The following is a 57,671-nucleotide window of genomic DNA, read 5'->3' as shown; positions in this document are numbered from 1 at the left end:
TTTTGGTATAAAGAAAAGGCTTCTTTAAATTCTTCCTTGTGTTGCTCAAGATCTTCAAGATTTTGAGCAGTGATTAGCTCATAAATTGCTATGCTTTCCTGCTTTCCTTTTACAGCCACTTCATCTAATAAGCGAAAAGGAAATTTTCCGGATACTTGGGTGAATGTTGTATGACTAACAATAATTTGAGTATGGTAATTCTTATTAATTGATTCCAAACGGCTCGCCAAATTGACCGAATCGCCTAGAGCTGAGTAACTTAGTCTGTCTTCAGAGCCCATATTACCAACGATAGCATCCCCAGTATGGATACCAATTCTGATATTAAATTCTGGAAACTCCTGACTTCTATGTTTTTGATTTAATTTTTTAAGGCGCTCCAGCATGATTCTGGCTGTTTCACAGGCATGAAATGCATGTTTTGCATCTTTTGAAGGGGCATTCCATAAAGCCATAATGGCATCCCCAATGTATTTATCAAGTGTCCCATCGTGTTGAATCACAGTCTCAGTCATAGATTGAAAATATTCGGATAAATAAGTCATTAATTTTTGAGGCGGGGTTGATTCCGCAATGGTTGTAAAATCTTTAATATCAGAAAATAAAATAGTAATGATTTGATTATGCCCACCTACTTTGGCTATTTTCCCTGTACGCATTAGTTTTTTTACTAAGGAACTTGGAACGTAACGTTGAAAAGAAGTCAAACTTGATCGCAGAGTTGATAAGGTTTTATCCATATAGCTGATTTCTTTAATCATGGTTTTTAAAAGTGGTCTTGGCTTAAGATTCAGTAGGGTAATTTCCTTGGCTTCTTCGGTGAGTTGAATGATAGGATTTGAAATTCTTTGTGAGACGATGCGGACGAGGATTGTACCGATAAACAAAACCAAGATAGTTAACAAGATATAGCGCATGCTTAAATTTTTCAGCGGTTCTGTGACATCGTTTTCAGGAACAATGATAATAATATACCAAGGTTCCACTCCTCTTCTATTTAATACGGGTTGATAGGATAGAAAATAGTTTTTATCCTTAAAACGATAAGATTTTATTCGAGGTTGAGTCTGGAAATCATGAAAGTCTATTTTTTCCAGCGGGATATTAAGCTTTTTTATCCATTCAGGACTTAATTTTTTTCCACGGATATCTTCATGGTTTTGCGGACTGCGAAACGCAATAATGCTTGACTTATTATTAACTACAAAGATCATAGTGTTTTTTGTGACTTCCAGATTACTGATAAATTGCTGTAAACCATCGACTGTGAGGTCGAGTGCAATAACTCCTTTGAGATTTTTATTTTTATCGTATATTGGTGCTGCAGCGGTCACACCAGGCACAAGAAAGTCGCTTTTATCGAAAACATAAAATGTGTATACGTCTGTCCATATCGGTTCTCCTTCTCTTACAGCTTGCTGATACCAAGGACGAACTCTTGGATCATAGTGGCGGGTCAGTAATTTTTTTTTGACTATTTTTCCTTGTGTATCTAATTCATAGCGAATATTAACAGGGGGCTGTTTCGAATTAATCACATGAGTTAATCCTATCACTCTTTTGTTCTCTCGGTCTACCCCAATAAAATCACCATCTGACGTCCCATAATAAACCATAAATATTTCTGGATCATATCGGATAGCTTCAAAAAGGAATTTATCAAATTGTTCTGTATTTTCAGGGTTAATAATACCCCTATCAATCGTATTTTTTATTTCAATTAAATCACGATTCAAAGGGTTCAAGTAGACTAGAAATCGTTCTTTAACCAGCAAGGTAGTTTTATCAATTAAACTTTTGGCACTACTATTTAAAACTTTATTGAAAGCAAGATAATTAATGCCAATGATAGTAAATCCTACCAGACTTAATAAAAGCATGAATAAGGTAATAATGCTTACGCGTATACTAATTTTAAAGCTATTAGTCATGGTTGTTTCTTCAGGATTTCCCTTTTCCAATGAAATAAGATTAATGACTTGTTATTAAATAAGCATAGCCTTCTTTGGAGAGAAATACATAGAGTTGCCATTTTGTTAAAAATCGGATTGTAATGGGATATTATTATACAGATTTCAGTAAGATTTCATTCGCTCCAGCTTGAGAAGAGAAAGGAAACTCAAAATACTTATAAAACTTAATAGCAACATAAAAGTCTCTACGCGTTGAATCCCTATCATACTGGTCATAAAACTAAAGAAAGCAGAACAATTAAATTGACAAAATAAAGTGATAGCTAAGGCAATAGCCATTTGTTTTGGAAAGGGGCGTACAACAGCGGATGTTGCAGAAGCTACAATAAAACCTGTACCAAAATAATAAATCATCATGGGAGTTATAAAAGTCAAATAAATATTCTCAGAAGAAAATACAAATAACCACATTAGGGCAGCTGAGAAAACAAAGAAGCGCACCCCTAATTTGGTTAATTGGGTACTATGATAATATTTTACTATTAAACCGCAACAAGCAGTACCTAATAGATGCATAATGGCCATGGAGGTTTTAATGATCCCATACTGAGCACTCGTAAAATGTTCTCCTTTAATTAAAATAAAGGAAGCACTGGTGTTAAATGCGGATTCGCCAGCCATCATCAAGGCAGAAATCAATAAATAAGAAACAAAAAGAGGATGACTGAAAACAAGTATAATGCAGGGCCCTAATCTTGGAGGGCTTACCTCATATGGTTTGGTTTCTTTTAGTACTCGGCATAAGGGTAATAATAGTAAACCATAAGCGGCAATGAGGAGAGAAGCAATTTGCCAGTTCCAATAATTATTTATTACCCCCCCAAAAAAGGGAAGGAAGCAGATAAACACACCCGCTAAAGTAAATAGCCAGGCGAAGTATTTTGTAGCATTTTGTTCATTATGCGTATCATTGATCATAACTCTACCCATTAAAAGGGTAGCTCCCACACTAACACCCTGGAGAAAGCGGCATATTAAAAAGAGAATAATTGAATTATTGAAAGCAGCCCAAAAATTGCTGGCAATAAACAATAATAACCCTCCAATGAATACACGTTTTCTACCATATTGTTCAGAAACAAGACCCCATAAAATCATGCTGATTGCTTTTCCCAGAAGAAAAAGACTAATAGTTAATTGCGCTATATTAGGGCTTACTGAGAAGTAATCGGCCAGTGAGGGTAAAGCCGGAGTGAGGAAATGGATATCCATATTTCCAAGAAACCAGGTTAATAATACAATGAGAAGAGCATTTTTTTTCATAATTTAACGTTCAATAAGAGTTAGAAAAATTGGTTATTTGTCTCGTATTAGCCAGATGATATCCATATACAGAAACAGCAAAAAGGCCATAAATGGCGGCAATTACCATAAAAATTGAGGGATAAGACAGGTAACTTGCTAAAAATCCTCCCAATAGAAGACCAATGAGATTTCCCAACTTTGCAAACGAATTAGCTAATCCTAAGGCATAACCGGGTAATAAATTACGATCACTGCATAAGGCAAATAGAGCTGGCAATAATGCGGCTAATACAACTCCCCATAAAATTCGAATAAAGCTGAATAAATAAAAGTTGGTAACATTCGCTTGTGCTATCATCAAAAGAGCACCAAGCAGACTAAAGCCAATCAAATATTGGTTAACTAATGATAGATTATTTCTGTAACGATCAAATTGCCGCCCACACCACTCTGAACTTAATAACATGCCTATGGCTGGTAAGGAATACATAAAGCCAATAAGGAGTAAATTATGGGAAAGCGATTCATTTAAAAATAATGTGAAGCCTGGATCTGGTAAAAATTTGGCAATTTGAGTTAACATGATTAACAGGCAGAGAAAAATAAAAATATTTTTTGAACCAAAAGAAGGATTTGGCTGTTGTTTTTTCTTAATTCCAGTTTTGGTTGAAGACGGCAGTTTGTAGTGTATGGTTGTGGTGACGATCAAGCAGATCAAGGTGGCGAAGCCATATAATCCGCAGTAGTTGGTAAGGTGTAAAACTGCTCCTCCAATCAAACCGGCTATAGCAGTGGCTATTGCTTTGGAAGATTGTAAACGTGACAATTGAGCACTTTTATTTTGCCATTCAGCAACGCTTAAAGCATAGGTTTGCATTGCAACAATAAACCCGGCGAATGCTCCTTGCATTATTCGAATAACCAAGATCCAGAATACAGAGTTTACAAAAATCATACTTGCTTGAGTTAAAACCAAAGCCCATGATGCTCTCATCAACATGGATTTATATCCATAACGATCGGCAGCCAATCCCCAGATTGGTGCCAATAAAATATTAGCAATCATGGGGAGAATTAGGCTGAGAGTAGTATAAACCATAATAGAATGAGTTGTGATATTGACTTGATTGGAAATTAATAGCGGGAGAAATGGGTTAGTCATTTCCAACGCTAGTATCATAAAAAATTGGCTGCCTAAGATTATTTTTTGTATAGACCTATTCATTCTCTTGACTCAATGGATTATTTACAGTGAAAAACTCCAAGTTATCCTGATTTGAATTAAGTCGCATAGTCAGCAAACTTTTATGATGCCAGGGCATTGAAAATAAATATTGTTGAAATTTTTGATATATCAAAGGGTTAATGCATTTTCTCATATTCTCTAATAATTGGTTTGCGATTTGCCTCACTAAAGACCAAAGCAGTTGTGGAGGTAAATCATAGGCTGCCTGAAAACAATGAATACCAGGGGTCAGGTTACTTAGTAAATTTCCATAAATGAAAGTATTAAATAGATCATCAAGCTCATAGCATGAAATAGTTGAATCCGGATGCAGATTGGGTTTTATAATTTTGTCATAAAGAGAATTAAAGCAAACTCTAATACCCCCGAGATCTCGAATTACTAACCCAACTGGCCGATTGTATTGAAAAATAACTAATGTGTTTTGTTGCTGCGCTTCCAATGCCACTCCATAGTTTAATAATAAATGCAGTTGGCACTCGAGAACGCTCTTGCAATATTCAATAAAATATAATTCAGGCTTTATTTTGCTTGCTTCAGCAATTTCAATTAATAAAGCCAATTGACTTACCGGAGAGGTTGCAAAGAGCGCTGCCACTGGTATTAATATTTGTGAATCCTTGATCAATTGAAGTGGATTTTCACGTACAATCATGGCTAGGTGTTTTTTTTCTTGTGAAGGAATTGAAGGATGAGTGGAGTTAATTCCCGCCAAATCTCTGGCTAAAAACAGTGGTTTTTCATAGTCCCGATATTGAGCAAGTAATTGCTTAAGCCAATTGGAAAGTGGAGCGGAGTTACTGACGGATGCAGGAGATACCGTCCGTAAAGAAGAGGTAGTGTGGATTGCGGTAGCTAATTTAAAATGCGGTCCTCTATTATCAGAAGGCATCATAGTTCGGAAAGACATAGATGGCCTTGTTTTTTGAAGAGTCTGCGTCATTAATAATTGTTTTGAATTTATTAAAGTGGCAGCAAGGCTCTGTAATTTGTTGCTCCATTGCCAAGGGTGAACGGGGAGAGGAAGGTATTGTTCTGGGTCTAAGCACTGTTGCTGCATATACTCATGCCATAATTGATATTCTCTGACAAAATGTTGAGCAAATAATAAGGAGTAGCTAGTACTGTCAATTGAAGTGAATGCAATAGAACGATGAATTGCGAGCCAAGGAATGTCAACCTGCGCATTAAATTCAGGGGAATATTGAATTATCTCATCAAGATTTAATCCTTTTTTTGCCCGAAAATTGGGATGATAAGGATGGCCTACACACCCCCATTGCTCGAAAAAAGTCAAAGCTTGCTGTTTTTCGTAGTGCTCAGTTAACCATAACCATAAACTGGAATAATTTTTTGCTTCTTGCTTCAAAGATTGTTGCCAGTAATGGTAGTAGGCGAGGGCTAAAGCCTGGTTGGTGACACTTTCATCAAGTTCTTCCTTTAAGCTGACCCATCGATCCACTATGTTTAGATTGCGATTTTTCTGCTGATTTTTAAGTAAATCAAGAAAATCATGAACCTGGTTGCACGATATTTTCTTATCTATTAATCCTTCACAAAGAGCCGCATGCTGTAATCGAGCCAAACATTGCTGGTGGGCAATAGATATGAAATGTTCCATTTCTAGTGCGGATACAAACTTTTTTTCAAGTAGCAAGGTGTGTAATTGATCATTTAGTTTATAAGAATTATTTAAAACAACGGCCATGATTATTATCTTTAAAATTTAGAACTGGCCATACTATAAATGATAATGATTATCATTTGCAATAACAAAATATAATTTACTTGTTAAATTATGTGAAGGACGTAAAAGCCATGAAGATTCTGCGTCTCTAAGTATTTATTGGCTCTTCATCCAAAAATTAATGGCAATTATTCATTGGTTATTGAGTTATTGTCTAAACTAAAAATTTAATACCGCTTGTAATGCAAAATTGTTTGTTTTTATATTACGACCACTTACAAAATGGTTTAATCCTGTGGCGATGGCATTATTTCCATAGCCATAGTCTTTAGAATATTGAAATTGGATGCTAAGATAAGGTGAGGGATTAGCAGATAGACCGACACCAATTCTCTGCTCAGGTAGTCCTAGCGCTAGAGCCTGAAAGGAGTAATCATAAAAGCCAGTTATTTTAATAGGGATTTTTTTGGTATTAATATCATAACTACTTTGTACGCTGAATGCTTTTGGCAACGCTCTTTTATTGTTATAACTCAAATCTTCTATGGCAAATGGGCTAACTGCAGAAACATACGTTAGATAAGTGCTTGTTTTCTTATGTTTAACATTTAAATAAGTTGCAAATCCCGGAACTCTTGTTTTTAATGAATGAGATAAAAACCCACCAAAACCTTTATTATATTGAAATAATTGGCTGTCTGCTAAAGAGTATAAATAACTTGCTCCTACATCGACTGTTTCATTATGCAGTCCTGTATTTAGATTGTAATAAAGGGGCAGCGATGAGCTTTTTACTCGAGAGTAAGGCTCAAAAAAAGAGGCATTAGTATAAAAGGAAGAATCATAACCAAAAACAGCAGTGACTTCATTGGTTTGCCCTAAAGCCTTTGTCAAAGGTTTATAAATTAAATCGCTTTTATAACTTCCAAAGGTTAACCATTTTTTTCCGATTGAGAAAAAGGCATTGGAAGAGGGTATTTGAAACTCATCATAGAATTGCTCAAGGTATAATTGAGGAGCAACAGGGGTAGGTAAGGTATTAAAAATTAATAATCCTTTTATTTTATTCCAATCAGTAACATGCAATTCAGAACCTAGTTTGATATTGGACAATTGCTGATTCAATAAATATTTTTCGCCTTGTATTGCTGAATTGGTGGCATTAAAAAATATATGACCATCATAGGTAAATTTCTCGCTTTTAAATAAGGTATTCCCAGTATTAGCAAAAACCAATATATTACTGATAATCCCCAATACACCCGAAATAATTTTGGTTTTAATATTACTTTTTAGATACAACACTAGTTCTGTTTTTAAGTTTTAAATGAAAATGATAATCATTATCATTTAAAACTTAAAAAAATGGAACTGGTTTTATTCAAAATAATATACATTTCGAAGGAAAAAATTTATGGTTATTTATGAAGTAAGCTTAACAATTGATGCTGATGTCTATTCCCAATTTCGATTATGGTTAAGTAAGCATGTTAGAGAAATAATAGAATTTCCCGGATTTATACAAGCATGTATTTTGAGGCAAGAAAAATCGGAAGACCCTGAACAGGAAAAATTGACCGTTCAGTATCAACTAAACAGCAGAAATGATTTAGAGAAATATTTCTCTGAATTAGCACCTCGGATGCGTGAAGAGGGAATTAATATGTTTCCAAATCAATTTTCTGCTGAAAGGAAAATTTTTGAAATGCAGGAAATAATTAGGACTCACGTTTAAAGCCGTCGCTGCAAGGAGCTTAGCGACTAAGCAATCCAGTAGCTTTAATTCGTTGAAATAGCACGGTAGTAGACATATTGTATATTATTTGGTCATTTTTGGTTTGGAAAGTTCCATAGCTCGAGAGAAACCGCTCAATGGTAGCTCAAGAAAAAAGAAATTGGCTTTGATTGAAAAAACAAGCCCTTACTCGGACGATCTTTATGAAAAACTGCTGTGATTATTAGCAATTTTAAAGTCATTGGATTGCTTGGTCGCTTCATCCCTATTATCAGAATTAAACAGCGAATAATGATTCTCGCCAATTGATGGCATCGACGAATTCCCCTTATTATTTAAATATTGCATAAATAATTCACTTGTACCTACTACTGTCAGAAGATTTAAAATTTCTTCTTGATCTACCTCATCTTCTTTCTTAAAAATAGCTATATTATCAAGTAAAATTCGTAATCGATATTTCTCAGGAAATCGTTCCAGCATGCGAGCTAACTCTAAATAAACATAGTGGTCTAATTTCAAGTCTCCATTTAAGACAGCAGACTGGATTTTCATATCTAATTGAGGTAAACAGTTTTTTATATGACAAACAAGCAGATGTAACTTATTTTTTAAAACTGAATTATCGCATAACTCAGAAACTTGAATGTGTTTATACTTATCCACAGCTAGCATCAAGTCAAATTCGATATCTATTATTCGATGAAATATTTTTAAAGCGACACCATAATATTTCGGTTTAATAGGATAAATTGTTTTATTACCTAGGAGAATAGAATCTAACGAGCGAGTATGTCCATTTAAATCGGCAGCGCAATCAATAATAGCAGTATGTCTTTTTAAGTAGGAGCCCTCATCACTATAATGATCTATTAAATGCTCTTGTTTCACATCAGATACACCAAGCAAGCAAACGATTAATGATAGTTTTACTAATTCATCATCATCGAAGATTACTTTTTTATTTCTTTGATAGCTATTACACGTCAATATTTTGGATGCTAATCCATAGTTCGATAAATCATTCACAGGAAGCGTTTCAGTAACTAACTCATTACCCTCTTCTGTATTTATATGGCGAGTAAATGTTTCCTTATCAAGTCTTACTGGCGTTGTTTCAGCTGCGAAAGAATTCCCCAAAATTAGTTTTATTAAAGTAGCGCTGAGGCACTCTAAGACGATCATGTCATTTTCAGCTGCTGTGATTACAGTCTCATAGCCTCCAAGCTCACGTTTTACCAAATACATGCCTTCTTCTTTTTCTGTTTTTCCAACAAATCCCCATCTTTTTCCTCCTAATTTTGGTGCTACTGATTGAAAATCACTCAATTTTTTCCCATCAGTTAAAGGCGTGTCTTGGATTTGTTTGTTATTAATCATGTGGTTTCATAATAAATTTTGCAAGGCCTGATTGTAATATATTAATATTAAATGAATATTAAACAGCCATAAGATGTGGGGTTTGCGCAGCCAATTTGGATTACAGGAGATAGCAGGTGTTTCAGCGTTGAAAATTTAAAATTTATTCGTCAGATTATCAAGTTCTACTGCAAAGAGATTACTCTTTACAGTAGAGTTGTGGAAGATATGTCTACCTATCGTCCATCAGTTTTCCCACTTGGAAGACCTGTTATTCCTCCTGGGCAAAAAGTGACGATATAGCCCGCGGAATTAGGTTGCCCTGGCAAGTTATTAGTACAACTAAAACCACTGGTTTTATCATCAAAAGGATAGGTGTATGCCGAAGGGCATGCCTGTTTCATCCATTGCAGCATTGGCTGTACGTATTGATTCCATTGAGCATTGGTTTGTGGTTGGCTATGACCAGGTTGAGTACAACTTCCAGTATTGGAATTAGCTCCTATCGCAACGTTGTTTGTTTGATCAGGATTCCACCAATCGACGCATCCGCAACATTGAGCGATTTCTGTAGAGGAATAGGATGGATAAGGATTGTAGCAAGTATTATATCTTGGACCCGTATATCCCTTGGGTACAGCACATAACATTAAATCAGATAATACAGCTCCTGAAGGATAATACGGAGTGGTATTGGTCGGCAGTGGTTGATTGCATTTGAAGTATTCCAGAACTGCAGCAGGTACATTATTGGAGCCACATACTTGATCAGCAGACCAATATCCTAAGAAATTACCGCAAACTTGATTAAAGTTATTGTCCAGACCACACAAGGTGGTTGCAGAACAACCTGAATTTGTTGCAGTAATGGAACAAGTATTTCCACCGCCTGTTACCCAGTAGAATCCATTCCCTGGAACTGTAGCATTATTCCAATTGCATGCTCCAAACCCATTGCCAATTGTTTCTTTTCCTGGAACCCCGCAATTGTAATTATCTGCTGTAGCATAAATTGTGGTGGTTGAGTCTTGATAATAAACCGGTTGCATAGAGATTGGGATATGAAAACCATTAATGACTTCTACATCATAACTATCAGCATTATTTAAATTCATCGTGATTTCTGCTTGTGTTGCTGGTTGAGTGAAACCGATTCCAGGCGCACAAGAAGCCGTACCACCATTATTATTGCAAGCTACTTGTTGGCAACTGGATCCGCTACAATTAAGACTCGCAGAGATATTTCCACTCCATTGAATATTGGGATCAGTTCCTGGATTGACATTAATCGTTACATTATTGCTACCGCCATTGGCAGCTAATAAATAGCTTAGATTAGTTGGTGAAGGGTTAGTCCAAAAGCATTTATTTGTTTTAACGGCATCACAGCTCGCACCTGCAGGGCAGTCGGTGTCTTGATAACAAGTAGGTGAGTTATTTAATTGAGCTCCATTCAATGAAAACCATACATCAAAATTACATTCATTTTTTACAGTGACTGTTCTACTTGTTGGTAATGTGGCTACCACTGTTCCTGAGGTCTGTGCTGTTGCAGGCGTTTGTGGGGTGCCTCCAACTGAGTATGGAACTTGTGCCGTGATAGTATACGTCTTTGGTGGATTAGATGCGGCAGGTGTGGTGAATCTAGCAGTCATTTGGCAGGCGGCATTAGTTAATGTTTGAGGGAAGCAGCTACTAGAGACAGGAATTATGTTTCCTGTGCAATCACTATTTCCCTGAAGACAGGCAATGGTGCCATTGCTTGTAATATCCACTGTTCCAGAGGCTGTAAATAAAAATTGCACAGTATAATACTGGGTGTCTGGGGTTAATAATGGGGGTAAATAATTAGGAGGAACTAGGGTTCCGACTAAGGGTGATGCTGGGTTTGTTACTAGAGTGAGAGTCCTTACTGTAGTTGGGCTTCCTAAAGGGCCCGCATAAGATAATTGAGCCGCCACTTGTTGGATAGAAGGGGTACTCGCAGTGGCTGTATAGGTTCCCTCGACCAAGCAAGTTCCTCCATTAGGGGCAAGTGTCGTATTGCAATTTGTTGTAAAACTTGGCGTGCCCAATGATTGGATAACATTAACTGATAAATTAGTAGCTACTGTTTGACTTTGGTTGATGAAACTAAATTGATAGGTGGCGCTTGAGCCAAGTGTCATTCGAGAAGGCAATGAGTCTGTGACATTCCCAATGATAGGGCTTAAAGATTGTCCGGTGCTGAATGTACTAATTTGAGGTAATGGCACTCTGTCTCTGCTATACCCCGCAATAGTTAATTGCAAGGTTTTGGTTCCAATGAGCATTGGATTTAATGCAGCAACAACAGTACAGGATTCCCCAGAGAATAATAAACGTCCGCTGCATTTATCTTCAAAACTAAATTCACTAGCAGGGCTCGCTGAGTGTTCAATGATCAATGCTTTTACCAAACGCATAGGTAATTGATTAGTAAAAGTATAGGTCACAGTATAAGTTTGTCCGACACTGGTTTGAGAGGGGAATAAAGCACTAACAGTCCAACTGATGGGATCTTTCCCTGCATGGCTAAGTAATGAAAATAATATAAAAAATAAACTGATTATGGTGCGAATAAGGTATTTCATGATGATCCTTTTGTTCATGAATGAACTATCTCAAATTAAATTACCCAAACTGATAGGTAAGCGCTAATATGGCTGCGTTACTTGTTAAATTGGCCGAATATAAAGTTTCGGTACTCCAGCTATCAAGGCCACTCCCTGATCTGAATCTACCTAAATCAGAATATTCATAACCTAAGGATATGAGCCATTGAGGATTTATTTCCCAGTCTAATCCAGCCCCGAATTGATAGGCTAATACAGTGGTGGTGTGATTGGTAAAATTGGGACTAATACGCGGGGTGACGTTTGGCAATGCAATCTCATAATATTGGCTTGTCCGATTAGAACTAATACCCAAGCCACCTTGAACAAAAGGCATTAAATTTTTCCATCGGAATACATTCATCTTTGAGGTAGCCAATACTAAATCGGATACTACTTTCCATTGATAATCATAATTAGTAAATTCAGGTAAGCTGTATTGAATAATTTGTCCATTAATATGTGTCTTCAAGAAATGCGAATAGTGTATTCCCAGGGATATTGCAGGAATTGCTAGGTCAGTGTATCGATATCCAGCACCAATGCCTAATACCATAGAGGAATCGGAATTGGTGGTATAGATGTCTTTGTCAAAAGGACTGGGGAACCCACTGCCGTTATTTACAATAAACTGATCATCGATATCCCTTTCTTGAGCACCTATTTTAGCTGCTACGTACCAATGGCCTGATTTGTGATTTGGGGTTTGAATGGCGTAGTCTTTTTCCTTAAAGTATTGTTCGGTTGGCTTGGTGTATTCCCTGTAAAATGTTTGGCATTTTGTACCCCATAAACCACTTGAGATGATGAGGCAATGTCAACATAGCATAAACTGAATGAGCCAAGAAGTACGGGTTTAATAAAAAATTTTAGATGGTTCTTAAACAAGATAAAATCCATTTTATAAATCAAAGAATTGAAATGTTACTATAGTTTTTGTTGATTATTCAAGATTAGAAAAGATATTTATTTTATTGATGGAGATTTGAACTAATTGGTGGCTATGGGTGGACTCGAACCACCGACCTCAGCATTATGAGTGCCGCGCTCTAACCGGCTGAGCTACATAGCCATTATTGGAGCGTGATTTTGTCTTTTTCGAGCGTTGATGTCAAGATTGTTTGGATATTTTTATAATAATTTTTTCAATTGGATTTTATTTGATCACTTTTCCTTAAGTATTTTTTAATATAATAGAAATTATGAACTCTTGAAAGCAATGGAATTTAATTATGAAATATACAGATGTAGATGAAATTTTTATTCAGGCTTTTAAAAACCAATTTTTATCTCACTTAATGGCAGACGTTCAGAAAGATGGTCCGCAAAATCAAGCAAAAAAAGTTGTCCAGGATGCAATTTCCGACAATATTGGCAAATTATCAAGAATATTTGATGCAATGGTATTGCCTATCGAAAATAGTGAAACGTTTTTTAAAAACCTGGCTCAGGCAGGAAGCATGGAAAATTATATGCGTCCTATACTAAATGCCATTACCCCCATTTTACTCACTCCAGACAAATCAAGATTACAATCTGAGGTTATTGATGCTATTGGCAAAGACAATTATGCTCAACTAGTAGGTGGTCTTGTCAAGGATGGCCTAGTGATTCCTAAAGACGGCGATGAAGTAGGTTTTGCTCAAAAAGAGGCGGAAGTTGCTCGGTTAGTTGTAAGTTCAGTTTTGGTTAATTATTCTCAATCACTCGAAAAATATAATCTTTCTCCTGAGGAAAAATTATTGAGAGAAAAGAGTAGCGACTTATTATTTGCTAATATAAAACAACTTAAGGAAGTCGCATCAAATGCAGGGTATGCTATCCCCACCAAAATAGAGCCCACCAGGTTTTCTAATATTGATGAGCTAAATAAAGAAGCCGATAGGCTGATTCTATTATCTAAAGAGGCTCTTAACGATGAAGACAGTGACCTTGGAGGTGTTCTAAAGCAATGTATGGCATTTTATGAAAATTATAAGCAATATATGGATGCTAGCTTAAATGATTTTGGCCAGAAAGTAACGCTTCCATTACAGGCAATGGCCACCAAATTTACCCTCCAAATGCTTGAAGAACCTAAGCCTAAAATGTCTGTTAAGGAAATTAGCGACAGGGTTGAAAAGTTATTTAGTTTGGCTGATCGCTTAAGCGCATTTTTAGAAAAAAAATATCCGGATTCTTATGCTTCAGATCCAGTATATAACAGTCTTAAAACATTAAAAAATAGATTACAGGAAGCAAGGGACATTCCTGAGCTTTATCAGGGTGATGATTTAATCAGAGAACAAATGCACAATAAATATACAGATGCTTTAAATATTTTTATTGAGAAGGTTGAGGCAGATGTCATTCCCTCAGAACCACCACCATCTAAAATGAATATCTTATTGCGTATTCTGCGCGCCATCTTTACTTTATCATTTAGCTTAACCACTAAAGAAGAGAGAGAGGCTCAAAAACGGTTCGAGGATTGTTCAACTCTTCGAAATGATTTAACACAACTAAAGTCAGAACTTGAATCTCAAAGTTTGGCTCATCAAGAGAATCCTCAAAAAGATTCTACTAATAGTCAGATTGCTTTAGAACAACAATCTGAGATAAAAAAGAGTTTAGCAGATATAAGAGAAAGTACAAAATCTGAGATGGCAATAGAACGCGACAATAGTTCAACTGTCACTAACTCATTTTAGTTAGTTAGGTGAATGATTGCCATATAACAACTCATGCTGTAGGTGGGTTGGGGGGGCATGGGGAGAGTATTGTCTCTCTGATATTGAAGCTTGATTTTGTGCCATTATAATCGGAACAGTAACTAACTTTGATGCAGGGGCAGGGGTTGTGGTTCTGATGAGCAGTTCTGCCTAGGTGACTCAGCAGAACTGCTCAAACTAAATTTTCCCACACCTTTTTGGCTTTCCAATTGTGTGGGATAAAGGGATTTCTAAACCTAAACAATTAAAAGATAAAGAGCTCCTGGTCCTCTTAGTACCTGGACTAATAATTGTTGTTTTTTCTCACGAGCAACGGCTTGCAAGGATTTAAGGTCTTTAACCGGAGTTTTATTAGCAGAAATTATAATATCTCCAGGTCTTAGTCCTGCACGCCATCCGGCACTAGTTTCAGAAGCCCCCACTACTTGAACTCCTACTACATTACCATGAGGGGGAGATTCTTGTTCAAAATTACGTAAAGCTAATCCGTAAAAAAAAGGGTTGTTGGACTGTAATTTTTGTTCATGTTTTTTGATATCTGTTACCTCTACGTCTAAAGTTAGAGGTTTGTTATCTCGGAGCACTTTAATTTTTGCAGTAGAGCCAGCACGTAGTAAGCTGATTGTAGTTTTTACCTGAGTTGCTTGAGTTATTTTTGTATCATTGATTTGTATGATAACGTCACCTGCTTGCAAGCCAGCCAATTGTGCAGGAGAATTCTCATTAACTTGAGATACTAAAGCTCCTTGGAAATCCTCGGAATACCCCAGGGATTGGGCAAGTTCTGGAGTCAAATGTTGTACGAATATACCCATCAAGCCACGATGAATCGAGCCAAATTTGATAATTTGTTGTGCAACATCTTTTGCCATGTTGATAGGAATAGCGAAACCAATTCCAACATTACCACCATAAGGTGAAATAATCGCTGTATTAATACCAATCAATTCACCTTTGGCATTAACTAAAGCTCCTCCTGAATTACCAGGATTAATTGCCGCATCCGTCTGAATAAAGTTTTCAACTCCCTCGATATTCAAATCACTACGCTTTAATGCGCTGACTATTCCGAAGGTAGCAGATTGGCTGTTTCCAAAACTATTTAATCCAAATGGATTTCCAATAGCTACAACATAGTCTCCGACTTCTAGTTTGTCGGAATCGCCAATGACAAGAGATTTTAAATTTTTAGCATCAATTTTTAGAATTGCCAAATCTGTTTCGCTATCGTCCCCAATTAAACGAGCCTTTAGTCTTCTGCCATCCTGTAGAGTTACAGTGATTAAATTAGCATTACGTATAACATGGTCATTAGTGATAATAATACCATTTTTGGGATCGAGTATTACTCCAGAACCTATGCTTTCAAATTTTCTACCTTTTTCAGGGGTTCTTGATGGTTGTTTATTGTTTTGACTGTCTTCGTCATCTGAATGCCCAGAAGAAGCAACATCATTAGGCAAATATCCTTGTACTGCTATATTAACAATAGCAGGCATAGCGTTTTTTAGCATAGGGGCTAAACTGGGCATAGTAGCCGCGTCTTGCGCGGCATTAGCCATAGGAATGAAAAAGATCAGCAAAGTTGCTATAAATAATTTTATTCGTGTCATCATATTATTAATCCTGTTTTACTCATTAATCCAAATGAAAGTTCCTATTCTACCTGTTTGTGACTCTCTTCGATAGGAATAGAATTCATTTTTTAACTCATAAGTACATAAATTTGACTGGAATACTGCCTTTATGCCCTTCAAGTTAAGAACTATTTCAGCAATTTGAGGCAAATTGGCCAACCATTTGTTTTGAATAGGCTCAAATGCTTTCCTAGTTAAGGGGTATTGATTGGTAAAGGACAAGTAGACCTCTTCACCAATTTCATAACATTTTTGGCAAATAGCAGGCCCTATCCATGCAAGAATATCTGCAGCATTGCTATTCAACTTTTTTAGTGTATTTTCTATGATGCCATTGCAAAGGCCTTTCCATCCAGCATGAATGGCTGCGATTTCGGTTCCTTGCTTATTACAAAGCATTACGGGTAAACAATCTGCTGTGAGTATAACCAAGGGTAATTTGGGTAAACGAGTTATTGCTGCATCCGCATTTCTGTGATTATCTTCTTCTGCTGTGATGCATATAGTACTATGAGTTTGTTCTAACCAAACTGGCTCTGATGGAAGACCTATGAGCTCTGCAAGTTGTTGTCTATTTTTTAGCACGTGGTGTTTTTTATCTCCAACATGCAGTCCAAGATTATTACTGGTATAAGGATCTTGACTAAACCCTGACAAGCGTGTGGTACTCAAAGCCATAATGTTTTTAGGAGCTGGCCAGTTCGCTATTCTATTTTTCATAATGTTGATCCAGGGTATTTAGTAGCAATGTAAAATCATCAGGCAATGGTGCTTCCAGCGTTAATTCCATCTTTTGTATTGGGTGATAAAATGAAATGGAACGCGCATGAAGTGCTTGTCGTTTAAATTGGTTTAATGTTGAAAGGACATGGTCGCTAGCGTGGGCAGGAAATCTCATTCGGCCACCATAGAGTTGATCTCCTACGACAGGATGATTGATATAATTCATATGTACCCGAATTTGATGCGTACGTCCAGTCATTAGATGAACATCTAGCAAAGTAAAATCATTATATTGTTTATTGACGGTATAATGAGTGACCGCTTGACGTCCGTGTTCAGACACAGTCATTTTCAATCGGTTTCTTGGGTGTCTCCCAAATCCTGTATCTATTGTTCCTCCAGAAATAATGTGTCCATGGACTAAAGTCAAATAATGGCGCTTGATTTCTCGTTCTTGCATCTGTCTTATGAGTGACGTGTGGCTAATTAAGCTTTTTGCAACAATCAATAATCCGGTGGTGTCTTTATCCAATCTATGAATAATTCCAGCACGTGGTAAATGTTGTAATGAGGGTACGTGATGAAGTAGTGCATTAATTAAAGTATGTTCGCGATTTCCTGCTCCTGGATGCACAACCAGTCCAGCTGGTTTATTAACAACGATAACTTCTTCATCTTCATAAATTATCTGAATTGGAATGTTTTCAGGTTCACAAAGATTAAAGTCAGCATTGGTTTTTTTATAGTTAATGCTGATCTCGATGAGATCTCCACCAAGGGTTTTATCCTTGGGTTTGCATGGCTTAAGATTAAGAGTTATAGCGCCTGCTTTAATCCAGTTACTGATTAGTGAGCGTGAGTACTCCGGTAACAGCTGAGCAATCACGCTATCTATACGCTGGTTATGGTATTTAAGAGGTACGGTTATCTGTTGTTGAATATGTTCAATCATTAGGCTGGCTGCATCTCCACTTCAAATAGACGTCCTCTTAATGAATTAGGTAATGCTTCATTAATTTGAACTTCTACGAATTGTCCAATCAAATGAGGTGGCCCATCAAAATTAACCACACGATTACATTCTGTGCGACCAGATAATTGTTGTGCGCTTTTTTTGGATGCTCCTGTCACTAGAATTTTTTGCTTACTGCCAATCATCGCTTGGCTATAACGAGAAGCGTTCATTAATAATCTATTCTGTAAAATTTGTAACCGTTGTTTTTTGACTTCCAGAGGAGTGTTGTCAGGCAAATTGGCGGCTGGAGTACCTGGTCTGGGGCTATAGATAAAACTAAAAGAAGTATCAAAGCCAATTTCATGCACAAGGTCCATAGTATCCTGGAAGTCCTTATCTGTTTCCCCTGGAAATCCTACAATTATATCAGTAGAAAGGCGGATATCAGGCCGAACTTTCCTTAATTTGCGAATTTTTGATTTAAATTCTAAAGCGGTATAACCTCGTTTCATTAAAGACAAAATACGATCCGAACCACTTTGTACAGGAAGATGTAAGTGATTGGCAAGTTCTGGAACTTCTGCGTAGGCATTAATCAAATTATCTGAGAATGCTAAAGGATGTGAAGTAGTAAAGCGGATTCTACCGATTTGTTCTATGGCGGCAATGTAGTGAATTAACAAGGCGAGATCGGCCGTATCCCCGTTTTCCATGATGCCACGATAATCATTAACATTTTGACCGAGTAAATTGATTTCTCTTACGCCTTGAGCTGCTAATTGGTAACATTCAGCCAGCACGTCGTCAAATGGCCTGCTTATCTCTTCACCGCGAGTGTAAGGAACTACGCAGAAGCTACAATATTTACTACAACCTTCCATTATGGATACAAAAGCTGTTGGACCTTCTGCTCTTGGAGCCGGAAGGTGATCAAATTTCTCTATTTCTGGGAAGCTAATATCAACAACAGACTTATTCTTAGCAAGTCTTTCATTAAGCAGGGTAGGGAGCCTGTGTAAGGTCTGAGGACCAAATACAATATCCACGAAAGGGGCTCTTTTTATAATATCAGAACCTTCCTGACTTGCTACACACCCCCCCACTCCTATTAGCACATGGGGATTTTTCTCTTTATATTCCCGCCACTGACCGAGCTGGGAAAATACTTTTTCTTGCGCTTTTTCGCGAATTGAGCAAGTATTCAGCAAAATAACATCTGCTTCTTCAACTTGGTCTGTTTTCACTAGGCCATGTGAGGCGTGAAGCACTTCTGCCATTTTAGAAGAATCGTATTCATTCATCTGGCAGCCATTCGTTTTGATATATAGTTTTTTAATCATTTTAATTCTACAAATTGAAATTGCGGTATTATTTCATTAATTAACACTTTGGCAATAGGTTTCTTTGATTTTTGGTAATATCAGTAGCGCAATGAGCATACCCAATGGTAGGATTGACAAAGCGGTGTAATATGCTCCCAATGGATAAGTTCTTACCGTTCCTAACATCTGTCCTTCCCACATTTTATCCAAAATATAGCCAATTAATGGTTGAGCCAAAGCTATTCCTATCATGTTCATCATATTCATGAAACTAAGCCCAGTCGCTACGTATTTTTTATTGCATAATTCTTTGGCAACAGAGAAAGCTGGCAAAAAACCTGCGGAAAAAATACCAAAGGCAAAAAGTAATATTTCCATCAAGAGAGGAGAAGTAATCGGAGCAAAAATGAAGAGTAGCGAACAAATCATTGCTCCTATGCATCCAATGTACATAGGTGGTTTCCGTAGTCCTATACGATTTGAGAATATGCCCCATAAAGGACTGGCAATGGCCCAGCCCACAAACACTAATGAGATGAAATTTGCTGCTGAAGATTTTGTAATTAGCATTTTATTCATCAAGAAAGGAACCCCCCATAGCCCACAGAATACAGGGGTTGCCATGTACATTAATCCACCATAGGTAGCGACCAGCCAAAGTTGTTTATTTTTTATTAAAGTGAATAAGCTTGGAATTAAATGCTCTTCTTCAACAGGGTGTTGATGGATGGGAGGTGCAAAATTCTTGGGAGTGTCTCTGGCAATTAATATGAGTAAGGTGGCTAAAAGAAGCCCTATGCTGCCCATAATAATCATACTTTCACGCCAGCCAAAGCTATCAATTAGCAGCGCCAAAGGGCTTTCCCCACCGATAGCCCCCATCATTCCTATAGTGACCATTAAGCCGGTTAATAAAGCAAATTTTTGAGCAGGAAACCAGTTCGCTGCTAATTTCATGGTACCAACTGCAGCAAATGCCGAGCCAAACCCTATCATGAGCCTTGCCACACAAGCCATAAAGAAATTTTCAGTCAGACCAAATGTAATAGTGCTTATTGCACAAACAACTGTGGCAAGAGTCAATAGCCGCTGTGGACCAAAATAGTCCATTAAAACACCGCCAGGAAGTTGCATGGCAGCATAAGAATAAAAATAAATACCAGATAAAATACCCAGTGTATGACTGGTAACAGAAAAATCTCTCATTAACTCATTGCTCATTACGCTTGGGGAGACTTGCAACAAACACTCATAAAAATAGAATAAACATCCTAACCCCCACACCATCCACGGCATTATTGAACTCATAGTAAATTTATTAATCGATTCTGACTGTGCCTTATAATGAGCCATTATTTTAAAGTTCTCCCTCTATTTACAATCTTTGCTTCTATATAAGCTATTACTCAAAAAGGATATGGATAATAGTATTTCCTTATATCCTGATTTTTTATGGAATGTATTTATTATGTTCATTTAGTCAATTTAAAATTTATACGTTAACATACCTAGTAGTAAAATTCACTAAATAAAATATTATCAGGTTGGTTATAAATTGTCTATTTATAAGGCTGGTTAATATCAGAACTATTTTCCTATTCATCTGGAGCATCAAGAATTACACGCGTCCCTTTCATTCCTCCGCCAGGAAGGTCAATGAATTCTTCATTTAACCAACGTGCGTCTTCAATAAACATGCGAACGCATCCATGACTTGCTCTGTATCCTGGGACTTCATAACTTCCATGTAATGCATAGCCTCTGAAAAAATGCATGCAGTAGGGCATGAGCGCTCCGCCTTGCTCTCCGTTGGCTCTTCTGGGAAAGACTGTAGAAACACAATCAATGTCCTGTTTGCGAATAATTCGAAATGAACCAGTTGGTGTAGAACATCCGCCTACTACATTACATTTACCAATACCAGAAGATATAGGTCCCCACCATAATAGTTCACCATCCTCATCATAAGCTCCCCAGGCCAATTTTTTTTGACTGACATAAATAGTTTTTTCTCCATTTGGCTCAATATATCGAGGGAAAGGGGACACATCGTAAATAGTCAGGCGTTCGATATTTTTCGGGACGGCAATAATCATTCCTGATTTAAGCCTAACGTTCATACGATTAATTCTTCTGATGATATCTCGCTCTTCAATATTAGGAAAAAGGTTTTCCCAGGTTTCATTATGTTTTACTTTCATGCAAAAATATTCTGGCAGGTTACAAAGAGTTTCTCCATATCGCTTTTGAGCATGTGCCAGGGGAATACTTATAAACAGGCAGCTTATGGATATTATTAGTGTTGTAAATCTATTCATAATGATCCCAACTATCCATCCTATCTTGTTTGGCGGCACGTCATGAAAAAACTTTAAATTTGTGTTCTGAAAATAATGTCAATCTCCATCGTAGTCTTAGTTTTAGTTCAAACTCTACTACAAATCTCATGAGAAAATGGTAATTTAGAGGCTAAAAGAGATTCCACCGCAAAAAAGCAGGAGGCTAAAAATAGCATTTTGAAGTTTCTTGAGTATATAATATCCGACATCAATAATATGTAGGTTCTAACTTATGAGCTGGTTTAAAAAATTATTACCATCAAGAATAAGAACAGAGACTTCTCAAAAAAAAGGTGTGCCGGAAGGATTGTGGGTTAAATGTTCTGGATGTAATGAAGTACTTTATAGTACAGAGTTGGCAAAAAATTTTATGGTGTGCCCATCCTGTAATTTTCATCATCGAATTTCAGCACGTGTGCGAATTGCTCAATTCCTTGATGAAGGAGGACAAGAAGAAGTTGCTGCTGCCTTGGAACCACAAGACAGGTTAAAATTCAGGGACTCTAAGAAATATAAGGACAGAATTTCTCAAGCCCAGAAGGCGACAGGTGAGAAAGAGGCACTGATCGTCGTAAAAGGCTTTTTAATGCAACAGCCAGTGATTGTCAGCTCTTTTGAGTTTAATTTCATGGGCGGTTCCATGGGAGCAACAGTAGGAGAAAAATTTGTTAGGGCGATTAATGTTGCTACTGACGAAAGGCGTCCATATATTTGTTTTACAGCCAGTGGTGGGGCACGTATGCAAGAAGGCTTATTTTCTCTAATGCAAATGGCTAAAACTTCAGCTGCCTTGGCAAAATTTGCTGAGACAGGATTACCTTTTATTGTTGTGTTAACTGATCCAACAATGGGTGGTGTATCGGCTAGTTTTGGTAGTCTTGGCGATATTATTATTGCTGAGCCAAATGCGTTAATTGGTTTTGCCGGCCCACGTGTTATTGAGCAAACAGTGAGACAAACTCTACCTGAAGGTTTCCAAAGAAGTGAATTCCTTCTTGAACATGGCCATATTGATATGATAGTTGAACGCAAACATCTTAGGGCTACTATAGCAGAATTGGTTTCTAAGTTGACTCATAGAGGAGTGGAGAATTTTTTTGCACGCACCACTGAATAAATGGGAGTTAAATGATTGGTTGACTACCCTGGAAACCAGGAATACGCAAGAAATACAACTTGGCTTGACAAGGATTTTGACTGTAGCCCAGAAGTTAAATTTGCATCGTCCACAATGTAAAGTGATAACCGTTGCAGGAACTAATGGCAAGGGATCTACTGTCTCAGCGTTAGAAACGATTTATCACCAGGCAGGCTTTCGAGTTGGTGCTTATACTTCCCCTCATCTTCTTACCTTTAATGAGAGAATTCGTATTAACCTGGATCCCATCCAAGATAAGGATTTATGTTTGGCTTTTTCTGTTATCGAGGAAGCACGCCAAACAACTAATTTAACTTATTTTGAAATGACAACACTGGCTGCTTTATGGTATTTCAAACAACACAGCCTGGATCTTGTGATTCTTGAAGTTGGATTAGGAGGGCGTTTAGACGCTACCAATATTGTAGATGCTGATCTAGCTATCGTTACTACTATTGATTTTGATCACCAGGATTTTCTAGGTGAAACTCTAGAGCAGATAGGTTATGAAAAAGCAGGGATAATACGTAAAGACAAGCCATTTCTATATGCAGACAACTCTCCTCCTGCAAGTGTTATAGAGGTGGCAGACCAGCTTGGGGCACCTTCTTATCTATATAGTAGAGATTATTTTTATCAGGAGGAGGTAGGCAGCTGGGGGCTTTATTATCTTGGCAATAAATTAAACAATTTACCCAAACCCAATATCCATCTTAAATCGGCTGCTGCGGCTATTACAGCTTGTCATTTATTGCATAAGGATTTACCAGTGCCTTATGATGCTATAAATAAAGCAATGAGACAAATTAATATCCCTGGGAGATTACAGTTACAAAAAGGTAAAGTGAGTATTTTGTATGATGTTTCTCATAATCCACAATCTGTACAGTTGCTGGCAGATACCGTAAAAAAAATTAATACAAAAGGGCGTGTTCATGCTGTTTTTTCTGCTTTAAAAGATAAAGATCTCTATGGGTTGATCATGCCCTTAAAAAATGATGTTGATTGCTGGTATCCTGCCCAATTGGATAATAAACGGGCTGCCAACGGAGAGAAATTGCTTTCTATGTTCAGAAAAGCAGAAATTTTTTTAGAAGTTTGTTATAATACCCCGATTATTGCATTTGAAACGGCAATGAAGCAGGCATCAGAAGGGGATTTAATTATTATTTATGGTTCATTTTTTACGGTTAGTCAGGTAATGGCTGCCCAATTTCATCTTTTGGAGCAGAAGGAGAATCAATGAAACTGGTAATGGATGAAAAAGTTAAACATCGCTTGATAGGCTTGGCCGTTATTATTTCATTGGGAGCAATTTTTGCTCCTGCATTGATAAAGAAATCTAGTCAAAACCCTGAAAGCAATTTTAGTGTAAAGGTGAAATTACCACCTAAACCTATATCTCCTGATGTAGTAGTCACGGAGGAAAAAGAGGTATTTAAAACAATAAAAATTGCTAAGGCTGAAATTCCTCCTGTTTCTACTGAAAATCAATTACCTAATGTAGTAAAAGCTGAGCCAATTTCTTCGGACAGCAAACCTAATCAAGCTTCTGAAATTGCAAAAATTGAAACTGAGCGAGCGAGTTCTATTCAATTAGAGTCCGCTAAATTAGCTGTTAACAAAGCAGCGAATACTACAGCAAAAAAAGTCATAACATTAGCTGCTACAAAGCCATCGAAGGTGGCGCCGATTATTACTGCTAAGAATGGCACCAGCTCAAAAACAAATCCAGTCTCCAAGGCTGCTAACACAAGATCGGCTCCCAAAAGAGAGGTTTATGCTGTCCAGCTGGCTTCTTTTGCGCAAATATCCAATGCTCAAGCTTTGGTTAATCGATTACAGAGTAAGGGATATAAGGCTAATTATGTGAAATCGAAAGGTGGAAATGGTGTTCTATATAAAGTATTTGTAGGCCATTCACCTGTTAGAGAAGATGTAATCAAATTGAAAACTCTCTTAGCAAGCTCTATGCAATTAAATGGTTTGATTGTGAATACTGGAGTTAGTTAGTCATGCAACTACAATGGGTTGATATAGCAATTGTTGCAATTATCGCTTTGTCAGTATTGACTGGTTTATTCCGTGGTTTTGTAAAAGAGCTTGTAGCGTTATGCGTATGGGTATTAGCTATCTGGTTAGGTTTTAATTATTCACAACATTTGGATCCTTGGCTAAGTCCTTATGTTCAGGAACAATCAGTACGGACTGTTATTGGTTTTATCATTATTCTTTTTGGTACTTTATTGGCTGGTGGGATAGTGAATGCTGTTCTTAGTTTTATTTTAAGACGTGCTGGTTTAAGTGGCACAGATAGGACTTTAGGGATGGGTTTTGGTTTTTTGCGAGGTGTTTTTATTGTTGCTTTGATTATGGTTGCTGTTAAAATGACGTCTTTGCCTTACCAGGAATATTCCCAAAAATCCAAGCTTTATGCACGGTTTGATCCCGTCGTAGACTTAATTTATAGCCATTTGCCTGAATTTATTAAGCAAGTGAAAGCTGTCGATAAAACAGAAAGTGTTATTGATACAGTTCCTGCTTCTTAATGTAATAATATACAGATTTTGGCAAGTCGTTTTTAGGATCTTTATGTTGTTTGAATTTCTCTCTTATTCTGCTTGAAGAGATATCATACCGGCCTGCATCAAATAAATAAATCACCCCTGCCTGGTGATTGAAAAGCGCACTTTTGTCGTCATTTCTATATTGTTTAAGAAAAATTTGAACGAGACTAGGTAGGGGATGCTTGGAGAACTCCTCTCGGGTTATGACTAACAAATTAGCTAAAGTAATTATTTTTTTCCATTGGTGCCATTGTGGCAGGGTTAATAATGAATCATATCCAATAATTAATGTGATGGATGAGTCGTTGTATTCTGCTCGATAACTTTCTAAGGTGTGTACCATATAAGAAGGGGTATCACGATCTAGTTCTCGCGTATCCAGTTTAAAATCTGGATAGGGTTTGATTGCAAGTGTTAGCATTTCAACTCTTTGTTTGCTATTAGCGTAAGAAGGGGGTTTTATTGCAGGAATTTTACAAGGTAGAAAATAATAGTCATCAAATTTAAAATGAGCTTGAATTCTTAGGCTGGTCATAATATGACCATTATGGACTGGATCAAAGGTACCTCCAAAAATTGCTATGCTGTGCATACATCACCTATCAATCGCCCCAGACAAAGAGAAAGAGATATATTTTCTAGCGCATGCCATACTGTGATGTTTGAATTGGATTTAATTCTTTCATCAATGGACTGACAATAATGATGCAATTGCTGTAAAAATAAAGCGTTTAATCGTTTAATACTTGCTTGATAAAGGGGCAGTCGCTGAGGCCAAATTTTTAATTTTTGACATGCTGTTTTGACATCTATTTTTTGTTGCATGAGGAATAATAATTGCAATACTATCCTAATCTCCTGGGTAAGTATCCATAGAATTAAAGTAGCTTCTGTCTTATTATTGGCAGCTTGCCTTAAGATATGAATTGCTTTGTCAGCGTGACCAAGTAAACACGTGTCAACTAGTTCAAAAAGCGAGAAATCACATTGGTCTGATAAATGTTCTAGAACTAAGTAAGGAGTGAGCAGGCTACCTGATACATTACTTAAAGTAATTTTCTCGATAACCTGGGCAGTAGCCAGCATATTTCCCTTTGTATATTGATAAATTAATTCAGGGATGCCGGGATCAAAATTGAGAGCGTTTAATTTTAATTGGCTATCAATCCATTTTTTCATTGCTTCTGGATGGAGTGGTTGTGCACTGACAACCAGTGCCTGCTCTTCATTCGCTAACCATTGTAGTTGTTTTAAAGATAGGTTAGGGGCTCTGATGATAATAAAACTGCGTGAATTTATCGATTTCAGATACTCACCGAGAATTTTTTTTCCTGTGGTATCCATCGTTTTTTTGTCAAAAAAAATAGTCAAAATAATATTTTGATAAAATAAGGAATAATTATTCGCCTCTTCAATGACAATACGCCAATCTTCTGGGGATTGAATAGACAGTGTTTTCTCATCACATTCAGATGATTTTTTAAATGTGGCTTTTAATTTGTTTAATGTCTCATCTATAAGATAGGTGTCCTGACCAATAATTATATTAAGAGGGAATGCTTTTTTTTGTAACAGCTGAGTAAGGGCTAGTTGATTAATTTGCATTGTATTCAGATCTCATTGATTTTTAAGCTAAAATCTGTTGGATTGTCTTGCTTATGCTCGCAATGAAGGAACTTTCTGTTTATATAAGTACTCCTCTATTGTTGTCGACTTAAGCGATTAATGATTTGAATAACAGCATCATGTCTCATTTCACTGACTAAGAGAGCCTCTTCTTCATTAGATCCAAGGATTCTGTCATTATTTACAGTGAGTTGCCGATTTACTGCAACTTTTCTTGAGGGACTAATGATCTGGCCTTTAGGTGTCTGTAACATAAACTCAACAGTCAAGATTAATTGATATTGCCTTGGATTAGTACTGGCACCAATACTGACAATTTGCTGCTGTAAATTTGAATTTTTAATAATTAACCAATATGTTGCACGTGCTGGTTCCGGGTTAATATCAATTTGATATCCTTCTAACTGAGATTTGAGCAAAGAAGTGAGTTCTTTATTCCCGTCGTTAGAAATAATTGCAACATTATTCAGCCATTTTGGAATGTCTATCATTCCTCGCAAATGAAAGCCGCAAGATGTCAAACATAAGAGCACTATAAGAGATGCGATGCATTTGCTGAAACTCAAAGCCTTTCTGACAATTCCAAGGCGTTTTGCAAACAGAGGTAATGCCATCCTTGGTTTATTCGAGTGCGCAAAATATTTCGCAGGTTCTGGAATAAGTTCTAAATCCAATTTATTCATTTCATTTTAGCCAACAACCAGGTTTATTAATTGCCTATGTGGAACCACAATCGCTTTTTTAATAGTGAGATTTGCCACAAAGTTATGAGCATGCTCCTTAGCAGCGGCAATTAACTCTTCTTCCGAGGCATCAGTACTTGCGGTAAATTGGGCTCTTAACTTTCCATTAACTTGTACAACGTAGTCCACTTCATCTGTTTTGAGAGCACTCTTATCTACTTTAGGCCATGGAGAATCAATTATTGCCTTATCAAAACCCAGTTGTTGCCAGAGACAATGGCAAATATGTGGGGTAATTGGAGCTAATAATCTGAGTAATATACTGATACTGGAATGAATAAAAAATTTATCATTTTCAGTTTCAATAGAATAACTAGATATTTCGTTAAATAGCTTCATGCAACCTGAAACAACTGTGTTGAATTGATTTCGGTCGTAGTCATGAGTTGCTTGAGCAAGTATTTGGTGAACGATGTGGCGTGATTTTTTTAGGCGTGATTCAGCATCTTGCCAATCCACATGACCATTGCCACTTAAGATAGTGTCATTGATATCAATGAGCATATCTCTGTACTGATGGCAAAAAGCCCAAATTCGTTTTAAAAAGCGGTGTGCGCCTTCAACCCCAGAATCAGACCATTCTAATGATTGATCAGGAGGAGAGGCAAACATAACAAATAGACGCGCTGTATCAGCTCCATAAGTGTCAATCAGATGATTGGGATCAACTACATTGCCTACTGATTTTGACATCTTATGACCATCTTTTAAGACCATGCCTTGTGTTAATAAAGCTTTAAATGGTTCATCAGAATTAACTAACCCTTCATCCCGCATGAGTTTATGAAAGAACCGTGCATATAATAAGTGCATAACTGCGTGCTCAATTCCCCCAATATATTGGTCAACAGGGGTCCAATATTTAGCCCGATCATCAAGCATGGCATTTTCTTGCCCCTTACATGCAAAGCGAGCATAGTACCAGGACGATTCAACAAAGGTGTCAAAAGTATCTGTTTCACGAGTGGCATCCTGACCACATTTAGGACAAGAAACATTTACAAACTCTTTGCATTGAGCAAGAGGAGAACCTGGGCCAGTAAAATCAACATTCTCTGGCAATACCACGGGTAATTCTTCATCTGGAACAGGGACAACACCACACTGCTCACATATTATCATCGGTATAGGTGTTCCCCAATACCTTTGTCTGGAAACCCCCCAGTCTCGCAAACGATAATTAATCGTAGCCTTGCCAGTCTCATTTTCTTCCAGGAAATGAGTTATTACTTGAATCGCTTCAGTAGAAGGTAAGTTGTCAAATTGATTTGAGTTTATCAGGATTCCTTCTTCTGTATAGGCTGAGTGAGTAAAATCATGTGTTCCATTGATTGGTTTGATGACTTGCTTTAAAGACAATTTATATTTTTGAGCAAATTCCCAATCGCGTTGATCATGTGCAGGTACTGCCATGACAGCCCCAGAACCATATTGCATGAGAACAAAGTTGGCTACCCATATTGGTAATTCTTGACCAGTTATAGGATGAATTGCTGTCATTCCTGTATCAACGCCTTTTTTCTCCATAGTTGCCAGCTCTGCTTCAGCCATTTTAACGCCTTGGCAACTGTCAATAAATTCCTGAACTTTTTTATTATTAGAAGCAGCTTCTTTTGCTAAAGGATGATCTGTCGCTACAGCAAGATAAGTAGCTCCCATCAGAGTATCTGGTCGAGTAGTATAGATTTTTAGCCGTTTGGGATAGTTGTTAACATTAAAATAAATTTCTGTGCCTATAGACTTGCCAATCCAATTACGCTGCATTTGTTTTACTTGGGCAGGCCATTCATCCAAAGTATCCAAAGAAATTAACAGCTCATCAGCATAGGAGGTAATCTTAATAAACCATTGGGGGATTTCTTTGCGTTCAACTAAAGCACCGGAGCGCCATCCGCGACCATCAACCACCTGCTCATTAGCAAGCACTGTTTGATCAACAGGATCCCAGTTAACAACAGCGTTCTTTTTATAAACTAATCCTTTTTCGAATAGACGGATGAAAAACCATTGTTCCCAACGGTAATACTCCGGATCACAAGTAGTGATTTCTCTTTTCCAGTCATAAGCATTTCCTAAACGTAAAAATTGCTCTTTCATGGCAGCAATATTTTTTCTAGTCCATTCTGCAGGTGGGATTTTATTTTTGATGGCAGCATTTTCAGCAGGCAGCCCAAAAGCATCCCATCCTATAGGTTGAAGAACATTTTTCCCTAATGCACGCTGATAACGGGCTATCACATCGCCTAAAGTATAGTTTCGTACATGCCCCATGTGTAGTGTTCCACTGGGATAAGGAAACATGGATAAACAATAAAATTTCTCTTTGTTTAAATCTTCAGTAACGTTAAACGATTGCTTTTTATGCCAATATTGTTGTGCTTGTTCTTCAACTTCTTGGGGGGTATAGGTATTATCCATAGTCCAATAAATTTAATAACACGGAATCGCTAAGGATACCCCCTCTTGCCTTTGCCAGCAATAGATTCTTTTTCGCTAAGTAGGTTAAAATGCAAAAGCAGTATAAAAATAAAAAAAATAGAGCAAAAAATAATCACTGGGTAGTCGCTCCAAATAATCCAGGGAGTGCTACCTTGAGCAGGGAAAATATTTGTTTGTAATATCCCAGAGTCAAAAGCAGGTAGTCCTTCTACAATAGAACCTTGATCATTAATGACTGAGGATAACCCATCATTGTTTACAACGATTTGATAGCGTCCTGTCATTAAGGATAGTATTTGCGCCATTTGTAATTGTTGATAGCTAGCTAAAGAATGGCCAAACCAACCATTATCGCTAACCGACACGATCCATTGAGCCATAGGCATCTGTAGCCTTAAGATGTGTGGGTAAGCGATTTCATAGCAAATTAAACTGGCAATAGGGTGACTATTAACATTAATTAATGCTTGAGTTGCTTTGCCGGGAATCACATTGGGCTCAGGGAGATTTAGCCATCGATTAATGGCTACGAAAGGTTTTGGGATGTATTCTCCGAATGGGACTAATTGACGTTTCACATAACTCCCGGTTGCCTCTCCTAATCCGATGATGGAATTGTAAAAATTAGTTTCTTCGTTATTTGTGGGTTGCAAGATTCCCACAAGTAAACTGCTTTTTGCTCTCAATGCTTTTTTATGCAGTTTCAGTAAATAATCTTCAACATAACTTTCAGGTAAAGGGATGGCTGATTCAGGAAGAACAATTAAGTTTTTTCCTAATAATTTGTTGGTTGCTTTTTCATAATATTTTAATAAATTCCAGAACAGAGTTTCATCCCATTTATCCCTCATTGAGAGATTGGGCTGAATAGCACCAATAGAAATTGGATCTTTCTTGGTTTCTGTCCAGTGAATATTCTTTCCTAAAGATGGCAAAATAAAAATTAAGACAAAAGTGCTAACATAATAAAATCGTTTGATTGTATTGTCTCGAATCGCAAGAATTAATAGCGTGGCAAGGAACGAGCAAATGAGGCTAAGACCATAAATACCAATTATTGGGGCAATATATTTCAATGGAGTGTCAATCTGCGTCGTGCCAATTAATAGCCAGGGGAATCCTGTAAATAATTTAGAGCGAAAGAATTCTCCAAAACACCAAAGGGTACTGAATAAAAGCATAGTAAGGAATGTATTGCATTTGGATGACAGTAGTTTAAAAAAGAAACTAACCAAAGCAGGAAATAAAGAGAGATATATAATAAATAGTAATGTGACGAGCCCCGAAAGAAAATAATCCAGCTGCCCATAATCATGAATACTAATGATAACCCAGGATACTCCAGTGCCAAAATAACCTAGTCCATATACAAAGCCGAGAAGGAATCCGCGTTTGTCAGTACATTGAAGAAGCTCGGAAAATAGAAATGCCAGACTTAGAATTGCTATTCCTGGCAGATGGAAGGGTGCGAATCCAAGCGGTACTAATAAACCTGCAAAAAATACAGCAATAACTCTGAAGTACTCACTTCGTGCTGGAGAATCTATTGCTAGGGGATTCGTTAAAGCCGCTTGCTTCATGATCAAGGTTGACGTGATTAAAATGGTCAAGATAAATGAGTAAGACTGATAGGTCAAGTGTTGCAGCGATTATGCTTTTTGTATTTCTGCATTGATTTAACTTTTGATCTATCTAATCTTTAATAATTTGTGTAGGATTATCAGGTTTTACAAAGGAGAAGGATTGATTGTATGTACAACGTAATGATTACCGGTGCAGGAAAGATAGGTAGCTTAATTGCTTGTCTATTGGCTGATAGTGGGTCTTATCAAGTCCATTTGGCAGATGTAGAGTTTAGTGGCTCTGATGTAACAAGGTTATTAACTGCATTACCTGAAATTAAAACAGTGGCATTGGATGTTAAAGATGAACAATCTACACGAGCTTATCTAGAAAAACATAATATTATTGCCGTTATTTCTAGTCTTCCTTATTTTTTAAATACTCATGTAGCCAGAGCTGCTAAAGCTGCTAAAGCCCATTATTTTGATTTAACTGAAGATACTTCTGTCACAGAAGCGGTAAAAGCAATCGCTCAAAATGCTGAAACAGCTTTTGTTCCTCAATGTGGTTTAGCACCAGGTTTTATCAGTATTGCAGCAAATAGTTTGATGCAAGAATTTGACAAATGCCATCATGCAAAATTGCGAGTGGGAGCACTCCGCAACGAGCTAATAATGCACTCCACTATTCATTAACATGGTCAACTGATGGGGTCATTAATGAGTACGGTAATCCTTGCTATGGAATAGAAGGTGGCAAGGATGTAGTAATGGCTCCTCTTGAAGGATTGGAGTCAATTCAAATTGATGGTTGTGAGTATGAAGCGTTTAACACGTCAGGCGGTTTGGGAAGTTTGGCTGAATTATACGCTGGGAAAGTGCAATCGATGAATTACAAAACCATGCGTTATCCTGGTCATTGTAAAAAAATGCGCTTCTTAATGAATGACTTACGATTAAATGAGGATCGTGCTACGTTAAAGAGAATATTAGAGAATGCTATTCCAAAAACCTACCAGGATATTGTGATAGTCTATGTTACTGTAGAAGGTATTAAACAAGGTGAATTAACTGAAAAAAGTTATGTTAAGAAAATTTATCCAGCCATGATTAGAGGTCTGGAGTGGTCTGCAATTCAGGTTAGTACGGCATCAGGTGTATGTGCTGTTGTCGACTTGGTACTGGGGCAAGAGAATGAGTATAAAGGGCTTATTCTGCAAGAGAATTTTAAATTGTTTCAAGTATTGAAAAATCGCTTTGGACAATACTACGCCTAGGAGTGTTTATGGACTTATTAAATCGCTTAAATATTAAACCAGTAAACCCTGGCGCTTTTAGTGGGCATGGTTGGCATAGTGAAAGCCACAATCATATTCTTGAATCTTTTAACCCAAGCAATGGGAATAAGCTTGCCGAAATCGCAACCTGTACAATTGAAGATTATGAGCGAGTAATGCTGCGGGCAGAAAAAGCAGCACAAGCTTGGAAAAAGGTACCAGCTCCAAAGCGAGGTGAAATCATCAGGCAAATAGGCCAGGCTCTTAGAGAGCAAAAAGACAGTCTGGGAAGCCTGGTTTCACTAGAGATGGGTAAATCAAAGCAAGAAGGCGATGGTGAAGTTCAAGAAATGATTGATATTGCTGACTTTGCCGTAGGTCAATCAAGAATGTTATATGGAAATACCATGCATTCGGAGCGGCCTAACCACAGAATGTATGAGCAATGGCACCCCTACGGGATTGTTGGCGTCATTTCAGCTTTAATTTCCCTGTTGCAGTATGGTCTTGGAATGCTTTTTTATCCGCCATTTGCGGGAATGTGACTATTTGGAAGCCATCTGCAAAAACTCCTCTTTGTGCTGTGGCTGTTCAACATATTTGTAATCAAGTACTGCAAGAAAATAACTGCCCTGAAATATTCAGTCTAGTTATTCCTAAATCGCACGATGTAGTTGAAGCAATGGTGGATGATAAGCGAATTCCGCTTATCTCTTTTACCGGCTCAACGGCAGTTGGTCGACAGGTCGCAGCAAAAGTGGCATCTCGGCTTGGCAAAAGCATCCTGGAGTTGGGTGGAAATAATGCTATTATTCTTGATGAGTCTGCTGATTTGCGCCTGGCTATTCCTGCCATAGTGTTTGGTGCAGTAGGTACTGCTGGTCAACGTTGTACCACTACACGACGTTTATTTGTTCATGAATCAAAATATCAAGATGTTATTAAAAGACTACAACATGCCTATGAGCAAATAGCAATTGGGGATCCTCTTGATAGCAAAAACTTAATGGGACCTTTAATTGATCAGCAAGCTGTTGAACAATTTAAAAAAGCAATTAGTAGAATAAAAGAAGCTGGTGGCCAAATTGTTTTTGGCGGTGAAGCACTAAAACAACCAGGCTCTTTTGTTCAACCTACCCTGGTTTGTGATGTTAAAAATGACTGGGATATTGTACAGGAAGAGACTTTTGCGCCAATTCTTTATGTAATGTCCTATCGTACTTTGGAAGAGGCGATAGCTTTACATAATGGAGTTCCCCAAGGATTGTCTTCTGCCTTATTTACCCAAAATTTAAAAAATGCAGAGTCCTTTTTAAGCGCTTGTGGAAGTGATTGTGGTATTGCCAATATTAATATTGGCACTTCTGGCGCTGAAATAGGAGGCGCATTTGGCGGTGAAAAAGAAACTGGTGGCGGGCGTGAGTCAGGATCTGATTCTTGGAAGGCCTATATGAGACGGCAAACTAATACTATTAACTGGGGAGATGAATTACCTTTGGCTCAAGGGATTCGCTTTAATTTGTCTTAATAGAAATGGAAATCATAGTGAGTAGGCTATTTAGTTCTATGATCAGAAGACAATTGCATATCAATAAAAGCATTAATCTGTATCCAAAGGACTTCAAGAGGCTTGCTAGGCTTTTTTGTTGAATAAGGCATATTATCCGCTTCCTTACGGTCACTGCTCAGATTATTTTTCAAGCTGAGCCGCGATCCCGTGAGGGAGCAGATATGCGCAGTAAATACTAAAATTCAATCAGCTAAACCTAGTATTTTGAAGTTTTGGATATATAACCAACGCGAGGAAATAGCAATGCAGGAGCCTTTTTTCATTAAAAAAATTGCGGTTTTAGGGGCAGGTGTTATGGGTGCTCAAATTGCAGCACATTGTGTGAATGCTGGAATAGAGACCTTATTATTTGATTTGGCTGCAAAAGAAAGCCCTAAAAATGGACTGGTACATAAAGCCATTACTAATTTAGGCAAGCTAAAACCAACTCCTCTTGCAGCACCACAAACAGCCGAATTACTCCAGGCAAAAAATTACGAAGAAGACCTAGGTGATTTATCCTCCTGTGATCTAATCATTGAGGCAATAGCTGAACGTCTTGATTGGAAAGAAGATTTATATAATCGAATTTCTCCTTATCTATCAGAAAAATCTATTCTGGTAAGCAACACCTCAGGGCTAAGTATCAATAGTCTTTGTCATGTTTTGCCTACTCAATTCAGGGAGAATTTTTGCGGCGTTCATTTTTTCAACCCCCCACGTTATATGCATTTGGCAGAACTCATCCCAGCTAAATCCACATCTCCCAAATTACTTGACCAATTGGAAACTTGGTTAACAAGCCGTTTAGGAAAGGGAGTAGTAAGAGCTAAAGATACCCCTAATTTTATTGCGAATCGAATAGGTGTCTTTTCATTATTAACAACTATGCACCATACTCTTGCAATGGATATGGGTTTTGATGAAGTAGATGCTTTAACAGGACCATTACTAGGCAGACCAAAATCTGCGACATTTCGAACTATGGATGTTGTGGGTTTGGACACTATGCAACACGTTATTAATACCATGCAGTCCCAACTGGCGGATGATCCATGGTATCGCTTGTTCACATTACCCGATTGGTTAAATGGTTTAATCAAGGAGGGGCACTTAGGGCAAAAATCAGGCCAAGGGATTTATAGAAAAAATGGCAAAACAATAGAAGTTTACGATATTAAAACTGGACAATACAGACCAGCTAAGACTGAGGTCAGTGACGAGCTGAAGGCTATTATGCGCATCATAGACCCTGAGGCGCGAATGAAAAACTTAATGACTTCAACCAATAAACAAGCCCAATTTCTAGCAGCCTGCTTCAGAGATTTATTCCATTACTGTGCTTATCATTTAGAGGATATTGCAGAAAATGTAAGAGATGTTGATCTGGCAATTCGCTGGGGATTTGGTTGGTCACAAGGACCTTTCGAAACGTGGCAACTTTCTGAATTACAAAGTGTAACTCAGCAAATTGAACATTCAATACAAGATAATACGGCATTAAGCAGCGCCAAATTGCCAGGTTGGTTGTCTGAGATTGAAGCCTTTTATACTAAGGACGGAGCTTATTCGCCACACAGCAATAATTATCAGGCTAGAAGTCATTTGCCTGTTTATCACAAGCAGTTTTTTCACGATAGAGTCTTAAAGGAATCTCACCATCCTATTAATGTCATTTATGAAAATGAGGGTGTTTGCTTATGGCACCTCAAAGACGATGTAGCAGTCATTAATTTTAAAAGTAAAGCCAATACAATTGGTCAATCTGTTCTTGATGGATTGGAGGCTGCCATAGACATCGCGGAGAAGAATTGCCAGGGATTAATTGTTTATCAATCAGATGCCTCTAATTTTAGCTCTGGAGCTGATTTACGAGGTGTTTCTCAATTGCTAATGAATGGAACTAGCCAAGCTCTTGAAAATATGGTTAAACAATTCCAACAGATAGCAACGCGCTTAAAATATAGTTCTATTCCAACAATTGCTGCATTAAGAGGGCGCGCATTAGGTGGGGGTTGCGAATTAATGATGCAGTGCGACGCCGTTGTCTCCGCTTTTGAAGCTTATCCAGGATTAGTTGAGGCTGGGGTAGGTGTAATTCCGGCTGGTGGTGGTTGCAAAGAAATGGCAATGCGTGTGGCTCAGCAGGCAGAGAACGTTGATTTAGTCTCTTTCCTATTACCTGTTTTCCAACAAATTGCAACTGCTAAAGTCGCTCAAAGTGCATTGGATGCTAGGAATATGGGATATTTACGCTCAAATGATACTATTGTCATGCACGCTGATGAAGTTTTATATGTTGCTTTGACTAAAATTAAAACTATGCAAGCGGCTAATTATCTCCCACCTTTGAGTATACAGCGGTTTAAAGTGGCTGGTATTGAAGGGCATGCTCGTCTCCAATCTGGTTTAGTGAATTGGCTGGAAGGTGGGTTTATATCGCAGCATGATTATTTCCTGGCTAACGAATTAGCAAGAGTTCTTTGTGGTGGAGATGTTAATTATGGGACATTGGTTGATGAACAATGGATGCTAAAATTAGAAAGAGACGCGTTCGTAAAGCTTGCCAACACCTCATTAACTCAGGCCAGAATCAGTCATCTATTAGAGACTGGTAAGCCACTGCGTAATTAAGCAAGGAGAATTGTGATGACTGACGTATATGTGGTTGATGTGTTACGCACCCCGGTAGGTAAAGCACCAAGAGGTGTTTTTAAGAATACATTACCTGATAATTTATTAGCGCATACTATAAAATGTTTAATGCATAGACATCAGGATATTGATTGGCAAGAAGTAGGGGATGTGGTAATAGGTTGTGCCATGCCGGAAGCTGAACAAGGCATGAATGTGGCAAGGATTGCATCTTTATTGGCTGATTTGCCTCAATCTGTCCCTGCAATGACGATTAATCGTTTTTGCTCTTCTGGCGTACAAAGTATAGTTACTGCAGCAGATGCTATACGTAATCGTGAAGCTCACTTAACTCTAGGTGGCGGCGTTGAAAGTATGTCTATGGTTCCTATGGGAGGAAATAAGTACACTGCAAATCCTACAATATTTAATAATGAGCATGTGGCCATAGCGTATGGTATGGGTATCACTGCAGAAACTGTAGCGAAACGATGGGAAATTAGCCGTGAACAACAAGATGAATTTGCTATAGAAAGCCATCGGAAAGCGATCGCTGCTCAAGAGCGATTGGATTTTAATGCAGAAATCAGTCCTATTGAGATATCAATAAGATACGCGGATTTAGAAACTTCCAAAGTCGAAATAAAGAGAAAATTGGTGGGTAAGGATGAAGGCCCCAGAGCAGATACTTCCTTTGAAGTGATTTCTCGATTGAAGCCAGTATTTGCATTAAACGGCACAGTCACTGCCGGAAATAGTTCGCAGATGAGTGATGGTGCAGGTATTGCCTTACTTGCTAGCGAGGAGGCTTTAAAACAATATGATTTAAAGCCTTTAGGACGCTTAATGAGTTTTGCCGTGGCTGGTGTTCCTCCCGAGATTATGGGGATTGGACCAGTAAAGGCGATCCCTCTTGCATTAAAGCGTGCTGGAATTACACTGGATCAATTGGATTGGATTGAGTTGAATGAAGCGTTTGCTGCCCAGGCTTTAGCTGTTATTAAGGAGCTTGATCTACCCAAAGAAAAAGTCAACCCAGTTGGCGGAGCTATTGCTTTAGGACATCCTCTAGGAGCAACAGGTACTATAAGGACTGCGACATTGTTACATGGGTTACGAAGAACAAAAGGCCGCTATGGTATGGTTACCATGTGTATTGGCACAGGAATGGGCGCTGCAGCAATATTTGAGGCTCTCTAGCTTAAAATAAGAGGATTATCTATTCAGCAAGTAGCAAGTAGGTGGGGCATCCTGATCCAATAAGTGATTTGTTGAAATTACTAACCTCAGGCCAAATGACCCAACCTGCAGGCTGGCAGTAGTGTTGTAAACATTATCTCATATTGAAGATTTCTAAAGCTTTGATGAGGGGATTCAAAGCTTTTTTCAGCTTCTTTAACCATTTTTTCAAATGCAGAAACTGAACTTGTTTTTAGTCCTAACCATCGAGTTGTACGATCTTGTCCCTGATCTTATCCAATCCTTCCCCTAATTCGTAATGAGGAAAAACAGGTTTTGATGTTAAAATTGAGCTAATTATTGTTTCAACATCACCTATCTCTTCTCCATCTTTTAATTTATTAAATATATTGAAAAAGAATTTGGGTGGAAATTGAATTAGAAGCCAAACAATTTCCGCGTTAAATAACTTGCTTTGTTGTTTCTTTATTCTACTCTTAAATTAACAGGATATAGAAATGGAGCCAGTATGCGTGGTTTTTTCTTAGCTCTGTTATTGGCAATTAATAGCACTGTTTTTGCTGATGAATTGGTAGGCTTTGCTGCGTTCGAAAATGGCGACTACACTACGGCTTATCCGCATTTGATGCAGGCAGCGAAAGACGGTAATGAGGAAGCCATGTATTTATTGGGGCGTATGTATCAATATGGCTATGGTGTGACAACCAATTATGAAGAAGCAAGAAACTGGTATCAAAAAGCGTCTGATAAGAATAATGCCTTGGCTCAGTTAAGTTTGGGATTTATGTATGATACGGGGAAGGGGGTTCCTCAGGATTTTGCAGAAGCGTTTAAGTGGTATATGAAGGCTGCAGAGCAAGGAAATCCAATTGCCCAAAGAAATGTAGGGCTAATGTATGCCACTGGGGATGGAGTTCCTGCCAACGACGAGAAAGCATTCGTCTGGTTTAAGAAAGCAGCTGATCAAGGTTATAGTAAAGCTCAAGTCAATCTGGGTTATCAGTATATGATGGGAAAAGGAACTCCAAAAGACATAACCAAAGCGTTTGAGTGGTATCAGAAAGCAGCGGAACAGGGAGATGAGAAGGGTGAATATAGCTTAGGATTATTATATACTGGACAGGAAGGAGGTGTGGCTCCTGACGATAAGGCTGCCTTTTATTGGTTTTCTCAAGCGGCCAATCATGGGCATGTTAACGCTCAAACCTATTTAGCCTATTATTATCTGAAGGGTTATGGAGTAGATGCCGACCCGACAAAAGCAGTCTATTGGTATCAATCTGCTGCTGAAAAAGGACAACCGGAAGCACAAGCTCAATTAGGACAATTATTATTAACTGGTACTGGAGTTGACAAAGATTATCAACAGGCTGCTTATTGGTTTGGCAAAGCAGCAAAACAAGGAAACCCAGTTGGTCAGGCCAAGTTAGGTTATATGTACTTGGCAGGACTAGGGGTTAATAAAAGCTTAGTGAAAGCGTATGCTTGGCTTAAAATTGCTGCCGAAAATAAAAATGAAGAGGCCACGAAACAACTCAGTTCTTTAGAATCTAAGCTTACCGAGCAAGAAAAGTCAGAGGCTGATAAAATGATTAAGGAACTGGGCCCCTTGGAAAGCCAAGAAAATTATGATAATTAATTCAAAATAATCCAGTTCGATACAAGCAAAACCTCCGATTTTTCTTATATCGAACTCACGTTGATAAAGGAAAAAGTTCGTCCTATTTTCTGCATCAGAACTTTGCTAAAAGCTGTTAATACTTTCTCGAATAACGCTGATAGAAAACTTTCCTTTTCTGTCACGACTGCGTTTGAGCAATGAATAAACAACTAAGTTAAATTCATCGCTTTTTGAAGAAGCAACGCTGAGATAATACTGACTTTCAATAGTAATTTGATCATTGGGTATATTGAATTTTTTTAATAACTCACTAATGTCTTTAAGATCAGTAATACCATTTTCTTCTCTAACTTTTATTAATTCATTTACTTGGGAGTCATTAAGTCCATCCCCTAATGACATTAGTATTGGTTTTGATGCAGTATTAATATTAATACTGGTTGATTCTGGTAAAGCTGTGATAAAAGGCTCAAGAGTAAGGTAAATTGGTGCTGACACGTCTTTCACTAAGCGAAACTCGGATTTACTTTTGATGAGTTGATGACTTGGGTAGTAAGGTGGTTTTTGAGAGAGATAATAGGAAGTAAAAATGTCTTCTCCTCTCCCTAAGCTATAGGCAAGAACCCAGTGTTTTACTCCTAACGCTAAATTAGCTCGCTCAAGGCCCGTTGCTTTTGGGTAGATTTGATTGATTAGGTGCATAAAGGTTGGGATAGATTTTTTTTCAATTAGGTTATTGAGGTTAAACTGGGCTTGCAAATCATAAAGACCGCCGCTTATTTGGATTTGATTGTCAATATTTTCCATATTTTTAGGATATTGAGCGACCATGCCTAGTTCATTTGTTTTAGTAAAATGATTGTTCTTATTCTGTAATTCATTAAGAGCCCAGATCATAACCGCCTGGGTGGCAAAGTACAGTTTATCTTGGGTAATAACCAATCTTGTTCGATAAATATCGGATTGCAATCGGGTGCTCATGGCAGTAGCAACTATTGCAACTAATGTCATAATAAATAGGGCAGTCAAGAGAGCGCTCCCTTTCATTTTTTGTTTGGAAGAGAGTTTTGGTTTTCTCCGGGATCCTTGTGTTCCGACTTCCCTTGGCTTATTTGAAAACACTAAGACAGTTTGGGGAGAGATGGGTTTTGCAAGCAATCTAGTTAAAAACATAGAGAGCTCCAGGTATGATAAAAAGCATATTCATTTCGCCCCAGTCTTTGAGGCTAAGATTCATTTGGATTGCTTTAGGCAAAGGTTCTCTGCGTTGATTTTGGGTAATTGCTTGTTCTCGCCATTCTGGGAGAGGCTGTAAGTTTTGATTTAAATAGTTAAAGTGACATTCTGTTATGTTATCCAGTAGAATCTTATCTTCATAGATGTTTCTGTCAATTGGATCTAACGTGCTCCATGTTCTGCGTATCAGTTTGTCATCCTGACAGATAAGAGCGATTCGTTTAAGAGTACTGCGTTTTTCAGCGCTATTTGGATTAATAAAGCCGTCTCTGGTTAATTCAAGATATTGAGGTTGACCTACAAATATGGGGAATAATCGCATTTCATTGCCTCTTATTGCACGCTCTACCGTTTGAAAGGTGTCTTGTTGAATAATGCTTACGGCCAATTGAAGTGCATTTAAACGCTCTGCTTGGGCATTAACTCGGGTCCGGGTATTGAATGCATAGTACAGAGTTGAGGACGTAATAGTCGCTAATATAGCGAAGACAGTGAGAGCGATTAATATTTCTATGAGGGTAAATCCTCTATTCGTAATCATGGTAAATACCTGAATGCTGTCAACTCCTCTCTAAACGGGCCAGTTTGTTTTGGGCTGACTGAAATGGTTATCCGCTGCATCCGTTTGATAGGGGTGGCACTGATTTTTGCTCTCCAGTACCATTTTTGCCCTAACATAGTAGTTGCTTGAGTTGATTCTTGGCTTTGAGAGGTATGTAGCAGGTTTAACTGAATCATTGCAACACCCTGCATCGCTACCCAATGGCTAATTGTTTTTTCTTTGATTCTATGAGTATTTTCTGTATTTTGTGCTGTTGCTTTAAGAAGGGCGGTTAATGCAATGGCAATGACAGCAAGAGCCAATAAGACCTCAATCAAAGTAAATCCATATATGAATTTGGGTAATTTGTATTTTGGCATCATTGGGGTTTTGCCATGGTAAAATTTAAGCTGCCATCGTGACTGCCTGTTAGTTTGACTATCCCTTTTTCTTTATCAGTACCAAATTCTAAAGTAAAAGGAGTCATATCGCCAGAAGATGTGATAACAATTGCTGGAGCTCCTTGAGCGGGCCTGTGATTTGTTTTAAGAGTAATGACGGTATTTTTGGGGAAATAATAAAGCTTAAAAATTCCTTTGTTTGAGATAGTGTTCCATCCTTTATTGTCTTGAAATTTCAGAATTTGATAACTGGTATTATCTATTTTTAACCCAAGTGTGCTCGACTCTAAAATAGCTTGCTGTCGTGCTAAATTTAAATTATTCACTAATTGTTCTGCTAAAAATTGTATCCGTTTGCTTTCACCAAAATCACCAAAAGCGATTAAGGCAAACCCAAGGTTATGCCTATAATCACTATAACAATCAGAATTTCTATTAGGGTAAATCCCCTATGAGTGGTCATCCCAATTACCAATTTCTGCATTTATCCCTGTCCCGCCAGGCTGTCCTGCTGCCCCATAAGTGAAAACATCTACATCAGTATGTTGTCCTGGGTTTAAGTAAAGATATTCTCTTCCCCATGGATCTTTCGGTAATGATTTAAGATATTGTTTCCAATTCGTTGGGGCAGGATTCGTGCTTGGTTTTTCCACCAGAGCCATTAATCCTTGGTCTGTAGTGGGGTAGGTGCCATTATCAAGCTTATACAGATCAAGAGCATTTTGAATAGCTAAAACATCTTGCTTGGCTTTTACTTTACGTGCTTCATCTGGTCGTCCCATGATTTTGGGAACAACTATGGATGCCAATATCCCTAATATGACGACGACAACCATAATTTCAATCAAAGAAAAGCCCTTTTGTCGATTCATTTGTGTACCTCTTAAAACGAAATGTTAAATTATAACACAAATATTGCTTGCTATGAATAGGCTTCTTTCGAAACCGCTACCATGAGAGGAGTGTGAGGTGAAACGGGGCACAGAACCGCAATGTATTCATTAGTACATGAGGATTCGAGCACCTATCGACAAAGCAATTCTCCATGACAGTAGAGTTTCGAAAGAAGCCTAATAGATTTTGGATTAGAAGTTGGTGAAGCTGGACACAGTGAAATTCGATATAGTTAAGTCACCAATTGCTCCATTGAAAAAATAGGCAATAAGGTAGCAAGAACAATGAACAAAACTACAGCACCCATTAAAAGAATAACCATAGGCTCCAAAAGTGTTAATGAAGTATCAATGAGACGATTGACTTCATTGTCCAAGTGAGTAGCTGAACGTTCCATCATATCTGAAAGTTGACCACTCTTTTCACCGCTGGCAATCAAATGTATGGCCATAGGACTAATGAATCCTGTTTCTTTAAGGGCTTCATTGATTCCACTGCCTTCTCTTACTCTGAGAGTGGCTGTATCGAATGCTTGTCTCATAACAAGATTGGTTACCAGGCTTGCTGAAACGCGCATGGTTTCAAGTACACTCACTCCGGCAGCAAATAAAATTCCAAAAGTGTGAATATATCGGGCAACATTGATTGTCTTGACCAGATAGGAAACAATAGGGAGCTTAAGTATTAATTTATGCCAAGCTGTTTTTATTTTTACATTACTTAGACTCTTTTTAAACCCAATCAAAATCAGAATCAAAGCTAACAAAGTATACAAACCATAAGCTTTGATGTATTGGCTAAGGTTAATAAGTATTTGAGTCATAGGTGGCAAAGTTTGTCCACTTTCGGTAAATACGTCAATAATTTTAGGAACAACAAAAGTAAGTAAAAAACTGATGATCGCAGTAGAAACAATGATCATGAGTAAAGGATAAATCAATGCTTGCTGAACTTTCTGGCGTGTTTGTTGTTGTTTTTCAGTATAATCAGCTAGTTTTTCTAAAACGATATCAAGACGTCCTGTCTGTTCTCCTGAACCGACTGTAGCTCGGTAGAGTTCCGGAAAGGCATTAGGATACTGGGCCATTGCCTGAGCTAAACCATACCCCTCAAGAACTTTGGCACGAACTCCAATAATAAGCTCTCTTACCTTATCTTTTTCTGTTTGTTCGCTGACACCGCGCAATGATTCCTCAACAGGGATGCCCGCAGCAAGCAGCGTAGCCAGTTGTCTCGTAAGCAATGACAAATCAGCAGCAGAGATTTTACTTTTACTCGCAGCGGTGCGTTGTTGAGCCAATGTTTGTACTTGTGTAGGAATTAGCCCTTGCTCACGTAGTAATTGGCGTGCATGACGTTCGGAATCGGCTTCTATGACCCCTTTACGCACGCTGCCATTTGCTTTTAGCGCTTGATATTGGTATGCGCCCATATTATTTTAGTTAAAATTAAAAGTATAGAGTTTAATCTATTGGGTTTAATAAGTCACTTAAGGTAAACTATAGGGCGGACTATCCTGGAGACTAATGATGACTAAAAATGCAGTGCTTGACGCTATTAAAGAAAACGATGCAAAGTTTGTGGATTTAAGATTTACAGATATTCGTGGAAAAGAGCAACATATTACAATACCTGTTTCGGCTGTTGACGAAGACTTTCTTGAAAATGGAAAAATGATCGATGGATCATCTTTCAAAGGTTGGCAGAAAATTCATCAATCAGATTTGGCTTTAATACCAGATTTAACTTCAGTACAGCTTGATCCGTTTTTTCAGGACAACACGTTATTCATACGATGTAATGTGGTTGATCCTCAGACAATGATGGGGTATGACAGGTGTCCACGCTCTCTCGCTCAGCGTGCAGAAAATTATTTGCGCTCTACAGGAATTGCTGATGGTGTCTATGTTGGGCCAGAACCTGAATTCTTTCTCTTTGACAACGTGCAATGGGAAACCAGTATTAGTGGTTCATTTTATAAAATTGATTCTGAAGAAGCTCAATGGAATTCTGGCAAGGAAATGGAAGGTGGAAATATTGGCCATAGACCTCCATTGAAAGGCGGTTACTTCCCTGTTCCTCCTGTTGATTCCTCTCATGATATTCGCTCAGCGATTTGCATGACGTTGCAATCTTTGGGAATAGTCGTTGAAGCACATCATCATGAAGTAGCGACAGCGAATCAGTGCGAAGTGGCTACTCGTTTTAATACCTTAACTAAAAAGGCAGATGAATTGCAAATTCTAAAATATGTGATTCATAACGTAGCACACAATTATGGCAAAACGGCTACCTTTATGCCGAAACCTTTAGTAGGGGATAACGGAAGTGGAATGCACTGCCATTTGTCACTTTATAAAGATGGATATAATCTCTTTTCTGGTGACCAGTATTCAGGCTTTCTGAGACTGCCTTATATTTCATAGGTGGCATTATTAAACATGCTCGTGCTTTGAATGCATTTACCAATCCTTCTACTAATAGCTATAAGAGATTAGTACCTGGATTTGAAGCCCCCGTGCTATTGGCTTATTCCGCTAGAAATCGTTCAGCAGCGATTCGAATTCCACACGTCAGTAACCCTAAAGCCCGTCGCATTGAAGTGCGTTTCCCAGATCCTACAGCGAATCCATATCTTGCTTTTTCTGCAATGATGATGGCAGGAATAGATGGTATCCAAAAGAAAATTCACCCTGGTCAACCTATGGATAAAGATCTTTATGATTTGCCACCTGAGGAGCTTGTCGATGTGCCAACCGTGTGCTCTTCTTTGGAAATGGCGATGGATCACTTGCGTGCTGATCATGAATTCTTGTTACAAGGTGATGTGTTTACCAAAGACTTTATTAATAACTACATTCAAATGAAGGAAGAGGAAATTACTAAAATCAGAAGTTTGACTCATCCTTTTGAATTTGAGTTATATTATAGCCTCTAAGGACTCAGCTCATATGAACAAACTGGTGTCATTTGTCCTTTTAATGATGATAATTTGCTGTTCTCATGCGCAAATTTATAAATGGACCGATAGTCAGGGTGTTGTTCATTTCAGCGATAAGCCTCATGAAGGCGCTGAAAAAGTAAAAATTCCTGAGACTCAAACCTACACACCACCTGAGAATGGATCAGGTGGTTCTTCTGAACCAAAGGAAGTGAAAAAGGAAGAAGAGGAAAAATATACCAGGCTAGAAATTATTCAGCCTCAGAATGAGGCAACAATTCGGAATAACCAGGGATATGTTGTTGTTGCTGTTCAAATAGAACCCGATTTGTCTTCTGGAGACAATTTGCAACTTATTTTTGATGGAGCTCCGCTTGGTGATCCACAACCTAATTTGCTTTTTCAATTAAATGGAATCTACAGAGGCTCTCACACCATAGCTGTTCAAGTCCTAAATGCTAATGGTGAAGTAGTCAAAACAAGTGAGAGTATCACAATATATATGCATAGGCCTCGGGTAGGTATGGTTAAAGGCAGAAATAAAAATATAAAAGCTAACTAGAGCAGTGCTTGCCTGAGATACATGGTTAGTGCAATTGTTTATAAGAAAAATCATAGATTCTAATTTAAGGCAGTTATTTATGTTAACTTTATTATCACCCGCTAAGAAGCTATTAAATATATCAACACCTTATTCTAAAGAAACCACCGATCCTCTATTGGTTGATAAAACTTCACAATTGGTAAAAATAATGAAATCCAAATCAATTGAGCAAATTGCAAAGCTAATGGATTTATCTAAAGAACTCGCTCAATTAAACTATAATAGATATCAAGATTTTGATCTTAAAAATAATCCCCTCAACCTTTCCTATCCTGCGTTGTTTTTGTTTCAGGGAGATGTATATCAAGGACTCAATGCGGTGACCTGGGCGCCAGAAGATATTCAGTATGCCCAAATCCATTTGGGAATTTTATCTGGTTTATATGGTTTGTTAAGACCTCTGGATAGAATTCAACCTTATAGACTAGAGATGGGGGTCAATTTAGAAAATCCTGAAGGTAAGAATCTGTATGCATTTTGGAGTGAAACAATTACGGGTTTCTTGAATTTGATATTAGCCCGCCATAATAATCCCATTCTTATTAATCTGGCATCAACTGAGTATTTTAAAGTAGTAGATAAAGAGAAGTTAAACTATCCCGTTGTGACCATTAATTTTTATGAGCAAAAGAATAATGATTTGAAAATGATTGGTATTCTTGCCAAAAAAGCCAGAGGTATAATGGCGAAATACATGATGCAGAATAGGATAGATTCTTTAGATCAAATTAAGAAATTTGCTGAATCGGGTTATCATTTTGATAAAGAAACATCTGATCAAAATTGTTTGAATTTTATTCGAATTCATTAAGACTTTATTTGCAAATTTTAAAGCTTATATTAATCGGTATTATAATGTGGAATTTAACTAGTCGAGTCCATCGTCTTAACCATTTTCCTAGTCAGGGGGTAGAGTGCTATATCAAAAGAGACGATGAGTTAGGTTGTGGTATTAATGGCTCAAAAATAAGAAAATACGCCAGTTTAATCCCTTTTCTAAAAGAGAAAGATATTCGCCATTTGATTATTATTGCAGGCCCTCAATCTAATAATTTATTAGCCGCATTGCAGGTGGCAAGGGAATCCCAACTGCAGGTTACGACCTTTTTAATTAAACCTACTCATTCGAAAATTCAGGGTAATTTTAAATTAAGCCTTCTTTTTCTTCGAGATCAGGAAATTGTTTGGGTAAATCGAGAAGAATGGCATCAAGTTAATGAGTTAGCGGAGCGTTATTGCAGTACTTTGAAAGAACCTAATTATATTTTATATGAAGGAGCCAATGTCATTGAATCCATGGAGGGTGCTCTGTCTCTGGCAAAGGATATTGTATATAATGAAAGGACTCTGGGCTTTGCTTTTGACCATGTCTTTATTGATGCAGGAACAGGTTTCTCAGCAATTGCTTTGATTAGAGGTTTTTATGAATTACAGCATGAGGGACTAATTCATGTTTTATTACTAGCCGATGACGAGAGGATTTTTAAAGAAAAAATGAAGTGTTGGTTGGGCACAACTTCAGGTAATTATTGCTGTTTTTATCCTACAACAGCAAAATCATTTGGAGCCTTGAATCACACGATTAAAGAAGAAATCAAAAAATTGGCTTATGAGGAAGGGATTTTGGCAGACCCAATTTATTCTGCCAAGTTATTCTATGAAACAAGAAAATATATAGAAAAAAAGCAACTGAAAGGCAAGATATTAATCATACATTCTGGTGGGTTATTAACAATGGCTGGCTTTAATTTTTTAGAGTAAGTGTGGGAAAACCTGTTTTTTATTATGTGGTGCCCTTGAAATTCGATAAATTAACCCTATATGAGAAAATAATTAACAAGGTATTTCATGTCTTTTATTGGGGAATAGATATTATCCAATAGAAGATTTTGCCTTCTATACGAGGGCCATCAGAGTCGAGTTTTCTCTAATTAAATAAGTTCCTTTTAAAGAAGACTCATATCACTTACGACAAAAATGCGATACATGGGAGAGTGTTTAATGGTTAGCAAGCAGCAAACTATGGGATTTCAGACTGAAGTGAAACAAATGCTTCATTTGGTCGTGCATTCACTTTATAGCAATAAAGAGATCTTTCTTAGGGAATTAATTTCTAATGCTTCTGATGCCTTAGATAAATTGCGATTCTTGGCTTTATCAAATGGTTCCTTATTTGAAAATGACTCTGATTTAAAAATTAGTGTGCAGGTTAACGAAAAACTTAAAACAATCACAGTGAGTGATAATGGAATTGGTTTAAGTTGGGAAGAGGCGGTAGAGAATTTAGGAACAATTGCTAAGTCTGGAACAAAAGAATTCATTAGCCAACTAACGGGGGAGCAGGCTAAAGATTCCCAATTAATTGGACAATTTGGAGTAGGTTTTTATTCTGCATTTATAGTGGCAGATAAAGTCACCGTTAAAAGCCGTCGTGCCGGATTAAAACCGGAAGAAGGGATTGTATGGGAGTCTAATGGTGCTGGCGAGTTTACTATAGGGTATGAGAAAAAATCGACTCGCGGCACAGAAATTACTTTGCACTTAAAGCCAGAAGATGAAGATTTTTTAAGTGATTGGCGTATTCGCAGTGTCATTAGCAAATACTCCGATCACATTTGCTGGCCTATCGTAATGCAAAAACAAGCCGAAGAGGGTAAAGAATCAAAAGAGTTTGAAACAGTTAATAAAGCTACTGCACTTTGGACTTTGCAGAAGTCTGAAGTTAGTGAGGAAGACTATAAGCAACTCTATAAACATATTTCTCATGATTACCTGGATCCATTAACCTGGTCTCATAACCATGTGGAAGGAAAGCATGAATATATTACATTGCTCTACATTCCTGCTCATGCTCCGTTTGATTTATGGCAGCATGAAGTAAAACACGGCCTTAAACTTTATGTTAAGCGGGTGTTTATTATGGATGAAGCCACTCAATTTTTACCGCGTTATTTGCGATTTGTAAAGGGTATTGTGGATGCCAGTGATTTGCCGCTTAATGTTTCTAGGGAAATATTACAAGACAATAAACAAGTAGAATCTATTCGTGCCGCATGTACTAAGCGGGTTTTATCTATGTTGGATAAAATGGCTTCTAGCGATAAAGACACCTACCAGAAATTTTGGAACGAGTTTGGTTTAGTATTGAAGGAAGGTCCTATTGAGGATTTCACTAATAAAGAAGCCATTGCCAAGTTACTTCGTTTTTCAACTACTGCAAGCGGTAGTGAGAAACAGGATGCTTCACTGGATGAATACGTAAGTCGTATGAAAGAGGGACAGGATAAAATTTATTATATTACTGCCTCTAGCTATAATGCGGCCAAAAATAGCCTCATTTAGAAATATTCAAGAAAAAAGGAATAGAAGTATTATTGCTCAGTGATAAAGTAGATGAATGGCTCGTAGGCTATTTGAATGAATTTGCCGGTAAAAAGCTGCAATCTATTGCAAAAGGTAAGGTTGAACTGGGAGATGAATCCTCTGAGCAGATTAAAGAGCAAGAAAAAACTCTAGAGCCATTGATTAAACATATTAAATCAGTTCTAAACGAGAAAGTAAAAGAAGTCCTGCTCACTAATCGTTTAACAGATTCTCCTGCCTGTATTGTTGCGGATGAACAAGATATGGGCCTTGAAATGCAAAGAATTTTGCAAGCGGCCGGTCAGCAAGTCCCAGTGAGTAAACCTATTTTTGAAATCAATCCTGATCATGCATTGATTAAGCGGCTGCATGATATTCAAGACGATACTCAGTTTGAGTTATGGTTACCATGCTATTTGAGCAAGCTGTTTTAGCAGAAGGAGGACAACTTGATAATCCTGCTGAGTTTGTGAATCGAGTGAATAGGCTCTTGGTAGCTTCTTAGGTCTTTGTCACGTAGCAATAAAAAAGGCTCGAATTTCGAGCCTTTTTTATTGCTAAATTTCCCTTACTCATCAGTTAAGCGAAAATATTTGGTACCGAAATATTTTTGTAATTTCTTTCTAATTGTACCGCGACTAATACCCAACATCTTAGCTGCTTGTAATTGATTGCCACGACGTTTTTCCATTACAGCTTGCAACAGGGGTGGTTCAACTTCTGACAATATCATGTCATAAAGATCATTAATTGATTTAGATTTATTTTCAGCAAGAAAGCGGGTAACCAAACTGTAAACTAAATCCTGTAAACCTTGTTCTTGTTTAATGGATTGAGTTGTAGCTTGTGTATCAATGACATTCATCTTAACTTCCTTATTATTTGATTAAATCGTACAGTCCAATTGCTTACATGTAAATGAAAGCAAAATTAATTGTACATGAAGGCTAAATGATAATCTAGATTTTCCTACTAAAACTATGCATTTTTTATGGGCAATTCAGCCACTACAAGATCAAAAAGGGAGCAGTCGGATTTGTTTGATGACAGGGATTCTTTAAGTTTAATCAGTTGGTTAATCATTGACTGAGGTTGGTTGGGATCTTGATGAAAATCAGAAATATATCTTGATAATTCAGTAGCATTACAATCATATTGCAGAAATTCAGGGACCATCATTTTATTGGCTAAAAGATTACATAAGCCCAGAAACTTAACTTGAATAAAATGCATGGCAGCAACATAGGTAAGAAAAGATGATTTATAAATAATGCACATTGGTTTTTCCAATAGAGCACACTCCAATGAAGCAGTCCCAGAGGCTACAATAACAAAGTCAGCAGCAGACATACATTCTATTGCGCGCCCTTGTATAAAAGTAATGGCTAAAGCTTGATTGTTGAAATAAGCTTTTATTTTGTCTGGATTGATTGTTCCTGCTATAGGAATTACGAATTGAAGTCCAGGATAATTTTTCGTCAATAATCTGGCTGTCTCAACTAAAATGGGGACATGTCGTTCAATTTCATGATTTCGACTTCCTGGCAATAGCGCGATAATTTGCGCATTTGAAGGCAATTGCAGGGATATCCTACTGGAGATTTTATCCTGTATAGAAGCCAGTTTTTTTACTAAAGGATGACCCACAAAGCTTACAGGCACACCGGCATCTTTATAGATTGACTTCTCAAAAGGGAATATGACAGCCATCCTGTCAACACATTCTTTAATCAGATGTATTCGCTTACCTTTCCATGCCCAGATTTGAGGACTAATATAATAGATGATTTTAAGGCCTAATTTTTTCTTTGCATATTTAGCCAATCTTAAATTAAAAGCAGGATAATCCACTAAAATCAGCAGGTCTGGCTTTTGCTTACTTAGATGCAATTTAATATCCTGAAAGGCTTTTCGGAATATCTTTAAGAAAGGAATTATTTCCGTCAGGCCGGTGACAGCATACTGTGCTAGATCTGAAATTAAATGGGCTCCAGCAGCTTTCATATGTTTCCCACCGATACCACTTACTTCGAGGTTTGGATATACGGTTTTTAATTCCCTTATCAATTCTGCCGCGTGGTTATCACCAGATTCTTCGCCAGCTACAATAACAATACGATTAGCATGCAGCATGGCGTTCAGCAAGGTTATTATAAATTAATTGGGTGACCTGTTCTGCTGTTTTAAGTGCCTCTCGTCCTTCCTCTCCTGTAACAATTGGCACAGTGTCACTTTCTATGCACCTTAGAAATGCTTTTATTTCTTCAAGCAGGGCATCTCCTTTTTCAAATTCTTTTTGTTCCTTAATAATGTCAGGAACACCTGGAAACATTTCGCCAGACCCCTTTTTAAAAATAGCAAATTGCTTATTATGGTAATCAACTGAAATATAAGAATTTTCTTGAAATATTCTGGTTTTTCGCTCTGTTTTAAAACTAACTCGGCTAGCACTTATATTGGCTACGCAATGATTAGCGAAAGTAATTTGAGCATTTGCTATATCAATTGCTTTTGTTAGCACGGGAGTTCCATATGCCAGAATTGATTGGATTGGACTCTTTACTATGTTTTGAATCAGGTCTATATCATGAATCATTAAATCTAATACTACGTTGACGTCAGTGCCGCGAGGATTAAATGGCGCGAGCCGCTGTGATTCTATAAACAATGGGGTATGCAGGTATTCATCCAGTGCAATGCGGGCTGAATTAAAGCGCTCTAAATGCCCGACTTGCAGTTTCGCTTGATGTTGTTTTGCAAGTTGAATTAACTCTTCAGCTTGGCTGACTGTTTCAGTGATAGGTTTTTCAATCAGGACATGTATTCCCTGTTGCAAGCAGAGTTTTGCGATTTCAAAATGCTTATTAGTAGTTGCAGCAATACTAACAGCATCTACATGACCAAATAAGTCACGATAATTGGAATAGGCCGGGACATTTAATTCTCTTGCAACTGTTTCACAAGCAGTAGAGTTGATATCGCAAACTGCTACTAACTCAGCATTTGGAAGAAGTTGGTATTTTTGAGCATGAAATCTGCCAAGATAACCAACGCCAATTACTGCACAACGAATTTTATTCATTAAGATCATCAATTGATAATTATTTGTACTTATGATCGCATTTCCTTATAGATAAATCAATTATATTTCCTAGGGTTACTCTATTGAATTGAAGAAAACAAGATCAATATATATTTTTTTGTTGAACTTATACTAAATCAATATTATCGTACGACCTAATTTTTCCGCAGGAACAATGGTATGAATTTAGAACAAGAGATATTGACAGCGGGTGTAGATGAGGTGGGACGTGGGCCGCTTGCTGGAGCAGTGGTCACTGCTGCGGTTATTCTAAAAAAACCTATAGAAGGGTTGGCTGACTCTAAAGTATTAAGTCCTAAGCAAAGAAAATTATTATCTATCAAAATAAGAGAAGAGGCATTGGCTTTTGCATTTGGCCGAGCTGAGGTGGAAGAAATTGATAGGCTCAATATTCATCATGCTACATTATTAGCAATGCAAAGGGCTATCGAATCTTTGCCTATTAAACCTAATATGGTTGTAGTTGACGGATTGCATATTCCTCAGTTGGGCATCCCTTGTAAAGCAATTGTTCAGGGAGACCGCTTAATCCCAGAAATTAGCGCAGCATCGATTCTTGCTAAAGTCTTGCGTGATGAAGAAATGATTGAGCTTGATAAGATATATCCGGGGTATGGTTTTGCGGAGCATAAAGGATATGCGACCCCAGCCCATAAAAATGCATTGCAACGTTTAGGCCCTTGCAAAATTCATCGAAGAAGTTATTCACCGGTTAGCCAAAAAATTAGTTTAAACTATTGAATAATATCCTGTGTGAGCTTATTGACATTAAAATTCCAAAACTAGCTAAAAAAGTTACCATGGCTGTGCTCCATAGCTAACCAGTGGAAGTGGAATACCCACCACTGGAATAATCCCCATGACCATACCAATATTAACAAAAGCAGATAAAAAGAAAGTCATGGCCAGGCTGGCTGCAAGAAGACGAGTATAAGTGGTTTGTGCATTGCTGGCTATATTTAGACTACGCAAGGAAATTAGAACTATCAGGACAATAATGGCAAACCCGCCTGCGAATCCAAATTCTTCACCATTTACAGCAAAGATAAAATCCGTAGCATGCTCAGGTAAGAAATTTAAATGGGACTGGCTGCCGTTTAACCATCCTTTACCCATTAAGCCCCCTGAACCAATCGCTATTTTGGATTGAATAATATGATAACCGGCACCCAGTGGATCTTGTTCTGGGTCTATAAGGGTGTAGACTCTTTGCTTTTGATAGTCATGCATCAGATTCCAAACAATGGGAACAGCGGAACACATTAATAAAGTAATGAGTAATATGATTTTAAAACGTATCCCAGCTAAAAAGACAACACATAAACCAGCAGAGGCCACCATAATTGCAGTGCCTAAATCAGGTTGTTTCGCAATGAGTAGTGCAGGGATAAAAATAATAAGAGAAGCAATCCCAATTGATTTTAAGCTACTTGGGTGTGATTGCCGATCAAAAAACCAGGCGGCCATCATAGGAACAGCTAATTTCATAATTTCAGAAGGCTGAAAGCGAAATAGCCCTAATTCTAGCCATCGTTGGGCCCCTTTTCCTATTTTTCCCATTAACATGACTGCAATTAGCAGGCTTAAGCCTATTCCATAAATCCATGGGGTCCAAATTTTATATTTATGAGGTGGTATAAATCCTAGAATAAACATAATTAGAAAAGCAAAGAGCAGCCTGATGGACTGACGCATGATCATACCCATGTTGGCATTTGAAGCACTGTAAAGAATTAGGAGCCCAAATGCAATAAGAGTGACTATTAATCCTAGTAATGGAAAATCAAGATGAAGGGACTTAACAGTAAAGCGGTATACAGGCTTGTTCGTATGTCTTTTCATAATCTCTTTTTCATCGGATAAAGTTGATAATAAGCATCGAGCACTTTACGGGCTACTGTTGAAGCAATAGTATCATTTTCAACTACTACAGCAATGGCAATGTCGGGTTTTTCCACAGGCGTAAATGCAATAAATAAAGAATTATCCCGCAAATGTTCAGGGATGTCTTCATATTTGGTCTTTTCATACTGTCTTCCACTATATACTTGTGCTGTTCCAGTTTTTCCAGCTACTGGATAAGGAGGATTTCTTCCAAAACGATAACCTGTTCCTTCGTTACTGGTAAGAACGCTATGCATAGCATCAATTACTACATCCCAATTCGACCCATCTTTCAGGTAAACTGGGTACTCTTCAATGGGCTTGTATTCGTCAGTTTCATTAGTATCACTATTCACTGTTTTGATTAAAAGATGTGGTCTAAAGCGTTGTCCATGCTGGCTTAAAGCAGCAGTAGCATTGGCCATTTGTAATGGGGTAGCCAACATAAATCCTTGACCTATGGCAGTAATTAACGTATCACCAGGGTACCATGATACACCCTTTGTTTGCCTTTTCCAGCGAGCACTGGGTACTATCCCACTAGCTTCTTCATGAAGATCAACGTGTGTTAATTGTCCTAAACCAAATTTCACCAGCATGTCTTCAATATTGGAAATTCCCATTTTGTTACCTAATTGATAAAAAAAGGTATCACAAGATACTGTAATAGCGCGTTTGAAATTAATGACTCCATGTCCGGTTTTTTTCCAATCTCTGTAAATATGGCTAGCAGTAGGCAATTTGTATTTTCCAGGGTCATAAATCTCGGTGGTGGTTGTGATAAAGCCTTTATCCAGGCCAGCTAATCCTACAAATGGCTTGATGGTTGATGCAGGGGGATACACACCCCTAACAGCTCTGTTAAAAAGTGGTCTTTGGAGCGCATTGGATAAAACTTTATAATCTTTTTTACTAACACCACTGACAAACAGATTGGGATCAAAACTTGGCGAGCTAACCATTGTCAAAATTTCACCATTGTGGGAATTTATAACAATCACAGCACCACGTTTATCCTTAAGTGCATTATAAGCGGCCTCCTGAAGTCTGGCGTCAATACTTAAGTAAAGCTTAGTTCCTGAATGAGGATTAATTTTATTTATGATTCTTAGAGTACGACCGCTGACATCAGTTTCAACCATTTGATATCCTACTGTGCCATGTAGAATATCTTCATAATATTTCTCAACGCCAGCTTTACCAATAAAATTCGTTGCTCGATAGTTAGTGGAATTAACTTGCTTTAACTCCTGTAAATTTATTCTGCCAACGTAACCTAAAGCGTGAGCGGTCATTTCGCCAAGAGGATAATGACGCATCAATCTGGCTTTAATGCTTACTCCGGGGAAATGGTATTGGTTACTGGCAAAAATGGCTACTTCTTCTTGAGTTAACTTTAGTTTGATGGGGATAGGACAAAAGAACGATTTTGTAACCTGGCCTTATGAAAGTTATCGATGTCCTCTTCGGTGATTGAAGGAAGCAATTCTTGAAGCTTCACTAGTGTTTGTTTCATGTCTTTAATTCGTTCAGGAGTAATCTCAAGAACATAGACGGGGATATTTTCAGCTAACAGCACTCCATTTCTATCTAAAATTACTCCTCTGGGAGGAGCAATAGGAATAACGCTCATTTGATTTTTTAAAGATAGAGTTTGGTAACGTTTAAATTCTGATATTTGTAGGAAGGCTAATCTTAAAATAAGTATTAAAGATAAAATAATAAGAATGGCTATTAATAAATGAAGCCTAAATCGTTGATGTTGGGATTCAGCGCGGTAATTTTTAAATGATTGATTCCGATACATCGCAGAAAATTATTGTAAGACTAAACAAAAAGAAAAATAGTAACTGAAATTGTGAGTTTTTACCAATTATAAAATAGTTATGAGCGATTTAATATGGACTATACTTTAAATAAAATTAACACCAGGATTTTCTATGAAATCCAAAACAAAGAAAAATGCTATACGCACGCTAATATTCACCCTTTTTCTTTTGGCTAGTGCAGCGGCGGCAGCTTATTTTGGGCTTTTATAGTTAGGACAAGGATATTATTTCCTGAGAAAACAACGGTGAAGGATTATCTAATCTGATTTATCTTTCAGCAGTTTCATAAAGATTCTGCTGAAAGATTCAGATTATATGTGGTTAAGTGTGGCTTTGCTTCATATTTTTATATTGTAATTTTTGTTCATTAGTAAGCACATTGTAAATTTGGTTTTTCATCATAATACGATTTTTTAGCATTGCTCCTGTTATTTTATTTCTTTGGCTGATCAAATTATCCAATTTGGCTTCATCTATTTTCTCACTCATAATCAAGGCGTTGATTTGTTGCTTAATCACTTTGAGTTGTTTGTAGTTAGCTTTTGTTATGCTGCGGGCTTGGGTTTTAATCGCTTTAATTTTAGCTTTTTGTTCCTGAGTTAGATTTAACTTACTGAATTGTTTTTTAAAATCTCTGCAAAGACATGGTTTTGACTGGTTATTGTCATTTGTGTCAGCAAAAACGGGTTGTCCTAAGGTTAGTAGAAATGCAAAAGCAGTTAACCATATATATTTTTTACTCATAACCGTTTCCTCTTAATTATTTATGTTAATAAGATTCTCCTGAGTGCCATGCAGTTTAAAAACTTTCATGGGAGACGAAGTATAGATCATAATGCATCAATTAACCTAGTATTAGTTCTAAGCGACAGATGAAAAATAGAGTTGTTCTGATGGGACGGATAGGGAAGCTGTTGAATTTCAGTTGAATTTCATGTCGCGCCAAAATGATAA

General features: G+C 37.6%; 45 protein-coding genes, 1 tRNA gene and 7 pseudogenes (1 of these 53 running past the window's edge). 17 read left to right on the top strand and 36 right to left on the bottom strand.

Features of this window, described 5'->3' with window-relative positions; translation table 11 throughout:
* From OK13_RS05935 to OK13_RS05915, 5 genes are all read right to left on the bottom strand, one after another.
* Positions 1-1,931: the 5' portion of an adenylate/guanylate cyclase domain-containing protein gene (locus tag OK13_RS05935; protein WP_035888805.1), read on the bottom strand. Its footprint begins 178 nt before the window's first position; 1,931 of the gene's 2,109 nt are visible here — the first part of the coding sequence; its start codon is at positions 1,929-1,931; the stop codon falls past the left edge of the window.
* Positions 1,932-2,075: 144 nt separating this feature from the next.
* On the bottom strand, positions 2,076-3,236 hold the full coding sequence (locus OK13_RS05930) for an MFS transporter (protein WP_035888803.1): 1,161 nt from the start codon (positions 3,234-3,236) through the stop codon (positions 2,076-2,078).
* Positions 3,237-3,246: 10 nt separating this feature from the next.
* Positions 3,247-4,443 (bottom strand): MFS transporter, encoded by a 1,197-nt coding sequence (locus OK13_RS05925; protein WP_035888800.1) that lies wholly within the window; start codon positions 4,441-4,443, stop codon positions 3,247-3,249.
* Positions 4,436-6,172 (bottom strand): IucA/IucC family protein, encoded by a 1,737-nt coding sequence (locus OK13_RS05920; RefSeq protein WP_035888798.1) that lies wholly within the window; start codon positions 6,170-6,172, stop codon positions 4,436-4,438. The genes OK13_RS05925 and OK13_RS05920 overlap by 8 nt, the downstream gene beginning before the upstream one ends.
* 198 nt (positions 6,173-6,370) lie before the next feature.
* Positions 6,371-7,456 (bottom strand): LbtU family siderophore porin, encoded by a 1,086-nt coding sequence (locus OK13_RS05915; RefSeq protein WP_152571597.1) that lies wholly within the window; start codon positions 7,454-7,456, stop codon positions 6,371-6,373.
* A 109-nt stretch (positions 7,457-7,565) separates the two neighbouring features.
* Between OK13_RS05915 and OK13_RS05910 the strand changes: the two genes are divergently transcribed.
* A complete protein-coding gene (locus OK13_RS05910; protein ID WP_035888795.1) occupies positions 7,566-7,886 on the top strand; it encodes a DUF4286 family protein in 321 nt (106 codons plus the stop codon).
* Positions 7,887-8,087: 201 nt separating this feature from the next.
* On the opposite strand, the gene OK13_RS05905 is transcribed toward OK13_RS05910, so the two are convergent.
* The 5 genes from OK13_RS05905 to OK13_RS05885 form a co-directional block, all read right to left on the bottom strand.
* On the bottom strand, positions 8,088-9,266 hold the full coding sequence (locus OK13_RS05905) for a hypothetical protein (RefSeq protein WP_035888792.1): 1,179 nt from the start codon (positions 9,264-9,266) through the stop codon (positions 8,088-8,090).
* Positions 9,267-9,481: 215 nt separating this feature from the next.
* Positions 9,482-11,857 carry a Dot/Icm T4SS effector LegT gene (gene legT / locus OK13_RS05900; RefSeq protein ID WP_035888791.1) on the bottom strand — a complete coding sequence of 792 codons (2,376 nt, stop codon included), beginning with the start codon at positions 11,855-11,857 and terminating at the stop codon, positions 9,482-9,484.
* 40 nt (positions 11,858-11,897) lie between these two features.
* Positions 11,898-12,506: an outer membrane protein gene (locus OK13_RS05895; protein ID WP_420911420.1), complete on the bottom strand. Its 609-nt coding sequence runs from the start codon at positions 12,504-12,506 to the stop codon at positions 11,898-11,900.
* A gap of 44 nt (positions 12,507-12,550) precedes the next feature.
* A complete protein-coding gene (locus OK13_RS15215) occupies positions 12,551-12,766 on the bottom strand; it encodes a hypothetical protein (RefSeq protein ID WP_241480446.1) in 216 nt (71 codons plus the stop codon).
* A gap of 107 nt (positions 12,767-12,873) precedes the next feature.
* A tRNA-Met gene (locus OK13_RS05885) sits at positions 12,874-12,950 on the bottom strand.
* Positions 12,951-13,110: 160 nt separating this feature from the next.
* Between OK13_RS05885 and OK13_RS05880 the strand changes: the two genes are divergently transcribed.
* Entirely contained in the window at positions 13,111-14,568 is a 1,458-nt protein-coding gene (locus tag OK13_RS05880; RefSeq protein WP_035888786.1) for a hypothetical protein, read from the top strand.
* 257 nt (positions 14,569-14,825) lie between these two features.
* Here OK13_RS05880 and OK13_RS05875 read toward each other — a convergent pair whose 3' ends face one another.
* The 6 genes from OK13_RS05875 to OK13_RS05850 form a co-directional block, all read right to left on the bottom strand.
* Positions 14,826-16,205, bottom strand: a complete 1,380-nt coding sequence (locus OK13_RS05875; protein WP_035888784.1) for a Do family serine endopeptidase — start codon at positions 16,203-16,205, stop codon at positions 14,826-14,828.
* A 15-nt stretch (positions 16,206-16,220) separates the two neighbouring features.
* Positions 16,221-16,946, bottom strand: coding sequence for a peptidoglycan editing factor PgeF (gene pgeF, locus OK13_RS05870; RefSeq protein WP_035888782.1), 726 nt, complete (start codon positions 16,944-16,946; stop codon positions 16,221-16,223).
* On the bottom strand, positions 16,936-17,901 hold the full coding sequence (rluD, locus tag OK13_RS05865; RefSeq protein ID WP_035888781.1) for a 23S rRNA pseudouridine(1911/1915/1917) synthase RluD: 966 nt from the start codon (positions 17,899-17,901) through the stop codon (positions 16,936-16,938). The genes pgeF and rluD overlap by 11 nt, the downstream gene beginning before the upstream one ends.
* Positions 17,901-19,244: a tRNA (N6-isopentenyl adenosine(37)-C2)-methylthiotransferase MiaB gene (gene miaB / locus OK13_RS05860; RefSeq protein WP_035888779.1), complete on the bottom strand. Its 1,344-nt coding sequence runs from the start codon at positions 19,242-19,244 to the stop codon at positions 17,901-17,903. Before miaB ends, rluD begins: the two co-directional genes overlap by 1 nt.
* Before the next feature lie 36 nt (positions 19,245-19,280).
* Entirely contained in the window at positions 19,281-20,579 is a 1,299-nt protein-coding gene (locus OK13_RS05855) for an MFS transporter (protein WP_035888778.1), read from the bottom strand.
* A 242-nt stretch (positions 20,580-20,821) separates the two neighbouring features.
* The gene (locus OK13_RS05850; protein WP_035888776.1) at positions 20,822-21,544 is read right to left on the bottom strand and encodes a L,D-transpeptidase; all 723 of its coding nucleotides are present in this window, start codon (positions 21,542-21,544) and stop codon (positions 20,822-20,824) included.
* A gap of 253 nt (positions 21,545-21,797) precedes the next feature.
* Here OK13_RS05850 and accD point away from each other — a divergent pair, with 253 nt between their 5' ends.
* The 4 genes from accD to OK13_RS05830 are packed head-to-tail and all read left to right on the top strand — an operon-like array spanning position 21,798 to position 25,252.
* Positions 21,798-22,682, top strand: a complete 885-nt coding sequence (gene accD / locus OK13_RS05845) for an acetyl-CoA carboxylase, carboxyltransferase subunit beta (protein ID WP_035888774.1) — start codon at positions 21,798-21,800, stop codon at positions 22,680-22,682.
* The gene (gene folC / locus OK13_RS05840) at positions 22,663-23,949 is read left to right on the top strand and encodes a bifunctional tetrahydrofolate synthase/dihydrofolate synthase (protein ID WP_081964876.1); all 1,287 of its coding nucleotides are present in this window, start codon (positions 22,663-22,665) and stop codon (positions 23,947-23,949) included. The genes accD and folC overlap by 20 nt, the downstream gene beginning before the upstream one ends.
* Positions 23,946-24,716: an SPOR domain-containing protein gene (locus OK13_RS05835; RefSeq protein WP_035888770.1), complete on the top strand. Its 771-nt coding sequence runs from the start codon at positions 23,946-23,948 to the stop codon at positions 24,714-24,716. Before folC ends, OK13_RS05835 begins: the two co-directional genes overlap by 4 nt.
* A gap of 2 nt (positions 24,717-24,718) precedes the next feature.
* Positions 24,719-25,252, top strand: a complete 534-nt coding sequence (locus tag OK13_RS05830; RefSeq protein ID WP_035888768.1) for a CvpA family protein — start codon at positions 24,719-24,721, stop codon at positions 25,250-25,252.
* Here the strand turns inward: OK13_RS05830 and nadD are convergent.
* From nadD to lnt, 5 genes are all read right to left on the bottom strand, one after another.
* Positions 25,227-25,862, bottom strand: coding sequence for a nicotinate-nucleotide adenylyltransferase (gene nadD / locus OK13_RS05825; RefSeq protein ID WP_035888766.1), 636 nt, complete (start codon positions 25,860-25,862; stop codon positions 25,227-25,229). The two genes, OK13_RS05830 and nadD, sit on opposite strands and share 26 nt — an antisense overlap.
* Positions 25,850-26,875, bottom strand: a complete 1,026-nt coding sequence (holA, locus tag OK13_RS05820) for a DNA polymerase III subunit delta (protein ID WP_035888763.1) — start codon at positions 26,873-26,875, stop codon at positions 25,850-25,852. The genes nadD and holA overlap by 13 nt, the downstream gene beginning before the upstream one ends.
* Positions 26,876-26,970: 95 nt before the next feature.
* Positions 26,971-27,510, bottom strand: a complete 540-nt coding sequence (locus OK13_RS05815; protein WP_081964878.1) for an LPS assembly lipoprotein LptE — start codon at positions 27,508-27,510, stop codon at positions 26,971-26,973.
* Positions 27,511-27,585: 75 nt separating this feature from the next.
* Positions 27,586-30,057, bottom strand: coding sequence for a leucine--tRNA ligase (gene leuS, locus OK13_RS05810; RefSeq protein ID WP_035888761.1), 2,472 nt, complete (start codon positions 30,055-30,057; stop codon positions 27,586-27,588).
* Positions 30,058-30,086: 29 nt separating this feature from the next.
* A complete protein-coding gene (gene lnt / locus OK13_RS05805; protein WP_052117583.1) occupies positions 30,087-31,658 on the bottom strand; it encodes an apolipoprotein N-acyltransferase in 1,572 nt (523 codons plus the stop codon).
* Between the two features lie 171 nt (positions 31,659-31,829).
* Here lnt and OK13_RS16020 point away from each other — a divergent pair.
* The 4 genes and pseudogenes from OK13_RS16020 (at position 31,830) to OK13_RS05785 (ending at position 38,300) form a co-directional block, all read left to right on the top strand.
* Positions 31,830-32,917, top strand: a pseudogene (locus OK13_RS16020) (saccharopine dehydrogenase family protein).
* Positions 32,918-32,925: 8 nt separating this feature from the next.
* Positions 32,926-34,445 (top strand): annotated as a pseudogene (gene amaB, locus OK13_RS05795) (L-piperidine-6-carboxylate dehydrogenase).
* 285 nt (positions 34,446-34,730) lie between these two features.
* Positions 34,731-37,100: a 3-hydroxyacyl-CoA dehydrogenase/enoyl-CoA hydratase family protein gene (locus tag OK13_RS05790; protein WP_035888755.1), complete on the top strand. Its 2,370-nt coding sequence runs from the start codon at positions 34,731-34,733 to the stop codon at positions 37,098-37,100.
* 15 nt (positions 37,101-37,115) lie between these two features.
* Positions 37,116-38,300 (top strand): acetyl-CoA C-acyltransferase, encoded by a 1,185-nt coding sequence (locus OK13_RS05785; protein WP_035888753.1) that lies wholly within the window; start codon positions 37,116-37,118, stop codon positions 38,298-38,300.
* Positions 38,301-38,386: 86 nt separating this feature from the next.
* On the opposite strand, the pseudogene OK13_RS16165 reads toward OK13_RS05785, so the two are convergent.
* Positions 38,387-38,524 (bottom strand): annotated as a pseudogene (locus OK13_RS16165) (hypothetical protein); the annotation flags it as partial.
* A gap of 14 nt (positions 38,525-38,538) precedes the next feature.
* The gene (locus OK13_RS16015) at positions 38,539-38,637 is read right to left on the bottom strand and encodes a hypothetical protein (RefSeq protein WP_420911419.1); all 99 of its coding nucleotides are present in this window, start codon (positions 38,635-38,637) and stop codon (positions 38,539-38,541) included.
* A 171-nt stretch (positions 38,638-38,808) separates the two neighbouring features.
* Between OK13_RS16015 and OK13_RS05780 the strand changes: the two genes are divergently transcribed.
* Entirely contained in the window at positions 38,809-39,939 is a 1,131-nt protein-coding gene (locus OK13_RS05780; RefSeq protein WP_035888751.1) for a tetratricopeptide repeat protein, read from the top strand.
* Positions 39,940-40,044: 105 nt separating this feature from the next.
* Here OK13_RS05780 and lspK read toward each other — a convergent pair whose 3' ends face one another.
* The 7 genes from lspK to lspF form a co-directional block, all read right to left on the bottom strand.
* Positions 40,045-40,968: a GspK family T2SS minor pseudopilin variant LspK gene (gene lspK / locus OK13_RS05775; protein ID WP_035888828.1), complete on the bottom strand. Its 924-nt coding sequence runs from the start codon at positions 40,966-40,968 to the stop codon at positions 40,045-40,047.
* Between the two features lie 112 nt (positions 40,969-41,080).
* Entirely contained in the window at positions 41,081-41,698 is a 618-nt protein-coding gene (lspJ, locus tag OK13_RS05770) for a GspJ family T2SS minor pseudopilin variant LspJ (RefSeq protein WP_035888749.1), read from the bottom strand.
* Positions 41,695-42,081: a GspI family T2SS minor pseudopilin variant LspI gene (gene lspI, locus OK13_RS05765; protein ID WP_052117582.1), complete on the bottom strand. Its 387-nt coding sequence runs from the start codon at positions 42,079-42,081 to the stop codon at positions 41,695-41,697. Before lspI ends, lspJ begins: the two co-directional genes overlap by 4 nt.
* Positions 42,078-42,449, bottom strand: a complete 372-nt coding sequence (gene gspH, locus OK13_RS05760; RefSeq protein WP_277619277.1) for a type II secretion system minor pseudopilin GspH — start codon at positions 42,447-42,449, stop codon at positions 42,078-42,080. Before gspH ends, lspI begins: the two co-directional genes overlap by 4 nt.
* 32 nt (positions 42,450-42,481) lie before the next feature.
* Positions 42,482-42,562: a prepilin-type N-terminal cleavage/methylation domain-containing protein gene (locus tag OK13_RS15820; RefSeq protein ID WP_277619276.1), complete on the bottom strand. Its 81-nt coding sequence runs from the start codon at positions 42,560-42,562 to the stop codon at positions 42,482-42,484.
* Positions 42,549-42,971 (bottom strand): GspG family T2SS major pseudopilin variant LspG, encoded by a 423-nt coding sequence (gene lspG, locus OK13_RS05755; RefSeq protein ID WP_035888747.1) that lies wholly within the window; start codon positions 42,969-42,971, stop codon positions 42,549-42,551. The genes OK13_RS15820 and lspG overlap by 14 nt, the downstream gene beginning before the upstream one ends.
* A 254-nt stretch (positions 42,972-43,225) precedes the next feature.
* On the bottom strand, positions 43,226-44,425 hold the full coding sequence (gene lspF / locus OK13_RS05750; RefSeq protein ID WP_035888741.1) for a GspF family T2SS innner membrane protein variant LspF: 1,200 nt from the start codon (positions 44,423-44,425) through the stop codon (positions 43,226-43,228).
* Between the two features lie 97 nt (positions 44,426-44,522).
* On the opposite strand from lspF, the pseudogene glnA reads away from it, so the two are divergent.
* The 5 genes and pseudogenes from glnA to htpG all read left to right on the top strand — a co-directional run bounded on the left by glnA (position 44,523) and on the right by htpG (position 50,406).
* Positions 44,523-45,931 (top strand): annotated as a pseudogene (glnA, locus tag OK13_RS05745) (type I glutamate--ammonia ligase).
* Between the two features lie 13 nt (positions 45,932-45,944).
* Entirely contained in the window at positions 45,945-46,496 is a 552-nt protein-coding gene (locus OK13_RS05740) for a DUF4124 domain-containing protein (protein ID WP_035888823.1), read from the top strand.
* Positions 46,497-46,575: 79 nt separating this feature from the next.
* Entirely contained in the window at positions 46,576-47,349 is a 774-nt protein-coding gene (yaaA, locus tag OK13_RS05735; protein WP_035888739.1) for a peroxide stress protein YaaA, read from the top strand.
* Positions 47,350-47,393: 44 nt separating this feature from the next.
* Positions 47,394-48,299 carry a pyridoxal-phosphate dependent enzyme gene (locus tag OK13_RS05730; protein ID WP_035888811.1) on the top strand — a complete coding sequence of 302 codons (906 nt, stop codon included), beginning with the start codon at positions 47,394-47,396 and terminating at the stop codon, positions 48,297-48,299.
* A 240-nt stretch (positions 48,300-48,539) separates the two neighbouring features.
* Positions 48,540-50,406: pseudogene (gene htpG, locus OK13_RS05725) on the top strand (molecular chaperone HtpG).
* Between the two features lie 63 nt (positions 50,407-50,469).
* Here the strand turns inward: htpG and OK13_RS05720 are convergent.
* The 3 genes from OK13_RS05720 to OK13_RS05710 all read right to left on the bottom strand — a co-directional run bounded on the left by OK13_RS05720 (position 50,470) and on the right by OK13_RS05710 (position 52,983).
* Positions 50,470-50,766, bottom strand: coding sequence for a helix-turn-helix domain-containing protein (locus OK13_RS05720; protein WP_035888736.1), 297 nt, complete (start codon positions 50,764-50,766; stop codon positions 50,470-50,472).
* 113 nt (positions 50,767-50,879) lie between these two features.
* Complete coding sequence (gene lpxB / locus OK13_RS05715) at positions 50,880-52,034, bottom strand: lipid-A-disaccharide synthase (RefSeq protein ID WP_035888735.1); 1,155 nt, start codon at positions 52,032-52,034, stop codon at positions 50,880-50,882.
* Entirely contained in the window at positions 52,021-52,983 is a 963-nt protein-coding gene (locus OK13_RS05710) for a Gfo/Idh/MocA family protein (RefSeq protein WP_035888808.1), read from the bottom strand. Before OK13_RS05710 ends, lpxB begins: the two co-directional genes overlap by 14 nt.
* A 180-nt stretch (positions 52,984-53,163) precedes the next feature.
* Between OK13_RS05710 and rnhB the strand changes: the two genes are divergently transcribed.
* The gene (gene rnhB, locus OK13_RS05705) at positions 53,164-53,745 is read left to right on the top strand and encodes a ribonuclease HII (RefSeq protein ID WP_035888732.1); all 582 of its coding nucleotides are present in this window, start codon (positions 53,164-53,166) and stop codon (positions 53,743-53,745) included.
* On the opposite strand, the pseudogene rodA reads toward rnhB, so the two are convergent.
* From rodA to OK13_RS05690, 3 genes and pseudogenes are all read right to left on the bottom strand, one after another.
* Positions 53,729-54,846 (bottom strand): annotated as a pseudogene (gene rodA / locus OK13_RS05700) (rod shape-determining protein RodA). The gene rnhB and the pseudogene rodA sit on opposite strands and share 17 nt — an antisense overlap.
* Positions 54,843-56,695, bottom strand: a pseudogene (gene mrdA, locus OK13_RS05695) (penicillin-binding protein 2). The pseudogenes rodA and mrdA overlap by 4 nt, the downstream one beginning before the upstream one ends.
* A 343-nt stretch (positions 56,696-57,038) precedes the next feature.
* The gene (locus tag OK13_RS05690; RefSeq protein ID WP_035888730.1) at positions 57,039-57,461 is read right to left on the bottom strand and encodes a Spy/CpxP family protein refolding chaperone; all 423 of its coding nucleotides are present in this window, start codon (positions 57,459-57,461) and stop codon (positions 57,039-57,041) included.
* Between the last annotated feature and the right edge of the window lie 210 nt (positions 57,462-57,671).

The organism is Legionella norrlandica (genome assembly GCF_000770585.1).
GTDB lineage: Bacteria > Pseudomonadota > Gammaproteobacteria > Legionellales > Legionellaceae > Legionella > Legionella norrlandica.
The sequence above is the reverse complement of the archived record's forward strand: the minus strand, read 5'-3'. Positions and strand labels throughout refer to the sequence as shown.

Excerpts from the sequence above, each read along its gene's own strand:
- lpxB (WP_035888735.1), bottom strand. The coding sequence starts at position 52,034 with ATGCTGCATGCTAATCGTATTGTTATTGTAGCTGGCGAAGAATCTGGT.
- OK13_RS05830 (WP_035888768.1), top strand. The coding sequence starts at position 24,719 with ATGCAACTACAATGGGTTGATATAGCAATTGTTGCAATTATCGCTTTG.
- accD (WP_035888774.1), top strand. The coding sequence starts at position 21,798 with ATGAGCTGGTTTAAAAAATTATTACCATCAAGAATAAGAACAGAGACT.
- OK13_RS05790 (WP_035888755.1), top strand. The coding sequence starts at position 34,731 with ATGCAGGAGCCTTTTTTCATTAAAAAAATTGCGGTTTTAGGGGCAGGT.
- OK13_RS05855 (WP_035888778.1), bottom strand. The coding sequence starts at position 20,579 with ATGGCTCATTATAAGGCACAGTCAGAATCGATTAATAAATTTACTATG.
- OK13_RS05910 (WP_035888795.1), top strand. The coding sequence starts at position 7,566 with ATGGTTATTTATGAAGTAAGCTTAACAATTGATGCTGATGTCTATTCC.
- OK13_RS05920 (WP_035888798.1), bottom strand. The coding sequence starts at position 6,172 with ATGGCCGTTGTTTTAAATAATTCTTATAAACTAAATGATCAATTACAC.
- lspG (WP_035888747.1), bottom strand. The coding sequence starts at position 42,971 with ATGAATCGACAAAAGGGCTTTTCTTTGATTGAAATTATGGTTGTCGTC.
- OK13_RS05720 (WP_035888736.1), bottom strand. The coding sequence starts at position 50,766 with ATGAATGTCATTGATACACAAGCTACAACTCAATCCATTAAACAAGAA.
- OK13_RS05690 (WP_035888730.1), bottom strand. The coding sequence starts at position 57,461 with ATGAGTAAAAAATATATATGGTTAACTGCTTTTGCATTTCTACTAACC.
- OK13_RS05850 (WP_035888776.1), bottom strand. The coding sequence starts at position 21,544 with ATGAATAGATTTACAACACTAATAATATCCATAAGCTGCCTGTTTATA.
- pgeF (WP_035888782.1), bottom strand. The coding sequence starts at position 16,946 with ATGAAAAATAGAATAGCGAACTGGCCAGCTCCTAAAAACATTATGGCT.
- OK13_RS05785 (WP_035888753.1), top strand. The coding sequence starts at position 37,116 with ATGACTGACGTATATGTGGTTGATGTGTTACGCACCCCGGTAGGTAAA.
- OK13_RS05930 (WP_035888803.1), bottom strand. The coding sequence starts at position 3,236 with ATGAAAAAAAATGCTCTTCTCATTGTATTATTAACCTGGTTTCTTGGA.
- OK13_RS05740 (WP_035888823.1), top strand. The coding sequence starts at position 45,945 with ATGAACAAACTGGTGTCATTTGTCCTTTTAATGATGATAATTTGCTGT.
- yaaA (WP_035888739.1), top strand. The coding sequence starts at position 46,576 with ATGTTAACTTTATTATCACCCGCTAAGAAGCTATTAAATATATCAACA.
- OK13_RS05815 (WP_081964878.1), bottom strand. The coding sequence starts at position 27,510 with ATGGCATTACCTCTGTTTGCAAAACGCCTTGGAATTGTCAGAAAGGCT.
- OK13_RS05905 (WP_035888792.1), bottom strand. The coding sequence starts at position 9,266 with ATGATTAATAACAAACAAATCCAAGACACGCCTTTAACTGATGGGAAA.
- OK13_RS05835 (WP_035888770.1), top strand. The coding sequence starts at position 23,946 with ATGAAACTGGTAATGGATGAAAAAGTTAAACATCGCTTGATAGGCTTG.
- OK13_RS05710 (WP_035888808.1), bottom strand. The coding sequence starts at position 52,983 with ATGAATAAAATTCGTTGTGCAGTAATTGGCGTTGGTTATCTTGGCAGA.
- miaB (WP_035888779.1), bottom strand. The coding sequence starts at position 19,244 with ATGATTAAAAAACTATATATCAAAACGAATGGCTGCCAGATGAATGAA.
- legT (WP_035888791.1), bottom strand. The coding sequence starts at position 11,857 with ATGAAATACCTTATTCGCACCATAATCAGTTTATTTTTTATATTATTT.
- lspI (WP_052117582.1), bottom strand. The coding sequence starts at position 42,081 with ATGATGCCAAAATACAAATTACCCAAATTCATATATGGATTTACTTTG.
- nadD (WP_035888766.1), bottom strand. The coding sequence starts at position 25,862 with ATGCACAGCATAGCAATTTTTGGAGGTACCTTTGATCCAGTCCATAAT.
- OK13_RS15820 (WP_277619276.1), bottom strand. The coding sequence starts at position 42,562 with ATGACCACTCATAGGGGATTTACCCTAATAGAAATTCTGATTGTTATA.
- rluD (WP_035888781.1), bottom strand. The coding sequence starts at position 17,901 with ATGATTGAACATATTCAACAACAGATAACCGTACCTCTTAAATACCAT.
- rnhB (WP_035888732.1), top strand. The coding sequence starts at position 53,164 with ATGAATTTAGAACAAGAGATATTGACAGCGGGTGTAGATGAGGTGGGA.
- lspK (WP_035888828.1), bottom strand. The coding sequence starts at position 40,968 with ATGAAAGGGAGCGCTCTCTTGACTGCCCTATTTATTATGACATTAGTT.
- lspJ (WP_035888749.1), bottom strand. The coding sequence starts at position 41,698 with ATGATTACGAATAGAGGATTTACCCTCATAGAAATATTAATCGCTCTC.
- OK13_RS05780 (WP_035888751.1), top strand. The coding sequence starts at position 38,809 with ATGCGTGGTTTTTTCTTAGCTCTGTTATTGGCAATTAATAGCACTGTT.
- lspF (WP_035888741.1), bottom strand. The coding sequence starts at position 44,425 with ATGGGCGCATACCAATATCAAGCGCTAAAAGCAAATGGCAGCGTGCGT.
- holA (WP_035888763.1), bottom strand. The coding sequence starts at position 26,875 with ATGCAAATTAATCAACTAGCCCTTACTCAGCTGTTACAAAAAAAAGCA.
- leuS (WP_035888761.1), bottom strand. The coding sequence starts at position 30,057 with ATGGATAATACCTATACCCCCCAAGAAGTTGAAGAACAAGCACAACAA.
- lnt (WP_052117583.1), bottom strand. The coding sequence starts at position 31,658 with ATGAAGCAAGCGGCTTTAACGAATCCCCTAGCAATAGATTCTCCAGCA.
- OK13_RS05880 (WP_035888786.1), top strand. The coding sequence starts at position 13,111 with ATGAAATATACAGATGTAGATGAAATTTTTATTCAGGCTTTTAAAAAC.
- OK13_RS05875 (WP_035888784.1), bottom strand. The coding sequence starts at position 16,205 with ATGATGACACGAATAAAATTATTTATAGCAACTTTGCTGATCTTTTTC.
- OK13_RS05730 (WP_035888811.1), top strand. The coding sequence starts at position 47,394 with ATGTGGAATTTAACTAGTCGAGTCCATCGTCTTAACCATTTTCCTAGT.
- OK13_RS05925 (WP_035888800.1), bottom strand. The coding sequence starts at position 4,443 with ATGAATAGGTCTATACAAAAAATAATCTTAGGCAGCCAATTTTTTATG.